The organism is Streptococcus sp. Marseille-Q5986 (assembly GCF_946902915.1).
Classification (GTDB): Bacteria; Bacillota; Bacilli; order Lactobacillales; family Streptococcaceae; genus Streptococcus.
Genome location: NZ_CAMPPY010000001.1, coordinates 288,358 through 344,676, shown reverse-complemented (window position 1 = coordinate 344,676; position 56,319 = coordinate 288,358). Strand labels below are relative to the sequence as shown.

Annotated in this window: 59 protein-coding genes, 1 tRNA gene, 5 pseudogenes, 1 riboswitch and 1 other annotated feature (2 of these 67 cut by a window edge); of the genes and pseudogenes, 17 read left to right on the top strand and 48 right to left on the bottom strand. The window is 40.9% G+C overall.

From position 1 onward, the window contains the following. The 5 genes in view from der to nrdR are tightly spaced (at most 13 nt apart) and all read right to left on the bottom strand, a layout consistent with a single transcriptional unit that may run on beyond the window. A protein-coding gene (der, locus tag OVN21_RS01955) for a ribosome biogenesis GTPase Der (protein ID WP_267247051.1) crosses the window boundary here: on the bottom strand, positions 1 to 1,282 show its 5' portion. The gene continues 29 nt to the left of window position 1, outside the view; only the first 1,282 of its 1,311 coding nucleotides appear in the window; the start codon lies at positions 1,280 to 1,282; its stop codon lies beyond the left edge, outside the window. A gap of 13 nt (positions 1,283 to 1,295) precedes the next feature. Next, entirely contained in the window at positions 1,296 to 2,009 is a 714-nt protein-coding gene (locus OVN21_RS01950) for an NADPH-dependent oxidoreductase (RefSeq protein ID WP_267247050.1), read from the bottom strand. Continuing rightward, positions 2,006 to 2,902 carry a primosomal protein DnaI gene (gene dnaI / locus OVN21_RS01945; RefSeq protein ID WP_267247049.1) on the bottom strand — a complete coding sequence of 299 codons (897 nt, stop codon included), beginning with the start codon at positions 2,900 to 2,902 and terminating at the stop codon, positions 2,006 to 2,008. The genes OVN21_RS01950 and dnaI overlap by 4 nt, the downstream gene beginning before the upstream one ends. Continuing rightward, a complete protein-coding gene (locus OVN21_RS01940; RefSeq protein ID WP_267247048.1) occupies positions 2,903 to 4,066 on the bottom strand; it encodes a DnaD domain protein in 1,164 nt (387 codons plus the stop codon). Next, positions 4,067 to 4,540 carry a transcriptional regulator NrdR gene (gene nrdR, locus OVN21_RS01935; RefSeq protein WP_267247047.1) on the bottom strand — a complete coding sequence of 158 codons (474 nt, stop codon included), beginning with the start codon at positions 4,538 to 4,540 and terminating at the stop codon, positions 4,067 to 4,069. It abuts the gene before it with no gap. 139 nt (positions 4,541 to 4,679) lie between these two features. Between nrdR and OVN21_RS01930 the strand changes: the two genes are divergently transcribed. The 3 genes from OVN21_RS01930 to OVN21_RS01920 are packed head-to-tail and all read left to right on the top strand — an operon-like array spanning position 4,680 to position 6,528. Further along, positions 4,680 to 5,045, top strand: coding sequence for a GntR family transcriptional regulator (locus OVN21_RS01930; RefSeq protein ID WP_267247046.1), 366 nt, complete (start codon positions 4,680 to 4,682; stop codon positions 5,043 to 5,045). 4 nt (positions 5,046 to 5,049) lie between these two features. Then, positions 5,050 to 5,745 carry an ABC transporter ATP-binding protein gene (locus tag OVN21_RS01925; RefSeq protein WP_267247045.1) on the top strand — a complete coding sequence of 232 codons (696 nt, stop codon included), beginning with the start codon at positions 5,050 to 5,052 and terminating at the stop codon, positions 5,743 to 5,745. 15 nt (positions 5,746 to 5,760) lie between these two features. Further along, positions 5,761 to 6,528: a hypothetical protein gene (locus tag OVN21_RS01920; protein WP_267247044.1), complete on the top strand. Its 768-nt coding sequence runs from the start codon at positions 5,761 to 5,763 to the stop codon at positions 6,526 to 6,528. Positions 6,529 to 6,558: 30 nt separating this feature from the next. Here OVN21_RS01920 and OVN21_RS01915 read toward each other — a convergent pair whose 3' ends face one another. Together OVN21_RS01915 and OVN21_RS01910 are read right to left on the bottom strand one after the other, a co-directional pair. Further along, entirely contained in the window at positions 6,559 to 7,254 is a 696-nt protein-coding gene (locus tag OVN21_RS01915; RefSeq protein WP_267247043.1) for an LrgB family protein, read from the bottom strand. Beyond that, complete coding sequence (locus OVN21_RS01910) at positions 7,251 to 7,625, bottom strand: CidA/LrgA family protein (protein ID WP_267247042.1); 375 nt, start codon at positions 7,623 to 7,625, stop codon at positions 7,251 to 7,253. The genes OVN21_RS01915 and OVN21_RS01910 overlap by 4 nt, the downstream gene beginning before the upstream one ends. Before the next feature lie 282 nt (positions 7,626 to 7,907). Between OVN21_RS01910 and OVN21_RS01905 the strand changes: the two genes are divergently transcribed. From OVN21_RS01905 to queF, 5 genes and pseudogenes are all read left to right on the top strand, one after another. Beyond that, positions 7,908 to 8,288: a MarR family winged helix-turn-helix transcriptional regulator gene (locus OVN21_RS01905; RefSeq protein ID WP_267247041.1), complete on the top strand. Its 381-nt coding sequence runs from the start codon at positions 7,908 to 7,910 to the stop codon at positions 8,286 to 8,288. 98 nt (positions 8,289 to 8,386) lie between these two features. Further along, the gene (locus OVN21_RS01900; RefSeq protein ID WP_267247040.1) at positions 8,387 to 8,608 is read left to right on the top strand and encodes a DUF4649 family protein; all 222 of its coding nucleotides are present in this window, start codon (positions 8,387 to 8,389) and stop codon (positions 8,606 to 8,608) included. A gap of 15 nt (positions 8,609 to 8,623) precedes the next feature. Then, positions 8,624 to 8,938, top strand: a complete 315-nt coding sequence (gene trxA, locus OVN21_RS01895) for a thioredoxin (protein ID WP_001029581.1) — start codon at positions 8,624 to 8,626, stop codon at positions 8,936 to 8,938. A 210-nt stretch (positions 8,939 to 9,148) separates the two neighbouring features. Next, a pseudogene (locus tag OVN21_RS01890) lies at positions 9,149 to 9,355 on the top strand (7-cyano-7-deazaguanine synthase); the annotation flags it as partial. Between the two features lie 94 nt (positions 9,356 to 9,449). Beyond that, on the top strand, positions 9,450 to 9,923 hold the full coding sequence (gene queF, locus OVN21_RS01885; RefSeq protein ID WP_267247039.1) for a preQ(1) synthase: 474 nt from the start codon (positions 9,450 to 9,452) through the stop codon (positions 9,921 to 9,923). Positions 9,924 to 10,176: 253 nt separating this feature from the next. Here the strand turns inward: queF and OVN21_RS01880 are convergent. The 5 genes and pseudogenes from OVN21_RS01880 to OVN21_RS01860 form a co-directional block, all read right to left on the bottom strand. After that, positions 10,177 to 10,808, bottom strand: a pseudogene (locus OVN21_RS01880) (MIP/aquaporin family protein). 139 nt (positions 10,809 to 10,947) lie between these two features. Then, positions 10,948 to 11,739 (bottom strand): annotated as a pseudogene (locus tag OVN21_RS01875) (DUF2785 domain-containing protein). Between the two features lie 424 nt (positions 11,740 to 12,163). After that, positions 12,164 to 12,928 (bottom strand): ABC transporter permease, encoded by a 765-nt coding sequence (locus tag OVN21_RS01870; RefSeq protein ID WP_267247038.1) that lies wholly within the window; start codon positions 12,926 to 12,928, stop codon positions 12,164 to 12,166. Next, on the bottom strand, positions 12,921 to 13,691 hold the full coding sequence (locus OVN21_RS01865; RefSeq protein WP_267247037.1) for an ABC transporter ATP-binding protein: 771 nt from the start codon (positions 13,689 to 13,691) through the stop codon (positions 12,921 to 12,923). The genes OVN21_RS01870 and OVN21_RS01865 overlap by 8 nt, the downstream gene beginning before the upstream one ends. Beyond that, positions 13,661 to 14,773: a HesA/MoeB/ThiF family protein gene (locus OVN21_RS01860; protein ID WP_267247036.1), complete on the bottom strand. Its 1,113-nt coding sequence runs from the start codon at positions 14,771 to 14,773 to the stop codon at positions 13,661 to 13,663. Before OVN21_RS01860 ends, OVN21_RS01865 begins: the two co-directional genes overlap by 31 nt. A 279-nt stretch (positions 14,774 to 15,052) precedes the next feature. Here OVN21_RS01860 and OVN21_RS01855 point away from each other — a divergent pair, with 279 nt between their 5' ends. Next, a complete protein-coding gene (locus OVN21_RS01855) occupies positions 15,053 to 15,730 on the top strand; it encodes an ArsR/SmtB family transcription factor (RefSeq protein WP_267247035.1) in 678 nt (225 codons plus the stop codon). 59 nt (positions 15,731 to 15,789) lie between these two features. Here the strand turns inward: OVN21_RS01855 and pepF are convergent, their stop codons facing one another. The 6 genes and pseudogenes from pepF to OVN21_RS01825 form a co-directional block, all read right to left on the bottom strand. After that, positions 15,790 to 17,586: an oligoendopeptidase F gene (gene pepF, locus OVN21_RS01850; RefSeq protein ID WP_267247034.1), complete on the bottom strand. Its 1,797-nt coding sequence runs from the start codon at positions 17,584 to 17,586 to the stop codon at positions 15,790 to 15,792. A 10-nt stretch (positions 17,587 to 17,596) separates the two neighbouring features. Beyond that, entirely contained in the window at positions 17,597 to 18,340 is a 744-nt protein-coding gene (locus OVN21_RS01845) for a 16S rRNA (uracil(1498)-N(3))-methyltransferase (protein ID WP_267247033.1), read from the bottom strand. A 1-nt stretch (position 18,341) separates the two neighbouring features. After that, positions 18,342 to 19,292, bottom strand: coding sequence for a 50S ribosomal protein L11 methyltransferase (prmA, locus tag OVN21_RS01840; RefSeq protein WP_323743923.1), 951 nt, complete (start codon positions 19,290 to 19,292; stop codon positions 18,342 to 18,344). A gap of 137 nt (positions 19,293 to 19,429) precedes the next feature. Continuing rightward, a pseudogene (locus tag OVN21_RS01835) lies at positions 19,430 to 19,858 on the bottom strand (NUDIX hydrolase). A gap of 1 nt (position 19,859) precedes the next feature. Next, positions 19,860 to 20,927 (bottom strand): site-2 protease family protein, encoded by a 1,068-nt coding sequence (locus tag OVN21_RS01830; protein ID WP_267247031.1) that lies wholly within the window; start codon positions 20,925 to 20,927, stop codon positions 19,860 to 19,862. An 18-nt stretch (positions 20,928 to 20,945) separates the two neighbouring features. Beyond that, the gene (locus OVN21_RS01825; RefSeq protein WP_267247030.1) at positions 20,946 to 21,416 is read right to left on the bottom strand and encodes a DUF3013 family protein; all 471 of its coding nucleotides are present in this window, start codon (positions 21,414 to 21,416) and stop codon (positions 20,946 to 20,948) included. A 115-nt stretch (positions 21,417 to 21,531) separates the two neighbouring features. Here OVN21_RS01825 and OVN21_RS01820 point away from each other — a divergent pair, with 115 nt between their 5' ends. Together OVN21_RS01820 and OVN21_RS01815 are read left to right on the top strand one after the other, a co-directional pair. Next, positions 21,532 to 22,803 carry a replication-associated recombination protein A gene (locus OVN21_RS01820; RefSeq protein WP_267247029.1) on the top strand — a complete coding sequence of 424 codons (1,272 nt, stop codon included), beginning with the start codon at positions 21,532 to 21,534 and terminating at the stop codon, positions 22,801 to 22,803. A gap of 264 nt (positions 22,804 to 23,067) precedes the next feature. Further along, positions 23,068 to 23,140, top strand: a tRNA-Lys gene (locus tag OVN21_RS01815). 172 nt (positions 23,141 to 23,312) lie between these two features. Here the strand turns inward: OVN21_RS01815 and OVN21_RS01810 are convergent. From OVN21_RS01810 to OVN21_RS01770, 9 genes are all read right to left on the bottom strand, one after another. After that, positions 23,313 to 24,083: a sulfite exporter TauE/SafE family protein gene (locus OVN21_RS01810; RefSeq protein ID WP_267247028.1), complete on the bottom strand. Its 771-nt coding sequence runs from the start codon at positions 24,081 to 24,083 to the stop codon at positions 23,313 to 23,315. A 14-nt stretch (positions 24,084 to 24,097) separates the two neighbouring features. Beyond that, positions 24,098 to 24,946, bottom strand: coding sequence for a formylglycine-generating enzyme family protein (locus OVN21_RS01805; protein WP_267247027.1), 849 nt, complete (start codon positions 24,944 to 24,946; stop codon positions 24,098 to 24,100). Then, positions 24,943 to 26,418 carry an arylsulfatase gene (locus OVN21_RS01800; protein ID WP_267247026.1) on the bottom strand — a complete coding sequence of 492 codons (1,476 nt, stop codon included), beginning with the start codon at positions 26,416 to 26,418 and terminating at the stop codon, positions 24,943 to 24,945. The genes OVN21_RS01805 and OVN21_RS01800 overlap by 4 nt, the downstream gene beginning before the upstream one ends. 124 nt (positions 26,419 to 26,542) lie before the next feature. After that, positions 26,543 to 26,881: a hypothetical protein gene (locus OVN21_RS01795; protein WP_267247025.1), complete on the bottom strand. Its 339-nt coding sequence runs from the start codon at positions 26,879 to 26,881 to the stop codon at positions 26,543 to 26,545. Positions 26,882 to 27,022: 141 nt separating this feature from the next. Next, on the bottom strand, positions 27,023 to 28,378 hold the full coding sequence (locus OVN21_RS01790; protein ID WP_267247024.1) for a PTS sugar transporter subunit IIC: 1,356 nt from the start codon (positions 28,376 to 28,378) through the stop codon (positions 27,023 to 27,025). 9 nt (positions 28,379 to 28,387) lie between these two features. Further along, the gene (locus OVN21_RS01785; RefSeq protein ID WP_267247023.1) at positions 28,388 to 28,705 is read right to left on the bottom strand and encodes a PTS lactose/cellobiose transporter subunit IIA; all 318 of its coding nucleotides are present in this window, start codon (positions 28,703 to 28,705) and stop codon (positions 28,388 to 28,390) included. A gap of 16 nt (positions 28,706 to 28,721) precedes the next feature. Beyond that, positions 28,722 to 29,039 carry a PTS sugar transporter subunit IIB gene (locus OVN21_RS01780; RefSeq protein WP_001151646.1) on the bottom strand — a complete coding sequence of 106 codons (318 nt, stop codon included), beginning with the start codon at positions 29,037 to 29,039 and terminating at the stop codon, positions 28,722 to 28,724. 14 nt (positions 29,040 to 29,053) lie between these two features. After that, positions 29,054 to 29,950: a haloacid dehalogenase-like hydrolase gene (locus OVN21_RS01775; RefSeq protein ID WP_267247022.1), complete on the bottom strand. Its 897-nt coding sequence runs from the start codon at positions 29,948 to 29,950 to the stop codon at positions 29,054 to 29,056. 2 nt (positions 29,951 to 29,952) lie between these two features. Next, positions 29,953 to 31,215, bottom strand: a complete 1,263-nt coding sequence (locus OVN21_RS01770) for a PTS sugar transporter subunit IIC (protein WP_267247021.1) — start codon at positions 31,213 to 31,215, stop codon at positions 29,953 to 29,955. 276 nt (positions 31,216 to 31,491) lie between these two features. Between OVN21_RS01770 and OVN21_RS01765 the strand changes: the two genes are divergently transcribed. Next, complete coding sequence (locus OVN21_RS01765) at positions 31,492 to 32,670, top strand: ROK family transcriptional regulator (protein WP_267247020.1); 1,179 nt, start codon at positions 31,492 to 31,494, stop codon at positions 32,668 to 32,670. A gap of 122 nt (positions 32,671 to 32,792) precedes the next feature. Here the strand turns inward: OVN21_RS01765 and OVN21_RS01760 are convergent, their stop codons facing one another. After that, positions 32,793 to 33,248, bottom strand: coding sequence for a GNAT family N-acetyltransferase (locus OVN21_RS01760; protein ID WP_267247019.1), 456 nt, complete (start codon positions 33,246 to 33,248; stop codon positions 32,793 to 32,795). A gap of 69 nt (positions 33,249 to 33,317) precedes the next feature. Here OVN21_RS01760 and OVN21_RS01755 point away from each other — a divergent pair, with 69 nt between their 5' ends. After that, positions 33,318 to 33,977 (top strand): prepilin peptidase, encoded by a 660-nt coding sequence (locus OVN21_RS01755; protein ID WP_267247018.1) that lies wholly within the window; start codon positions 33,318 to 33,320, stop codon positions 33,975 to 33,977. Here OVN21_RS01755 and trpA read toward each other — a convergent pair. From trpA to OVN21_RS01685, 14 genes and pseudogenes are all read right to left on the bottom strand, one after another. After that, positions 33,949 to 34,725, bottom strand: a complete 777-nt coding sequence (gene trpA / locus OVN21_RS01750; protein WP_267247017.1) for a tryptophan synthase subunit alpha — start codon at positions 34,723 to 34,725, stop codon at positions 33,949 to 33,951. The two genes, OVN21_RS01755 and trpA, sit on opposite strands and share 29 nt — an antisense overlap. Then, positions 34,718 to 35,941 carry a tryptophan synthase subunit beta gene (gene trpB, locus OVN21_RS01745; protein ID WP_267247016.1) on the bottom strand — a complete coding sequence of 408 codons (1,224 nt, stop codon included), beginning with the start codon at positions 35,939 to 35,941 and terminating at the stop codon, positions 34,718 to 34,720. Before trpB ends, trpA begins: the two co-directional genes overlap by 8 nt. Beyond that, positions 35,919 to 36,518: a phosphoribosylanthranilate isomerase gene (locus tag OVN21_RS01740; RefSeq protein ID WP_267247015.1), complete on the bottom strand. Its 600-nt coding sequence runs from the start codon at positions 36,516 to 36,518 to the stop codon at positions 35,919 to 35,921. The genes trpB and OVN21_RS01740 overlap by 23 nt, the downstream gene beginning before the upstream one ends. Then, the gene (trpC, locus tag OVN21_RS01735) at positions 36,505 to 37,272 is read right to left on the bottom strand and encodes an indole-3-glycerol phosphate synthase TrpC (protein WP_267247014.1); all 768 of its coding nucleotides are present in this window, start codon (positions 37,270 to 37,272) and stop codon (positions 36,505 to 36,507) included. Before trpC ends, OVN21_RS01740 begins: the two co-directional genes overlap by 14 nt. Continuing rightward, complete coding sequence (trpD, locus tag OVN21_RS01730; RefSeq protein WP_267247013.1) at positions 37,269 to 38,273, bottom strand: anthranilate phosphoribosyltransferase; 1,005 nt, start codon at positions 38,271 to 38,273, stop codon at positions 37,269 to 37,271. Before trpD ends, trpC begins: the two co-directional genes overlap by 4 nt. Before the next feature lie 10 nt (positions 38,274 to 38,283). Continuing rightward, complete coding sequence (locus tag OVN21_RS01725; RefSeq protein WP_261274617.1) at positions 38,284 to 38,850, bottom strand: aminodeoxychorismate/anthranilate synthase component II; 567 nt, start codon at positions 38,848 to 38,850, stop codon at positions 38,284 to 38,286. After that, positions 38,847 to 40,208, bottom strand: coding sequence for an anthranilate synthase component I (trpE, locus tag OVN21_RS01720; RefSeq protein WP_267247012.1), 1,362 nt, complete (start codon positions 40,206 to 40,208; stop codon positions 38,847 to 38,849). Before trpE ends, OVN21_RS01725 begins: the two co-directional genes overlap by 4 nt. A 292-nt stretch (positions 40,209 to 40,500) precedes the next feature. After that, positions 40,501 to 40,632, bottom strand: a complete 132-nt coding sequence (locus OVN21_RS01715; RefSeq protein ID WP_267247010.1) for a hypothetical protein — start codon at positions 40,630 to 40,632, stop codon at positions 40,501 to 40,503. A 53-nt stretch (positions 40,633 to 40,685) separates the two neighbouring features. Continuing rightward, positions 40,686 to 40,915: a binding site (T-box leader), on the bottom strand. Positions 40,916 to 40,949: 34 nt separating this feature from the next. Further along, on the bottom strand, positions 40,950 to 42,179 hold the full coding sequence (locus tag OVN21_RS01710; RefSeq protein WP_267247009.1) for a DegT/DnrJ/EryC1/StrS family aminotransferase: 1,230 nt from the start codon (positions 42,177 to 42,179) through the stop codon (positions 40,950 to 40,952). A 42-nt stretch (positions 42,180 to 42,221) separates the two neighbouring features. Beyond that, entirely contained in the window at positions 42,222 to 42,914 is a 693-nt protein-coding gene (locus OVN21_RS01705) for a sugar transferase (RefSeq protein ID WP_267247008.1), read from the bottom strand. A gap of 182 nt (positions 42,915 to 43,096) precedes the next feature. Continuing rightward, positions 43,097 to 44,839, bottom strand: a complete 1,743-nt coding sequence (locus tag OVN21_RS01700) for an ABC transporter ATP-binding protein (RefSeq protein WP_267247007.1) — start codon at positions 44,837 to 44,839, stop codon at positions 43,097 to 43,099. Continuing rightward, entirely contained in the window at positions 44,829 to 46,574 is a 1,746-nt protein-coding gene (locus OVN21_RS01695; RefSeq protein ID WP_267247006.1) for an ABC transporter ATP-binding protein, read from the bottom strand. The genes OVN21_RS01700 and OVN21_RS01695 overlap by 11 nt, the downstream gene beginning before the upstream one ends. Positions 46,575 to 46,734: 160 nt before the next feature. Then, complete coding sequence (locus OVN21_RS01690; protein ID WP_267247005.1) at positions 46,735 to 47,355, bottom strand: DUF421 domain-containing protein; 621 nt, start codon at positions 47,353 to 47,355, stop codon at positions 46,735 to 46,737. Between the two features lie 11 nt (positions 47,356 to 47,366). Beyond that, positions 47,367 to 47,809 (bottom strand): annotated as a pseudogene (locus tag OVN21_RS01685) (DUF3290 family protein). 134 nt (positions 47,810 to 47,943) lie between these two features. Here OVN21_RS01685 and OVN21_RS01680 point away from each other — a divergent pair. From OVN21_RS01680 to OVN21_RS01665, 4 genes are all read left to right on the top strand, one after another. Beyond that, the gene (locus OVN21_RS01680) at positions 47,944 to 48,771 is read left to right on the top strand and encodes an exodeoxyribonuclease III (RefSeq protein ID WP_267247004.1); all 828 of its coding nucleotides are present in this window, start codon (positions 47,944 to 47,946) and stop codon (positions 48,769 to 48,771) included. An 11-nt stretch (positions 48,772 to 48,782) separates the two neighbouring features. After that, complete coding sequence (locus OVN21_RS01675; protein ID WP_267247003.1) at positions 48,783 to 49,169, top strand: bleomycin resistance protein; 387 nt, start codon at positions 48,783 to 48,785, stop codon at positions 49,167 to 49,169. 224 nt (positions 49,170 to 49,393) lie between these two features. Beyond that, positions 49,394 to 49,489: riboswitch (purine riboswitch) on the top strand. 119 nt (positions 49,490 to 49,608) lie between these two features. Then, positions 49,609 to 50,190, top strand: a complete 582-nt coding sequence (locus OVN21_RS01670) for a xanthine phosphoribosyltransferase (RefSeq protein WP_267247002.1) — start codon at positions 49,609 to 49,611, stop codon at positions 50,188 to 50,190. Further along, on the top strand, positions 50,190 to 51,452 hold the full coding sequence (locus OVN21_RS01665) for a nucleobase:cation symporter-2 family protein (protein ID WP_267247001.1): 1,263 nt from the start codon (positions 50,190 to 50,192) through the stop codon (positions 51,450 to 51,452). Before OVN21_RS01670 ends, OVN21_RS01665 begins: the two co-directional genes overlap by 1 nt. A gap of 85 nt (positions 51,453 to 51,537) precedes the next feature. Here OVN21_RS01665 and OVN21_RS01660 read toward each other — a convergent pair whose 3' ends face one another. From OVN21_RS01660 to OVN21_RS01635, 6 genes are all read right to left on the bottom strand, one after another. Next, on the bottom strand, positions 51,538 to 52,404 hold the full coding sequence (locus OVN21_RS01660) for a type II restriction endonuclease (protein WP_267247000.1): 867 nt from the start codon (positions 52,402 to 52,404) through the stop codon (positions 51,538 to 51,540). After that, complete coding sequence (locus OVN21_RS01655; protein ID WP_267246999.1) at positions 52,391 to 53,161, bottom strand: DNA-methyltransferase; 771 nt, start codon at positions 53,159 to 53,161, stop codon at positions 52,391 to 52,393. Before OVN21_RS01655 ends, OVN21_RS01660 begins: the two co-directional genes overlap by 14 nt. Before the next feature lie 25 nt (positions 53,162 to 53,186). Next, on the bottom strand, positions 53,187 to 54,041 hold the full coding sequence (locus OVN21_RS01650; protein WP_267246998.1) for a DNA adenine methylase: 855 nt from the start codon (positions 54,039 to 54,041) through the stop codon (positions 53,187 to 53,189). A gap of 156 nt (positions 54,042 to 54,197) precedes the next feature. Then, positions 54,198 to 54,602 (bottom strand): PaaI family thioesterase, encoded by a 405-nt coding sequence (locus tag OVN21_RS01645; protein ID WP_267246997.1) that lies wholly within the window; start codon positions 54,600 to 54,602, stop codon positions 54,198 to 54,200. Between the two features lie 69 nt (positions 54,603 to 54,671). After that, on the bottom strand, positions 54,672 to 56,153 hold the full coding sequence (locus tag OVN21_RS01640; protein ID WP_267246996.1) for a UDP-glucose--hexose-1-phosphate uridylyltransferase: 1,482 nt from the start codon (positions 56,151 to 56,153) through the stop codon (positions 54,672 to 54,674). A gap of 18 nt (positions 56,154 to 56,171) precedes the next feature. After that, on the bottom strand, positions 56,172 to 56,319 hold the final stretch of the coding sequence (locus OVN21_RS01635) for a galactokinase (protein WP_267246995.1). The gene runs 1,031 nt beyond the window's last position; only the last 148 of its 1,179 coding nucleotides appear in the window; the start codon falls outside the window, past its right edge — the gene reads right to left on this strand; its stop codon occupies positions 56,172 to 56,174.

Here is a 56,319-nt window from a genome sequence, read left to right as displayed (position 1 = left end):
TTGGTGTCCCCTCAAAAACAAAGGCCTTGCGGATTTGATTTTCCAAGAAACGCAGGTAAGAAAAGTGCATAAGTTCTTCTTCGTTGACAAAGATAACAAAGGTTGGTGGCTTGCTTGCCACTTGGGTCGCATAGAAAATCTTGAGACGTTTTCCTTTGTCTGTCGGTGTTGGGTTGATGGCAATGGCATCCATAATCACATCGTTCAAGACAGCTGATGGAATACGTGTGTTTTGACTTTCACTGATTTGCTTGATCATCTCAGGAAGTTTGTGGAGACGTTGCTTGGTCAAGGCTGATACAAAGATAATCGGTGCGTAAGGCAGGTATTGGAACTGCTCACGGATATCTTCTTCCCAGTTTTTCATAGTGTGGTTGTCTTTTTCAAGTGTGTCCCACTTGTTGACCACGATAATCATCCCTTTACCAGCTTCATGGGCAAATCCTGCGATACGCTTATCGTACTCACGGATTCCTTCTTCCGCATTGAGGACCATCAAGACTACATCAGAACGATCAATGGCACGCATGGCACGCATGACAGAGTACTTCTCCGTATTTTCATAGACTTTACCAGACTTACGCATACCAGCCGTATCAATCATGGTAAACTCTTGTCCATCCGTATCTGTAAAATGGGTATCAATGGCATCACGCGTTGTTCCAGCTACTGGACTAGCAATCACGCGATCTTCTCCCAAAATAGCGTTGATCAAACTTGATTTTCCAACGTTTGGACGGCCAATCAAGCTGAATTTGATCACATCTGGATTTTCTTCTTCAACTTCATTTGGTAGATTTTCCACGATGGCATCGAGCACATCCCCTGTCCCGATACCGTGGACAGACGAGATTGGCAGAGGTTCGCCCAAGCCCAGAGCATAGAAATCATAGATGTCGTTTCGCATCTCGGGATTATCAACCTTGTTAACGGCAAGGATAACAGGTTTATGGGTTTTATAAAGTTTACGGGCTACGTACTCATCTGCATCCGTGATTCCTTCTTTCCCAGACACCACAAAAACGATGACATCAGCTTCTTCCATAGCAATTTCTGCTTGGTGCTTGATTTGCTCCATGAAGGGAGCGTCGACGTCGTCAATCCCTCCCGTATCAATCATACTAAAGGAACGATTGAGCCACTCACCCGTTGCATAGATACGGTCACGTGTCACACCCTCGACATCTTCTACAATTGAGATTCGCTCACCAGCGATCCGATTAAATAGGGTCGATTTCCCAACATTGGGACGTCCCACAATGGCAATAGTTGGTAAGACCATGTTTTCTCACTTTCTACAATAACTTTTTCTGTTCTAGATTCTTCCGAGTTGAACTAGGTTCGGCTTGACCAAACTGCTCTGCTAAACGCCGACTCCAAGAGGTCGTCGCACGCGCACCAGCATAGTCTGCCTGAACTTTGTCATAGTCCAAAATCGCTTCAACTGGCTGTTCTTGGTATTCTTCTTCAAATACCACTTGATTCAAAGGCAGTCTTGGTTTGACTTCATGTTGTTGATTTGGCACGCCAAGGGCAATCCCAAAAACAGGGTAGGTATAGTCAGACAGGTTAAAAAGCGCTGCAACTTCTTCCGACTTGTAACGGACTAAACCAATGATAACACCACCATATCCCAGACTCTCTGCTGCAAGCAAGGTATTTTGCCCTGCAAGCGCTGCATCTACCGAAGTGATGAGGAGACCTTCTACCCCTTGAGGTTGGAAACTGTCCGCGTGAAGTCTTGCTCCCTTTTCAGCTCGGTTCAAGTCACCGACAAAAAGCAAAAAGGCTGCTGACTGGCGAATAGCTTCCTGAGGAACCAGTTCGTATAAGGCATCTTTCTTCTCTTGACTGCGCACAAGAATCACAGAGTAAGATTGGAAATTTTTCCAAGATGACGCCATTTGTCCAGCAGTCAAAATCTCGTCCAAGTCTGCTTGAGGAATTTCCTGTTCCTTAAAGCGACGAACTGAAGTATGAGCTTTCATCAGTTTAATGGTTTCTGTCATCGGCGATTTTCTCCTTCTAGTCTGGTTTCTTCTGCCAAATAACGGATTCGTTCCATAACCCGTCTAGCTTCCCAAGTCTCATCATTTCCATTCTTTCCTTTGGCAAAATGTTTTTCCAAATCTTGGAAATTAAAGTTGGAAGTAAAGAAGGTCGGCAAATCTTCCTGCATGCGATACTGAAGAATGACTTGGAGAATCTCATCACGCACCCAAGGGGTTGACTGCTCCGCACCAATATCATCTAAGACCAGAACTTCTGCTAACTTGATGTCATCCACCAAGGTCTTCACAGAACCTTCACCGATAGCATTTTTCACATCAATGACAAAACTTGGATAGTGGAGAATCGTTGTTGATGCCCCACGTTTTTCAGATAGGTCGTGAGCTAAGGCCGCCATCATGAAACTCTTACCAACACCAAAATCTCCGTAAAGATAGAGGCCTTTTCGGATGCTTGGGTAAAGGTCAACAAAGGCATAGAGTCTCTCAAAAATCGGCAAACGACCTAGATCATCCAGGTCAATCTGAGCTAACTTCGCTTTCTTGAGACTTGCTGGTAGATTGATCAACTTAAGACGATTCTTAATTGCAGCCTCTTTTTCTGCCGCGATTAGTTCTGGTGTTTCTTCATAAGACACATCCGCATAACCGTGATTCATAACCAGGATAGGCTTGTAGCCACGCGCTATATAGTCCGCATCCCCACGAAGAAACTTGTCCCGTTCTGTGATATATTGGTTGAACTTGGAGATGCTACGATTCAACTCCTCTGGACTGAGGGATTCTTTCTGGATAAAAGTCGCCACATCTGGGTCTTTCATAATCTGCTGGGCTAGGTCCTGATACTGAAAACGACTTGTCTGAAGTTTGATAACGTCACCAACACTTTCCATCTAGTCTCCTCCTTCTTCTAATCGGGCTAACATTTCTTGTTTTTTACGTTCTAGTTCCAGACGAGTTTCCTCACTGGTTTGATTCTTATAATCTGGATTGCTCCACTTGGGAACATTTGTCTTAGTCGAGCTAGTTTTCGATTTTTGGTCTTCCTGACCTTTTTGCTGACGCTCTCGAATCCGAAGCACAGCCTCTTCTGCTGTCCGAATTTTTTGATAAGCATAGTCATTTGCGACTTTCATGGCATATTTTTCATTGACATTAGCCGAATCAACCTTGTTAAAGGTTAGAAGTAAGACGATATTGATGACTTCATCCAACAAGCCTACAGATGCCATCTGGTGAAGAAGTTCTCGTTCGCTCTGGGTGATGTTTCCCTTACGAATTTGCTTGATTTCCGCTAAAAATTGTAGGGGAGTTTTATTTTTGGCTTCCCTGATAATGGTCATTTCTTTGGGGCTAAAGTCAGAAGAAACCTGCTTTTGCGCAATCTTTTCACGCATGCGTTTGATTGAAATAACTTGAGCCACCGCTGTCGCCTTGGCTAATTGATAGGTTTCAAACCAGGGCCATTTTTTTTCATCTGCGATGGCAAACAATTCCAAAACATCCGTTTGCTCGTCTTCAAAACGCAATCCATCTCGAGCCATCAGGCGCTGGAAATGTTCCAAGTCAAAATCATTTTTTAACTTGCTTTTTGACTCGATTGGTGTCACTTCTTCAGTCAGGATTGGAAAGACTTGACTCAAAGAAACAGAGAGTGCTTCTCCCTCACTTGCATCCTGCTTCATAGCAGAGACAGCTGTATCCCCAATCTTTTTCTCTAATAACCTGCTATAGACAGAATGACTTAGAAATTCCTGACTGGAGAGGGGAGGATGAAGCTGTAATTCATAGACATTCTCCTTCTGATAAAGGGTTAATAAATCCAAAGCAGACAAGACTTTGAAGGATTGGAGCAAGGTCGGCATGCCAAAGTTTAAGTGATTGAGGATATGGGAAAAGAGGTGTTCCTTTTGCCCACCATCCCAAAAGGTAATGGCGTATAGATAGAGGCTCAGTGGCTCCTGACCGATAATTGGGAGGTAGCACTGCACTAGAGAAGAGGTATCTTGTGACACCTGATTATTCTTTAGAAAAGAAAAACGGTCATTTGGCTTCATCTATTTTTCCTTTTTCTTTTTAGAGGACTGGGTGATTTGTTGGAGCAGACTCTCCAACTCACTGACATCCTTAAAACTACGATAGACGCTGGCAAAACGTACATAGGTAATCTCATCTAACTCAGCCAACTCCTCCATGACGAGTGAACCAATGTCCTCACTTTGAATTTCATTTTCATTTCGACTACGGAGTTTTTGTTCGATACGATTGACTACCATGTTGATTTCATCACTTGAAACAGGGCGTTTCTGGGCTGAGCGAATAATCCCATTAAAGATTTTATCTCTCGAAAACTGCTCACGTGTACCGTCTTTTTTGACGACAACAAGCGTTCTTTCTTCTACTCGTTCATAGGTTGTAAAACGATGCTGGCATTCGTCGCACTCACGTCTTCTACGAATGGTGTTCCCTTCTTCTGCTTGGCGACTATCGATAACACTTGACTTGGTAGCCCCACATTTTGGACAACGCATCCTTTCCCTCCTTATCGTTTTCTTTTCATTATACCATTTTTTAAACGATTCCCAAAACAATTCTTCTTTTTGCTTGACAAGTTTTTTGTTTTATTGTATTATTTAATTAGAACAATAAAGGCAAAGAAAGGAGACTATGATGTCCTGGTCATTTGATAACACAAAACCGATTTATTTACAGATTATGGAAAAAATCAAACTACAGATTGTTTCCCATAAACTGGAACCCAACCAACAACTTCCGACCGTAAGGGAGCTGGCTAGCGAGGCAGGTGTCAATCCCAACACCATCCAAAGGGCCTTGTCAGACCTTGAACGAGAAGGATTTGTCTACAGCAAGCGGACAACTGGACGATTTGTGACTGAGGATAAGGAACTGATCGCCCAATCGCGCAAACAACTATCAGAAGAACAATTGGAACACTTCGTTTCCTCCATGACCCATTTTGGCTATGAAAAAGAAGAACTACCAGGCGTAGTCAGCGATTATATTAAAGGAGTTTAAGTCTATGTCATTACTAGCATTTGAAAATGTATCCAAATCTTATAGTGCAACCCCAGCCCTTGAAAATGTTTCTCTTGACATCCCCGCTGGAAAAATTGTCGGTCTCCTTGGCCCAAACGGCTCAGGAAAAACAACCTTGATCAAACTGATCAATGACCTTCTTCAGCCAGACAAAGGACGTGTCCTCATTAACGGACAGTATCCAAGTCCTGCTACCAAGGCGATTGTCTCTTATCTACCAGACACAACTTATCTCAATGAGCAAATGAAGGTCAAAGAAGCCCTAACCTACTTTAAGACCTTCTATAAAGATTTCAATCTGGAACGCGCCCATCATCTACTTGCAGACCTTGGCATTGATGAAAATAGTCGTCTCAAGAAACTTTCAAAAGGGAACAAGGAAAAGGTACAATTGATTTTGGTTATGAGCCGTGATGCTCGTCTCTACGTTTTGGACGAACCCATTGGTGGGGTGGATCCAGCAGCCCGTGATTATATCCTCAATACCATTATCAACAACTACTCCCCAACTTCTACCGTTTTGATTTCTACCCACTTGATTTCGGATATCGAGCCAATCTTGGATGAAATTATCTTCCTAAAAGATGGAAAAGTCGTTCGTCAAGGAAATGTAGATGATATTCGCTATGAGTCTGGTGAATCCATTGACCAGCTCTTCCGTCAGGAATTTAAGGCCTAAGCAAAGGAGATTATTATGTTTTGGAATTTAGTTCGCTACGAATTTAAAAATGTTAACAAGTGGTATTTAGCTCTTTATGGTGCTGTGCTAGTCCTTTCTGCCCTTATCGGGATACAGACACAAGGCTTTAAAAATCTACCTTACCAAGAAAGTCAGGCTACTATGCTACTTTTTCTAGCTACAGTCTTTGGGGGGTTGATGCTTGCACTTGGAATTTCAACCATTTTCTTGATTATTAAACGCTTCAAAGGAAGTGTCTATGACCGACAAGGCTATCTGACTTTGACCTTACCAGTTTCTGAACACCATATCATCACAGCCAAACTAATCGGTGCCTTTATCTGGTCATTGATTAGCACTGCTGTCCTAGCTCTAAGTGCTGTTATTATTGTGACCCTAACGGTTCCAGAATGGATTCCTCTTTCTTATGTGATTACATTTGTAGAAACACATCTCCCTCAGATCTTTCTTACAGGTATATCCTTCCTACTAAATACCATTTCAGGAATCCTCTGCATCTACTTGGCTATTTCCATTGGACAGCTTTTCAACGAATACCGCACAGCACTCGCTGTTGCAGCCTACATTGGGATCCAAATCGTCATTGGATTTATTGAACTTTCCTTCAATCTTAGTTCTAATTTCTATGTCAATTCACTTGTAGGACTTAATGACCATTTCTATATGGGAGCAGGTATAGCCATTGTTGAAGAACTCATTTTCATAGCTGTCTTTTACCTCGGAACCTACTACATCTTGAGAAACAAGGTTAATTTGCAATAAAAAAGCCCAGCTAAACAGCTGGGTTTTGATTTAACTCAATATCAAACTGGCTACAAGAGGGCTGACAAAGACATAGAGAATACCGGTAACACCGATAGCCAAGCCCCCCATGGCTCCTGCTACAGAGCCGTATCGAAAGGCTGTTCCCGTTCCGACTGCATGCCCTGTTCCTCCAAGGGAAAGTCCGACTGCTACCGGATCATCAATTTTCAACCACTTCAAAAGGGTGGGACCAATCACACTGGTTAAAATCCCAGTTGCCACTACGACGACCAAGGTCACGGTCGTCAGACCTTGCAATTTTTCTGTAATTCCTACTGCCATGGCGGTTGTCACTGACTTAGGAAAGAGAGAAATGGCTAGGAAAAAGTCCATGCCAAAGATTTTAGCCACAAGGGCTGTGAAAGAGGTATTGACCACCACCGCTAGCAGACTACCAAAGAGAATACTCCGAGCATGGTGCTTCATCAAGTGAAAACTCTTGTAAAGCGGAATCCCTAGAGCCACTGTCGATGGGACTATCAAGTTATTCAGATACACCCCACCTTGGTAGTAATCTTGGTAAGAAATCCCCGTCACCTTTAGAAAGATAATAATGAAAACAGCCGACAAAAGCAAGGGTGTTGTCAATGGATGGGGGAAGCGTCTGTAAATCAGCATTCCCGCTAGATAAGCTAGGATAGACAGGGCAAGCCCGAACAGGGGATTGCAAACAAATTCACTCATTTGGCATCTCCTTTCTCATAATCTCCCTCAAATCGTCTCTTGATAAACTGAACCACTAGGGCTATAAGGATAATATTGATAACAGCTGCAAAAAAGACAATCAAGACAATGGGCAAAAGATAGGGTGCAATCACATCAAACTTTTCCATAATTCCCACTGCTGGTGGCAAAAAGAGAATGGTCATATTGGCCAACAAGAAATTCCCGACCATGTTGACATGCCTGGTTCTCAGCCACTTAAATTGTAGGGCTAGAAAGAGAATAATCAAACCGATAACACTGCCTGGGATGGGCAAATGAAAGAAACTGGAGATTCCCTCTCCGATTAGAGAAATCACAAAGAGAATCATTAATTGAACATATAATTTCATCCTAAACTCCACGAAATAGACTTCTTGCATACCAGTTTACTCTTTTTTCAGAAAATTTCAAGGAAATGCACAAGAGTTAGTGAAAACTTGAGAAGAAAGGGGATACAGGCAATTACAGACTAGTGAAAACAGGCGTGATTTAGGATAAAAGATTTCAGCGTCCTTCTTGCCAGCTCTTTTGAAAAGTAGTATAATTATTGCATGCGCAATCATCTTGTGATGCAGAGACTGTCCGTGAATGGACTTTCTTCTATTTACAACTCTAAAAAGAAAGGAGATACTATGACCTATTTGGAAAAATGGTTTGACTTCAATAGGCATCAGAAAGAAATTGAAGACCTCTTGGAAGAGACCATTGCCCAGCAAAGCGAGCAAAGTCTGACCTTGAAAGAATTTTACCTGCTCTACTATCTGGACTTGGCTCAAAAAAAATCTCTACGACAGATTGACCTGCCAGACAAACTTCATCTGAGCCCGAGCGCTGTTTCTCGGATGGTGGCTCGCTTAGAAGCTAAAAATTGCGGTCTACTCAGTCGCAGATGTTGTGATCAAGATAGACGCTCTAGCTTTATCTGCCTGACAGGTGATGGGCAAAAGACACTGGCCTCTCTACAAAAGGCTGTCGAAGAAAGCTTGGAAACTGGTTTGGATTTCTTGATTTAAGATGATTTCTAAAAAAGTTGCGTGCGCAAGCATTTTTATTGACATTCTCTCTTACAAGGAGTAAAATAAAGTCATCATTAAACAAATGAGTTTTTAAAATGATTGAAATTACCTATCTAGATGCCAGCAAGAATGAAAGAACTGTAACTTTCGACTCTTATGAAGACTTTGATTGTTCACAACAAGCTTGCCTTATCGGCGTCGCAGATTACTACCCTGTTCAAAAATTGACTTATAAGGGTCATGATTTGGACTACCATGGGACTTACGGAGATATCTTCTTCTATCTCAAGAAACAAGATTTAAGCCAATATAACTAAAAAAGGAGAAATACAATGGCAAAAGCAATTACAGATGCAACATTCGAACAAGAAACAAAAGACGGTTTGGTCTTAGTAGACTTCTGGGCAACTTGGTGTGGTCCATGTCGTATGCAAGGTCCAATCTTGGATAAATTATCTGAAGAACTTTCAGAAGATGTCTTGAAAATCGTTAAAATGGACGTTGATGAAAATCCAAACACAGCTCGTGCCTTTGGAATCATGTCTATTCCAACTCTTCTCTTCAAAAAAGACGGCCAAGTGGTGAAACAAGTTGCTGGTGTTCACACAGCAGAACAAATCAAGGCCATCGTTGCTGAATTGAGCTAATCAAACGAGAGACCAAGTACTTGCTTTGGTCTCTTTTTTCTTGCCCTTTGCCATTTTTCAAAAAATATGCTAGAAATATGCTAGACTGTAGATAGAATATTACGATGTTTGGGACATGCCATCGCTAAAAAAACTCTACTTGGTATTTTTTAGCTCCCTCAAGGGAGCTTTTTGCGTGCTCTGAACATTTCCCATTTTGGAAGGAGTACTATGAAACGGCAATCAGCTTTGGTCGTCTTTAGTGGCGGTCAAGATTCCACAACCTGCCTCTTTTGGGCTAAAGAACACTATGAAACAGTCGAAGCTGTCACCTTTGCCTACGGCCAACGCCATCATCTCGAAATTCAAGTTGCTGAAGAAATCGCTAAGGAACAAGGCATTCGTCATCACATCTTAGATATGTCTCTGCTGGGGCAAAGTCCGCGTCCTTCCTCAACTGCATACCCTCCTCTACGACAACCAACGTGGTGTTTAAGATTAGAAAGGAAAAATCATGTCACAATAAGAAGAAATGAAAAACATAAGCCTACTAAGCAACAAAGAAACCAACTACATTTTCGACTATCAACCAGAAGTCCTCGAATTCTTTGACAATCGTCATGGGGAAAATGACTATTTCATCAAATTCAACTGCCCTGAATTTACTTCCCTTTGCCCAATCACTGCTCAGCCAAACTTTGCGACCATTTATATTTCCTACATTCCTGACAAGCTCTGTGTCGAGTCAAAATCCCTCAAACTCTACCTTTTTAGCTACCGAAATCATGGGGATTTTCACGAAAACTGTATCAACACTATCGGTAAAGACTTGATCAACTTGCTAGACCCTCGCTATTTAGAGGTCTGGGGAAAATTTACACCTCGCGGTGGCATTTCAATAGCCCCCTACTACAACTACGGTAAGCCAGGAACTAGGTATGAAGGCTTGGCAGAACAACGCCTCTTCCAACACGATCTCTACCCAGAGAAAATTGACAACCTCTAATACTCTTCGAAAATCTCTTCAAACCACGTCAATGTCGTCTTGCCGTATGTATGTTACTGACTTCGTCAGTTTCATCTACAACCTCAAAACAGTGTTTTGAGCTGACTTCGTCAGTTCTATCTACAACCTCAAAACAGTACTTTGAGCAGCCTGCGGCTAGCTTCCTAGTTTGCTCTTTGATTTTCATTGAGTATAAATAGATACGAAAAAGCCCTATTCCTCAAGATGAGGAGCAAGGCTTTTTGAGTTTCCATTATTCTTCTGTTCCAAGGAAGTTTTTCGCAACAAGGGCCGCAAGAAGGCCACCAAAGATTGGGGCAAGGATGAAAATCCATACTTGTTGAAGAGCTGCGCCACCAACCAAGATAGCTGGCCCCAAGCTACGGGCTGGATTAACTGAAAGGCCAGTAATGTTCAATCCAACAAGAATTATCACCATCAATGACAAACCAATTACCAAACCAGCAATCACGCCGTTTCCCTTGCTTGCTGATGTTACAGTCATGATAACTAGGACAAACAAGAAGGTTGCGATCACTTCAAATAGGAAACCACCAAAGACAGTTACACCGTTTGCCAAGGCATTTTCACCAAGACTAGCAGTTGACATACCTGAGTTGGACAAGAGGAAGAAGACCGCACCAGAAGCGATGAAAGCTCCAACTACTTGCCCAAGATGCAGTTGACAAGTTCTGAAGATGACAAACGTTTGTTTACAAACATAGCGATCGAAACCGCTGGGTTCAAGTGAGCACCTGAAACCGTTCCGACTGAGAAAGCTGCGACTACGATGGCCAAACCAAAGACAAGAGCAATCCCAAGGTGGCCAAGACCTTCAAGACCATTTCCAAAAACAACGGCTCCTGTTCCGATAAACACAAGCATAAAAGTACCGATTAACTCAGCAACAAATTTTTTCATGATAAGCCTCCTTTTTTAAAACTATGTATTAATCTATCAAAAGAAAGAAAGGGGTTCAAGAAAATTGACTGGAAAGTTTTTTGAAAATCTGACTCGCTTTTTCTTAGTATTGAAAAGACTGGATAGCTTCTTTCAAGTCATCTTGTAAACTATTTCTCTTGTCAAGTTGTACATAGACTTCCAACAGACAGGATCTGAAGTTGGAAAATTTGTAAAAATCTTCTCTTTCTTCTATCGGAAAATCAACTGTTTTTATCCAAGAAGCTACTTGCTCTTGCTCCAACTTCCCTTGTAAAATCGGTTCATAAAGCACTCTGGCTAAACGCCAATCTTCATCATTTGTAAAACGAATGGTAATTCTTTTAAATAATTGACCAAGTATGTCAAATACTTCATGAACTCTGTTTATAGGAAAGTCTGGATGACAAACCACCTCTGTCAGTAAATCGGCTCCATGTGCAAAAGCATGAACCCAACCATACTGACTTTAAAAACCTGTCGTGTCCTTTTCTTTTGAAATATAGTACAAACCTTGATTTAAAAGGACATTACGGATTCCTGCATTTAATCCCTGATAAAAAATCGATTGCTGGTTGACATCAGCAGATAACAGGTTGGTATAAATAAGTGCTCTAAAAGAACGTTCAAGGACTGGCAGACCTACCTTATTAATCTCTTTGTATAGTCCTTCATCAGATGTGAGCACCTCTGCTATAAAGTGAAATTGCTCCTGCGTCAATAATTCTTCCTGAATCCCTCTAGCTAAACTGGTAAAAACAAGTTCATCACGAATTTCTGGTGAAGGATCTCCCAAATGATCAAGCAACCACTGGATTTCCTCCTGGTTATAATTTGGTTTTTCTTCTGCTATTTTTCTTAGTAAATCTTGATACATGGTCAATACCTCTACATTTCTAGCAACTGTTCAAAAAGGCAGTCTTAAATGACCTTACCAATTTGTAAAATTAAGTTAAAAAGAAAAAGACATTTATATTCAGAGAAACAGCATATTTCTGAAAAGATATATAAATGATTTATTCCATATTACCACAAATAAACTTGTAATGATAGAGCCTTATCACAAAAATCACATTCCTGTCTCAAAAATTGCGAAAAACTAGTTATAATAAAGTGAAATAAAAACTATACAAATTGATTAGGGAATTTAAAACAATTTCTAACAATATTTTAAAAACTGAACCGTACTATTTCAACTTCCATAAATTACAATATTGATAGGCACAGTTCCCATACCTGTCCAAATTCGAATAACGTTTAGTATAAATTAGAATATGACTACAACATCACAAATAATTAGACTATCTATAATATCTACGATGTAACATATACATAGGAAACACCGTTATCAAGAGCGCCAAGGCTATCAACCAGATAAGATGAAGATACAGACCTGTCACCTCCCCTCCCCATATAATCCGAATCATACTGGTAGCGTGATACAAGGGAGAAAACCAAGTCAAATCACCAAGTATTGGGGGCAAGGAAGTAATAGGAAAGAAGGTATCTGAAAACATATAAAGAGGACGAATTACCAAAACATTGTAGTAATTCAGAAATTCCCTAGACGGCGCCAAGTAGGTAAAGATTAGCCCTAAAACACCAAACAAATAACCCACTATAAATAAAATCAGAGGAATCAATAACATCAAGGCATGAAAATGCGCTGTGATAAGCATGGAAATCAGCCAAAAAATCCCACCGAAAATCACTGCACGAATACCTGCCCAGATAGCCTGACCCACCACAATATCACTCGTATTGATTGGCGTCATCAACATAGCATCATAAGTCTTTTCAATCTTATACTGGATAAAGGCATTGACCGTTGTTTCTGCGGTGGCCGCAGACATGGAAGTCGCAGCAATTAAACCTGTAATGACAAAATCACGGTAGAGCATACCGTTAACATGCGTCAAATAGGCACCAACTCCAAATCCCATTGCTAAAAGATAAAAGAGGGGGTCGATAAGGTTGGGGACAATTGAAATTTTAAATAAGTTTCTAAAACTCATGTAGTTACGTACCACAACGTGTCCGATGGTCTGAAATGATAACTTAAACATGCAAGCCCTCCTTCTCTGTCCCAGTCAACCCCAAAAAAAGCGTCTCAAGGTTATCAGCATCATACTTGATGAGCAAGTCTTCTACAGTTCCTTCTTCTTTGATAATCCCTTGGTGGAGCATCAGCACCCTATCTGTCAAATATTCAATCTCATTCATATAGTGGGAAGTAATAATGATGGAAACACCTAATTCCTTCAACTCCAAAAGTTTATCCCAAATAATATTGCGGGATTGAATGTCTAAACCAACTGTCGGTTCATCTAAAATGATAATATCAGGCCGATTGATGAGGGCTCTTGCCAAGACAAGACGTCGTCGCATCCCACCCGACAGCTGATTCACCATCTTTTGCGCATGTTTGCTCAGTTGAACAAAATCCAAGAGAGAATCGATTCTCTTCCTAAGTTCGACAGATGAGATACCATAGCATAGACCGTGAGCAAAAAGATTATCATAAACATTCAAGGTCATGTCCAGCATATCCTCCTGCCCTACAATACCCAGACAAGATTTACTCTTACGACGATTGGTTTCAATATTTTGCCCCAAGATATCAATCTCTCCTGAGGAAATTGAGGTCAGTGAGTAAATCATCTTTAAAGTGGATGTTTTGCCGGCACCGTTGATTCCCAAGATACCCAAACACTCTCCTTCTCCCAATTCAAAGCTAATTCCCTTGACAGCTTCATAAGAACCATATTGCTTTTTTAGATTTTTAACACTTAACTTCTTCACTCTTTCTTTCCCCCACAAATAGAGCATGTTGGATACTTTGTTAATTCATCAAAATGTTGTTCGAATGTTATAAAGTCAATTGAGAATCTTTTATTAAATGTTAGCAATGCTTCGTATCCCCAAAAAATATATCTTAAAATTTCAAACGAAATAAAATACCCTTGAAATAGACAAGCAGGGCCTAAAGCACCATTCGGAGTTCTGAACATCTCTAGTTCCAATGAATTTGTCATTGTACGAACGGTCTCCAACTCCTCAGCATACTCAGGAATTTTTTCCAAATCCTCTAAAAACTGACAGTAATAGCACGCTGCTTTATACGGAATAATTGAATATACTTTCCCATTTTTCTTACCAACCACAGCAGACAGGCATAATTTATTGTATTGAACACAAGCTTCATTGACCCAAAAATCAATATAGCCTGTTGGATAATCTGCAACATTTACTACGATATCACATTTTGAAGTTTTTATTAACTCATCAACATCCTCTTTTGAACCTATCTCTTTATCAAGTACCTCAAATTCAATTAAAGGATTAAACTTTCTAAGCGACTCTTTTGCAGCCTCTACTTTTCTTTTTCCAATATCAGATGTCGAATACAAAATTTGTCTATTGAGATTACTAGCTTCGACCGTATCAAAATCAACTGCTGTAATATGCCCTATACCTAATTCAGCCAATGCTAGACAGATATTACTTCCTATACCACCAATACCTAAGAGCAAAATACGCGTCTTTTTTAATTTTAACTGATAATCATATTTTGTTAAAGATAATGTATCTAAAGTATTAAAAAAGTTAAGATTTACGGAATATCTATCCAATTCTTCTGAAGTTAATTCAGTTGTAGTAACAAAATTATCCTCCAAATACCCTAGTGTATCTAGTAAAGAAATACTTTCTTCTACCTCATTAGGGGACAAGTTATCAACTAAGCTACAAATTTCATTGATTGTATGTTTTCCATTGAGGAGCTTAATGAGCTGAGTATACTTCTCATCCAGATTCTCAATCTCAATACCATAATCTTTACCTATACCTAATCTGATTTTATCCTTTAAAAATAGGACACTATGAATATCTTTAATTTTAGGTAAATTCAATTCTATTTCCTCCTAAAATAGACAAAAGGAATGGAAAAGATCCATTCACTTTTGAAAAAATGTTGAGAATGTAATCTTAAGATTAACGTCCTTCAACTGTGGATGCTGCTGCAATTACTTTTGTAATTTTCATTAGAATTTACCTCCATTTAAACTCAGACAATAAAATTTAAAATATTCTCTAGTAAAACATTTTAAAGATTTATTTATCTTGTGCTTTAATTATAGTATAATAAAAGATAGAAAATCATCGATATATGAAATTCGGAGAAAATTTTTATGGAACCAGATATTTTCGTCATCACAAAACTCTTGTCAGACCCTTCTCGGATGCACATTTTAGACATTCTGATGGATGGAAAAGCTCACACGGTTAACGAAATTGCCAGCTTTACCAAAATCAAGCAACATACTGTCAGCTATCACCTCAAATTGCTTACCGAAGCGCAGGTAACCACTCTACAAACCTATGGACGTTTTCATTATTATTCTTTAAAAAGTGCTGCTATTGCAGAAATGCTGGAATTTCTCAGCTTCTACTCTCCTCAGCGTGATGTCAAAAGTTATAAGCAACACATTCACAAAAAGGAATTAAAGGTCGCTCGCACCTGCTATGACCATATTGCTGGTGAGCTTGGCATTTCCATTACCAATTATCTCTTGCAAGAAAATCTCCTCAGCGAATCAGAAAAAGACTTCCAACTCACTGACGCTGGGAAGTCTTATTTCCGAAGAGAATTACACATTGATACGGATGAATTGAAAAAGAAAAAACGGAAATTTTGCCCTAAATGTTTGGATTGGAGCGAACGTAAGAATCATGTCGGCGGAGCTCTCGGCAATGCTCTCTTAGAATTTTTCAGCCAAAAACAATTGGTCATCCCTGCACAAACGCCACGTTCACTCACAATTACAGAGCAGGGCAAAGAATTCCTCGAAAAGGAATGGGGGATTTAAACATCGACTTCTAAGTAAATAACTGTCCATACCAATTCTAGAACAACCTCTCTATTCCCCTACTCTCCCAACTGGGCACTGTAGGCGATAATCTGGTCAACTGTGTCTGACAAGAACTGAATGGTATCACGGAGTGGTTTGTCTTTTGAGATATCCGCTCCGATAATCATGGCTGATTCAAACGGTGTCTTGCTACCACCTGATTTGAGAAGATTGAGCCAGTCTTCAGCTCCAGTTTCTGAATGTTTTAGATGAAGATAACCTGCAGTCGAAATGACTAGTCCAGCTGAGTAGGTGTAGCTATACAAGCCCATGTAGTAGTGAGCTTGTCGCATCCAAGTGAGTGCTGCATCGTCGTCAATTTCAATAGCATCTCCCCAGAAATCTGTCAAAACTTCCTTCATAATGCTGTTGAGCTTGCTTGCTCCAAAGGTTTCCCCTTCTTCAATCAATGTATAAACCTTACGCTGGAAGGCGGCTTCCAAGAGGTGGGTGATGAAATTATGGAAGTAGGTGTCTGTCAAGCGGTGGGCAAGGGCAAAGCGTTTTTGACGTGGGTCATTAGACTGGTGCTCCAAGTAGTCACTGAGAAGCAATTCATTGAAGGTTGACGGCGCTTCAACATAATAGGTTGACATGTGGGCATTGAAGTAACTTTGGTGATTGTCAGAAAAGATGAATTGACCAGAATGCCCGATTTCATGAATCAAGGTATAGACGTCGCTCAAACGGCCCGTCCAGCTCATGAGGACATAAGGGTGCACGCGATATGGATTCGCCGCATATCCACCAGAATCTTTGCCGCTATTGGCAGCGAAGTCCACCCAGCGTTCTTCTTGATAGCGAGCAACTTCCTGACAATATTCTTGTCCCAAAGGTTCTACCGACTTCATGACCAAATCATAGGCATCGTCAATAGTCACTTCAGGATTCAGGGTGCTGTCCAAGTCCAATTTCCAGTCTGCAAAGGTCATCTTTTCAAGACCATTCACCTTGGCAACATGCTTGAGGTATCTCTGAGCAACTGGCGCAAAATCCTTCATAATCAGGTCAATCTGGCGGTCAAACATAGCACGGTCCACTTCTTGCTCAGCTAGAAGATAATCAAAGACTGAGTCGTAGCCCTTCATATCTGCCAATAGTTTTTCAGACTTGACTTGGGCTAAGTAGGCTGCTGCAGCTGTATTTTGGTGCTTACGAAGTCCCTCTGAGAAGGAGCGGAAAGATTTCTCACGAACCTCAGCATCCTCGTGGTTTTGGTAGAAATTCTCATAGGTGACAAAGCTGTTTTTGTAGGTCTTGCCATGGGCTTCAAAGTCAGCCATTTCAAAGTCCCCAGCTCGCATCTTAGTATAAATGTCCTGTGGACTGTAGAAAACTTCACCCAGATTTGTCAAAGCCTTTTCCACATCTGCCCCTAGATAGTGGGCTTTTTTGATTTTGACCTGACGAATGGCTGCCGTCAAGTGAGGCAATTCACCCAAACGGTCCAAGACTTCCTCATCTGCATCCACCAAGGCGTCGTCAAAGAAGGTCAAGGCTACGCTGGCATCTGTTTCAAATTCCATCCCAGCTTGGGCAATATTAGCAAAATCTTCATTGCTATAGTCTGTCGTCTGAGGCATAAAGGCGTAATTGCCGATATGACTCATCTGAATGTAGATTTGCTCCAATTCCGCAAAGGCCTTCTCGAAATCCTCAAAAGTATGAAGATTACCCTTGTAGTCACGGTTAAATTTGTTGATGTCGTCGCGAGCTTTCTCGATTGCACGCAAGAAATCCTCACGGTCTTGGTATAGGGCTGTTAAGTCCCAAAGTTCCTTTTCTGGAAACTCTGAACGGTGTCTTTGTTCCATTTTCTTCCTCTTATTTCTCTAATTCTAATAAAACGCTAAGGGCTGATAAGGCGTAAAGTGGGGCTGTTTCTGCTCTTAATATACGAGGTCCAAGACCTGCCAAAACAGCTCCTTTGGCTTCAAAACTCTCAATTTCTGCAGGTGAGAGACCGCCTTCTGGACCAAAGATAAAGAGCAGTTTGGCTCCTGTTTCAAGACCAGTGACTGCTTGCAGAAGCGCAGCGGTTTCTCCTTCTTTAGCTGATTCTTCATAGGCTACTACGATAGAGTCAAACTGGTCCAGCTCTGCTAGAAAATCTGCTTTTTTCTCAAAAAGCTGGATACTTGGAACGATATTACGTTTACTTTGTTCGGCTGCTCCAAGGGCAATTTTTTCTAGTTTTTCGACTTTCTTGCCCAATTTCTTGCCGTTCCATTTAGCAACCGACCAGTCTGCAGGGAAGGCCCAGATTTGACTGGCTCCTAGTTCCGTCATTTTTTGAGTGATGAACTCCAGCTTGTCTCCCTTAGGAAATCCAGATGCGATGGTCACTTGGACTGGTAGTTCCACATTGTCATTTAATTCTTGGACCAACTCAAACTGACGATTTTCCACATCCAGCACACGCGCCAAACGCTTAATGCCATCATCAAAGACCAAGGTCACTTCATCATCTTCCTTCAGGCGCATAACCTGAAACATGTGCTTGCTGGTTTTCTTGTCCTCAATGGTGACAGGAGGGATAGGACTGCCTTTGACAAAATACTGCTGCATGCTAGCCTCCAATCACACCTGAAATATCCTTGGTCTTCTTAAAGACACAGGCATTCCATTCCCCTTGAATCATATGGGTTTCAAGGAAAAATCCAGCTGACTCAGCTGACTCTCGCACCATGTCCCACTTGTCCTTGATAATGCCACTCATGATGAGGTAGCCTTCATCCTTGACCAAGCGATAAGCATCCTCCGTCAGATGAATGAGAATATCCGCCAAGATATTAGCCACAATGACATCGGCCTCAATCTCCACACCCTTAAGCAAATCACCTGCCGCTACATGGATGTTTTCCATACCAGGGTTGAGCTCAATATTTTCCTGAGCCACACGAACTGCCACATCATCTAGGTCGTAGGCAAAGATTTCCTTGGCACCAAGCAACGAGCTGGCAATGGAGAGGACACCTGAACCTGTCCCCACATCCAGCACCGTTTCGCCACTACGAAGAACCTGCTCCAAAGCAAAAAGGCTCATCTTGGTCGTCGGATGGGTCCCTGTACCAAAAGCCATCCCTGGATCTAGCTTGATAATCTTTTCCCCAGCAGTCGCCTCATAATCTGTCCAAGAGGGAACGATGGTCAAATTATGAGTGATGCGAGTGGGTTCATAGTATTTCTTCCAGTTGTCTGCCCAGTCTTCCTCAGCCAAGGCAGTCGTCCCCATCTTGACCTCACCCAAATCCATAAAATCTGTTAATTCTGCTAAACGAGCCTGCAAGTCGGCCTCAATCACTGCCACATCAACCGTATCAGGGTAGTAGGCCGTCACTACAATTTCTTCTTGCTGCTCCACCTCTGGGAAAATTTCACCAAAGCGATCAACATTCCCCACATAGTCCATGCTGTCTTCGATTGCAACACCCTGGGCACCTAGTTCAATCAAGAGGTTAGAGACCAATTCCTCCCCCTCACGCTTCACTGTAACTTTTAACTCTTGCCATGTTTCCATCATTAAAACACCAAGCCCGTAAAACACAAGACCAAAATAGAAAATTCTCTGAAGACGCTTGTGTCTAAGAGAAGTTTATCTTTTTGGCACAGTGTTTAGGGCGGGTTCAGTTTAGAAATGTAACCGAACCATCCTTTCTAATCACTTACTTTTAAATAATCTTTCAATCTTTCTTGCAACTGAGGTACAACTTGACTGGAACTAAGAAACTCCTCCACATCCATGAGCTGATAACCCTGCCCTTCATCTCCAAATACGATACTGTCAAACTGTTCCTGAGCCAACTTTCCAACTAGAAAGACGGATTTCTTCCCCTCAAAAAGCATACTTGGATAAACCTTACTCCAAAGCAGACAATCCTCAGTCAGATGAATTCCCAGTTCTTCATAAACTTCACGAGCCACACACTCGAAAGGACTTTCATCACCTTCGCGCCCACCACCGGGCAGTTCCCACATATTGGGTCAGGGAATGTTCGCCTTATCATCGCGTAAGATAGTCAAGAGCTTAGCCCCACAAAACAAAGCAATCTTGCAACCTGTAAAATCAGAAATTTCTATTCCCATATTAGACTCCTTCGGTTAATTCTTTTTCCAGATCGGCTAACCAATTTTGATAATAGCTTTTCTCATCCCGTAACATCCGGCTGCTATTCATTTTCTGTCTAGCAATCTTCATAGTCTTGTGAGTTTGAACTCCATCTTTCTTTACCTTAAATTGATACCAAGCTTGAATGACCTGCATATCTGCTGTTTTTATAGATAAAAAGGATTTGACTCCTCGAATGCTTGCATATTCTTCCGCTTTCTTATTATCTCCTTCCATCAGAGCAACTTGAAGAAGGTATAATTGAGAAATAGTTTTAGACATTGGATTATCTGTTTTCTCTAGCACAGACTGAAACTGTTGCTTTGCAAGCTCTATATGATCATCCAATATGAATACCACTCCATCAAGAGTTTGAATACTTTCTGCAAAGCTCCCACTCGCATACTCAGGAACAGGCATGATAAAGTCTTTCAAATCATATTCTTGAGGAGCTAGCAAGGTCTGGGCAGAATGCCTCAATATCAGGTAGGCGTATTGGGTATTTTCAGGGTGTTGTAGCAATTCCCAAATTTTCGCTCCATCGGTGATCCCGACTGGCAAGACGTTGTTTAGGAAGAAAGACAAATTAAGAAAAATCCAAGTGCCTGCAAAATACCAGCTTCTTGTCAAAAATCCAAACAATATCGCCAATAACATCAAGCCGAGATGAACCAGCAAACCTCCTGAAAGCATCAGGATGATTCTTTGATCGCTTTCATCTTCTTTCAATCCAATATACTGAGCACCAACATTTTTCAGAATGGCTGTTCGACTAAGATGAAACCTGCCTGACTTTTTTGTCAAAAGAAAATGTCCTAATCCAAAAGCCACCAGCCGATAGCCTGTCAAGTAGCCACAAAAAGCATGACCCAACTCATGAAGAATAAAGATTAAATACATACTTAGAAGAGCGAAGGCATAACCAAAAGTAAAGGCTAAAACTGCGGAATATCCCAAATCTGCAAATGCGATGGTTCCACAAGCAAAAGCTAGCATAATAAAGACAAAAGCTAGCACATAAACCAAATAAGTCCCAATTTTCTTCATAAAATTTCCAACCAACTCCTAATATCTCGGATAAGGATAAAATTCTCCCTCTTCCAAGCCAACTTTTCCTTCTTCAAAGACTTCTTGGTTCCATTCCATGACAAATTCTTCTGCTTCTGGGTCTTCCAAAAAGTCCATGAGGGCATCCAGCCCAACCTCAGCAGTATCTTTGAGGAAAAGGGTAAAATAAGCTAAAAACTCGCGAGAAAATCCTTTTTTAGGCAGATAAGGGATAAGAGTCAGATAATCTTCTTCATTGACTGTTGACTTGGCAGGATTGTAGAAAAGGACTGCTTCCTCAAATAGGATATCGTCTGACGAAACCTCTCCGTCTTCATCCACCATCTCCACATCTGCAGCGTTTTGCGCTTCCAATAGGAAACTCACTTCTACCGCGTGATTGCGCTTATCCCAACTAATCTCAAAGTCAAAGGGAAAATTCTTCTCCAACTCTTCCTCTAAAACATCTAAAAATCCGTATGTTGCCATTTTGTCCTCTTTCTATGCGACTCTTTAATCGCCCCGATTGCTCGGAAATGTGCTAAAATAGATACTACCATCTTACCACATATGTATCAGAAAATCCATGTTAGAAAGGACTGCTATGCCAGACAATCTCGCGCTTCGCATGCGCCCAAAAACTATCGACCAGGTTATCGGTCAAGAGCATCTGGTCGGACCTGGAAAAATTATCCGTCGCATGGTGGAAGCCAACCGTCTGTCCTCCATGATTCTCTACGGACCTCCAGGAATCGGCAAGACCAGTATCGCCTCTGCCATCGCTGGAACGACCAAGTATGCCTTTCGGACCTTTAATGCGACGGTGGATAGTAAAAAGCGACTGCAAGAAATCGCCGAGGAAGCAAAATTCTCTGGTGGTCTCGTCCTACTGCTTGACGAGATTCATCGTCTAGACAAGACCAAGCAAGACTTTCTCCTCCCACTCTTGGAAAGTGGTCTGGTCATCATGATTGGGGCTACGACTGAAAATCCTTTCTTTTCTGTCACACCAGCCATTCGTAGCCGCGTTCAGATTTTTGAGTTGGAACCTCTGGCTAATCAAGACGTCAAAGAGGCACTTCAGATAGCTCTAAGTAATCCTGAGCGTGGTTTTGATTTCCCAGTAGAACTAGATGAGGAGGCACTGGATTTCATCGCAACTTCTACAAACGGAGACCTTCGCTCTGCCTTCAACTCTCTAGACTTAGCTGTTCTCTCTACCCCCGAAAGCGACAAGGGCATCCGCCATATCACCCTTGATATCATGGAAAATAGCCTGCAGCGGAGCTACATTACCATGGACAAGGACGGGGACGGTCACTACGACGTCCTATCAGCCCTACAAAAATCTATCCGTGGTTCGGATGTGGATGCCAGTCTCCACTACGCAGCTCGCTTGATTGAAGCTGGTGATTTGCCTAGTCTCGCGCGTCGCTTGACCATTATCGCCTATGAAGATATCGGCTTGGCCAATCCTGAAGCCCAGATTCATACCGTAACTGCTCTGGATGCTGCCCAGAAGATTGGTTTCCCCGAAGCCCGCATTCTCATTGCCAATGTGGTGATTGATTTGGCCCTTTCTCCAAAATCCAACTCAGCCTATGTAGCTATGGACAAGGCCCTTGCTGACCTCAAAACATCAGGTCACTTGCCTATTCCGCGACACCTGCGTGATGGCCACTACAGCGGAAGCAAGGAACTAGGCAATGCCCAAGATTATCTCTATCCACACAACTATCCTGGAAATTGGGTCAAGCAAGACTATCTGCCAGAAAAAATTCGCAATCATCACTACTTCCAAGCAGAAGACACTGGTAAATATGAACGGGCTTTGGCTCAAAGAAAGGAAGCTATCGACCGTTTGCGAAAAATCTGAAATCCTTTTCAAAAAATTGCACTTTCCTCTTGATTTTTTTTTGAAAAAGTGGTATTCTATAAACATAGAAACGCTGTGGTGTACGACTTCACACTTAAGTGTTGACCGACTATTTTTTGTATTATTAGGGAAACAAAAGTCTTCTAACAGCATGTAGGCCGTCTCACACGGAAACAGCTTCAGTTAGAGCGAGTTGCCCACCTGCTTAATTGCGCGGGTTCAATACAAACCGTGAAGTTTCGGCACCAATACAGCTTTTTCTTTGCCTCCTTAGCTCAGCTGGCAGAGCAGCGGACTCTTAATCCGTGGGTCACAGGTTCGATCCCTGTAGGGGGCATCTAAATAAAACAGGAAAAGCCTTGATTTCAAGGCTTTTTTGTTGGTCTGTTCTACTTTTGGCCAACCAATGGATAGTCAAGTAATAATTTTCGTACAAAATATGCTTATGTACCTGAGAACAAGCATGTTTCTTATCATAAGGAAGAATTTTTACATGCTTTCTCCCAAGCTTAAAAGATATGAAATAAATTATATAGAGTTATTCCCATGACAAAGAATAACATCCCTTTAAAACAGTATCTTACCCAATTTTCAGGTAAGACTTTTGATACAACCGTCCCCAATATCCCTCCGCATATAGAGGCAAGAAAAATAACTGGAACAGGTGCTAAATGATACTGATTTAAACCAGTAACTACAACAATTGTAGCCAAATGAGACAACTGGGAAAAGAAAATAATTGCAAGAGAATACATAGTTGCTTCTTTTATCGAAATAGAAAAAAATACCATCAATAAAGATACATTGAGCGGACCACCACCAATCCCTAAAAAACTAGAAATCAAGCCCAATAAAAGACCACAAACCATATAGAATCCTATTTTCTCAAATTGATAAGTTTTTTTAAAATCTGCTAAAACAAATGATACAATTAACATCACAAATAGTAAAATCATTTGAACGATGAATACCAGCCGTACTGATAATTGAGATAACAAAACTTGAAAAATGAGATGGCCTAGAAATCCTCCTAAAACAGAAGAAAAGGATACCGTAAAAATCAATCTCCATTTTATCTGTTTTGTCTGTGCAAATCTTTTGATTGTTGAAATAATCGCCATTACAAAAACAGAGAAACTAGAATAAAAAGCAATATCACTGACCGAATGATATCCAAAACTATCCATAAGTGGCTTGATTATAATTCCACCACCCATACCTGATATAGAACCCAATCCACTAGCTATTATAATGATTAGAAAATAAATAATCTCAACCACTCTTTAAGTCCATCCTATTCTTTCAAACATCTAAAACCTAGATGGCTACTAGTGGAAGTAGAAAGGCATCCATTTCTAGCAGCTACTCGGTAGCGATTACAATAAGAACAATGACATAAAAAGGAACCTCCTCTGATCGCATACTCCTCCTCTTGTATCCCATATTTTGGCAGCTCATAGTCATCTTCATTAAAACTAGCTAATAAGGTATATCTCGGATTGCGACACCATTCCCAAACATTCCCAATCATTTGATATAGATCAAAATCATTAGGTAGAAATTCATAGACAGGAGCCGTTCCTATAAATCCATCTAAGCCAGTATTTTCATAAGGAAATCTTCCTTGCCAGGTATTGGCATGGTAATAGCCCCCTTCTAAAAGAGTATGTCCCCAAGGATATTCAGATTGTCTTCCTCCTCTAGCAGCATATTCCCACTGCGCCTCAGTCGGTAAAGACATTCCGCTCCAATCACAGAAAGCCAATGCATCTTCTAAAGCAACATGAACTACTGGATGGTCTTCTAAACCCACTAGATTACTGTTCTCACCGTAGGGATGTTTCCAGCAAGCATTCGGAACTTGTAACCACCACGGAGCCCCAGCAGGATGAGGATATCCCTCCCTTTCTGCCTCTGGAACGAACAATACAAAAACAAAAGACCACTCTTGTCGCTCAGCTAGTGTTTTATAGCCTGTTTCTTTCACAAATTGAGCAAATTCTTGATTCGTAACTGGAGTATCTGCAATGGAGAAATCCTTTACATTAACAGCAACTTGAGGACCTTCAAAATCATCTAAAAAGCCCTCCTCAGAATTTGTTCCCATCATAAATGTCCCACCCTTGATTTTTTTCATTTTCATGATTGAATATCCCTCGTTTTCGTTAGAGTTGGTGTTATTTTAGATAGTTCAACAGGAACTAACTCTTCATTCACAACAAAACCTTCTTCTCTATATCTAAGAAAGTCTACTAATTTTTTCTTCATCTGACGAACAATAGGCTGGTATTTTTCACTTGGATACAAATCATTCATTTCATGCGGATCTTTTTTCATATCAAATAACTGATAATGATTTAAAACAGGAAACCAGATAAATTTCCACTGGTCTGTCAAGATATATTGACTAGAATCTTTTCCTAAAGCATGTTCCCCATGAAATTCTGTCCGCCATCCCTCGTACTGTCCAAATAATAAATTCTTAACACTCCGTCCATCTAGTTCATCTGTAGTAGTTCCTCCTGCCAAATCCACGAGGGAAGGGAAAATATCTTGAATTTTCACTAATTGCTTGATTGTTCCCCTATTACCAGCTATCAATCCAGCCGGATCGTAAATGAACGAAGGGATGTGGATACTTCCTTGATAAGGATAGCCCTTTCTAAAAAGATAATGTTCACCCAGCTGATCTCCATGATCCGAGACAAACCAGATAATCGTATCTTTATCATGACGGAATTCTTTTAGGGCAGTCAAAAAGCGACTAATTTGATGGTCTATATGAGTAATCAATCCAAAATAAGCAGCAACCATTCTTCTTTGATCATCTTCCTTTAATTTCCCTCTTAAAGCATAAATAGACGGAATTTGCTTTTCTAATACTTCCCAATTCCCGATATGCAAATCGAGAAATTGAGGCAAGCGTTCCATATACATATCAAAATAGTATTTTGGGGGATTTAATGGAGCATGTGGTTTTTCAAAAGACATTTTGAGAAAAAAAGGAACTGTTGGATCTCTTCTTTGTAAAAACGAAATGGACTCACTCACAACCCAGTTTGTTGGGTGTAGCTTCTCATCTTTATTCCAAGGTCTAGCTTCCCAAGAATTACAATCCATTCCATCATCAATCAAATCAACATCATAACCAACTTTACCCTTTAAAAAGGCTAGATAGTCACTAGCATAATCAAATTGACTTCCATAAGCCTTATCATACTTTCTATCAACATGTAGATACCCATCGTGAAGTAAGACATGATCAAACCCAAGTCTCTGTCTGGAAGGAAAAACATGCATCTTACCAATACACTCTGTTTGATAACCCATATCTTTAAAGACTTTTGGAAGAGTATTAGTAAAATTCCAAGGCACCTCATCTTGATAACCAACACGTCCACTTTTATCTTGATCTAAGCCAGTCAATAAAGCTGCCCTAGCAGGAACGCAAGAAGGAACTGGAGAATAGGCATTTTCAAAATTATAACCTACACTAGCCATCATATCTAATGTTGGAGTGCTAACTAGCTTATCCTTACTATTCAAGGATAAGGCGTCTGCTCTCATTTGATCTACAACAATCAAAATAATATTTGGCTGTTTTGTCTGAACCATAAAATCTCCTTTCTAATATGGCAAAAGAGGCACAAGAAGATATCTACCTATACTGCGCCTCTTTCTATAAGAATCTCTCTATATAAAGCAAGAACACCTTGTTATGTTTTAGGATAAAATATGACTAATACTCTTCGACAATCTCTTCAAATTGCGTCAATGTCGCCTTGCAATATGTATGGTTACTGACTTCGTCAGTTCTATCTACAACCTCAAAGCAGTGCTTTGAGCTGACTTCGTCAGTTCTATCTACAACCTCAAAGCAGTGCTTTGAGCTGACTTCGTCAGTTCTATCCACAACCTCAAAACAGTGTTTTGAGCTGACTTCGTCACTTCTATCCACAACCTCAAAGCAGTGTTTTGAGCAACCTGCGGCTAGTTTCCTAGTTTGCTCTTTGATTTTCATTAAGTATAAATCGATTAGGAAATCCAAATCATTTTCTAGCACTGTTTTAGAAGCCACAGTGTACTATTCCAGCTTCAGACAACTACAAAACTTTATCTAATAACATTTTTAGTAGAGATAAGAAATCCTACATCTAACTCATCTTACACGTAATCTATTTCTCATTCTATTTTATCACAAAAGATACAAGCAAGACCATTAACTCAATTCAGTTTTATCTGCCATTTTCACAAATGGGAAATAAGTCAAGACACTAATAATCAAACAAACAACTGATAAGATGATGGCACGCCAATCAAATGCTGTAGAGAAGAAACCATATAAAATTGGTGGCATTACCCAAGTAACATTTTGTGTAACAGGTGAAACAAGACCCCAGCTTGTTGCCCAGTAAGCTACCGTTGCCATGAAAACTGGGCTAAGTACAAATGGTATAAATAGCAAAGGATTCAAGACAACTGGTAAACCATAATTGACCGGCTCACCAATATTAAACAGAACTGGCGCTAGACCAAGTTTGGCAACTTTTCGATAATGACTGTTTCTTGAAAAAATTAAAATAGCAAGTACTAATCCTAATCCTCCAAACCAGACAAACGCCCCAAAAGATCCACTTGTCCAGATATAAGGAATCGGTTCACCTTTTTGGAAAGCATCCAAGTTCGCTAACATAGCAACTCCAAATAGCCCTTCCATGATAGGAGCCAATACATTTCCTCCATGGAGACCAAAAAACCAGAATAACTTATTCAAAAAGATTATCAGAATAACTGCAAAGAAACTTTGAGACAAACCTAGTAATGGCGTTTGTAACACCTTGTAAACCCAATCAATCAATAAGTCATTGCTAAATAAATGGAAAACATAAGTCAAGATGGCTACTATATACATCGCCATAAATCCTGGAATGATAGAAGTGAACGGCTTAGCAATCGCAGGGGGAACTGAATCTGGTAACTTGATGACCCAGTTCTTTTTCATTACTTTACAGAAAATAATAGAGGCTAAAAATCCAATCATCATGGCTGTAAAGTAGCCTCTGGCATTAATATGGTTTCCTGGAATCACATTCCCAATAGTTACCATCAGATTTTTACCATCAAATGCTAGATTATCAATTCCTTGTAAGATTTGATCTAATTTCACATCTCCTACATTTGCCAAAGGGAAACTCTTTGTAACTGTACTTCCAATCGAAATGACAAACGAAGCAAGCGATACCAAACCAGCAGAAACCGTATCAACCTTGTAAATCTTAGCGATATTCACTCCCAAGCAATAGATGAACAACAAGGAAACAATTGGTATACTTCCCTTGAATACCAAATTATTGATGTCAACAAGCCACTGAAAGGTTTTCGTAATACTTTCTAAGTGAAATTGTTGTGGTAAATCCACTAGAAAAGCATTTAATAACAAAGCAATGGAACCTGTCATAATAACAGGCATAGTCCCCACAAATGAATCACGCAAAGCAACTAAAAACTTCTGATTCCCAACTTTCATTGCAATTGGAGAAAGTTTTTCTTGCATTTTATCCAACATTGTATTCATAGCAAACTCCTAATTTTTTTCAAAACGTTCGTATACTTCTACCACTTCTTTTGCCAAGTCAACAAAGGTCAGACTCGTCATTAAATGATCTTGCGCATGTACCATCAAGAGGCTAATTGAAGTTTCTTCCCCCTGTGCCTCTCTTGTCAACATTTCTGTTTGAGCCTTATGAGCTAGCAATAAGGCAGTATTCGCATCAGCTAATTTTTGATTGACTTTGGAGAAATCCCCTTTTTTTGCTGCCTGAATAGCCTCCATAGCATTACTTTTGGCTTCCCCACCATACATAATTAGCCCCATTACAGATTCTAAATTACTTTCATCCATAACATTCTCCTCAATCTTAGTCTAATAAACTTTCAGCTAAATCTAAGACTTTAGAACCATTCATCATTCCGTAATCTGTCATCGGAATAACCGCCACAGGAATCTGTCTATCTTTTAATTTTTCTTGAAAGTCCCCTAGTAAATAGCGAACTTGAGGACCTAAAAGCAACACATTTACTTCTTTTGTTGCTACAATTTCTTCTGCTTCAGGAGCTGGAACTGCAAAAATTTCTGCATCCAACCCCTTATCTTCTGCTGCCTTTTGCATCTTTGTCACTAATAGACTTGTACTCATACCTGCTGCACATGCTAACATAATTGTTACTTTAGCCATAGCTTACTCCTTTATCACCTATTTACTGATCTAGCTAAGCGAGATACTGTATGTCTCACTCCTCTAATTGCCTTGCTCAAGGCATAAATATTATCGACTGTTGCCAGTCCTCCATATCCTGCGTCACCTATATGTTGAATATCAACTCCACAAATTTTATTTCTCAGCGCTATTTCCCTAATTGTCTCCGTATCAGATGTTTCTTGGCTAGTCCCAATGGCACTCAGTACTAGCCCACCTTTACTGTGAACTAAATCTACCACTGCGCGTAATTCTTCATCGTTAAAAGAAGGAACTGTCCCAACAGCTGGAACCAAAATCACATCTGCACCTGCTTCAAGCAACTGCTCCACAACGGAAATATCCGCGACAGGTTCCTTTACACCAGCGCCGTGCATTTTACCAGCTATAATCAAACCTGAAAAATTCTCTTTAGCAGATTGAACTGCTTTGATAATCTCTTGGTTACTAACTCCTGTACCTGGATTTCCAGTCAGACAAACAAAATCAAACCCCAGTTCTTCAATTCTCTTAAAGGTATCTCTGTTTGCGACACGACCTGCAATAATGTCTTGTGTTTCTTCTAGCATTTTTGCAGATGGGTCAATCGGTTCCAAATTTACACCAATTGGGCAAGCAACGAGCTGGTGTAAGCGATGAATAACATCATCACCTGAACTATCCAAAGCATAAACTTTAGGCTCAAAAACATCAACACAATTCAATAAAATCATGTCAGCTCCAAAAGCTCTCGCAATTTCAGAATTAGTGATATCCCCAACAAATGTCTCACGAGTGACTACATTTTCAGATAAAACAACTCTACCTTCACTTGCTAAAATACTTTGTTTTAATTCTTCAGCATTCATCTGTAATATCTCAGATGGATTTGCACTAATTAAACGTTTCATTCTCAATCCTCCAATAACTTAAACCGTTTTTCAATAGCCATTACAAATGGTAAATAAAGTAAGACATCCAAAATAATCAATACAATTTGTAATAATGAACCAAAAATACTTCCTGTAGCAAGTAAACCACTTATAACAGGTGGCATAGTCCAACCTGGATCTGTATAAGTTAGCGGAACCAAACCTGATGCCATTGCTCCCCAAGCTACTAGTAAGTTAAGCATTGGAGCTAAGATAAATGGAACTAGTAACAAAATGTTCAAAACAATAGGAACCCCAAACATTGCCGGTTCATTTATATTAAATAATCCAGGTATAACAGTTATAGGTGCCAAAGTTTTTAATTGTTTACTAGCTTTCTTCTTATGTGCTAAATATCCTAACGCAAGAACTAAACCTATGGTTGCTCCACCACCGCCTATGAATACAAAATTATCCATAAATACGCTAGTAAAAATATTTGGAAGAGCTTCTCCAGTTTGATAAGCTACTTTATTTGCATCCAAATTAGCTAACCACAACGGTTTCATAACTGCATTAACAACATTTCCTCCGTGTAAACCTACAAACCAAAAACTACTATTGAGGAAAATTAAAATAAGAAGACCAACAACATTATTTCCTAAAAGTCCAAGAGGTCCTCCCAAAGCTACCTGAGCAATTTCATGAAGATTAGGTAAACTTAATTTATCTAAAGTTGCATAAACAATCAACCAACCAACAATAGTCACTGCACCAGGAATAATGGCACTAAAGCTTTTAGATACTGCTGGTGGAACACCATCCGGCATTTTTATCTGTATATTATGATTTATAAACCATTGGTAGATATAGCCATTAATCAATCCTAAAATCATAGCAACAAATAAACCTTTTGATGCCATGAAAGCGGTAGGCATTCCTGCTCCAGCTTCCCCTGTAATGAAAGGCGTAACTGTAATAAAAGATGATAATGACACAATACCAGCAGGAATACCATCAACTTTGTATTGTCTAGCCATAAAGTAAGCGATACCAAAACTAGCTACAAGACCAAGTAATCCAAAACTACTATCAACACCCTTCCATAAATAGCCAGCAACACCAAGATCACCAAGATATTTTTCCCATCCTGGAATAGGAAAACTTGCAATAACCATTAGTAATGAACCTATCAACAATAAAGGTATAGTTAAAGTAATACCGTCTCGAATAGAAACCAACGCTTTATTATTACCCAATCTAGCCGCTACTGGAAGTAACTTTTCTTGTAATAATTTTTCCATAACCTTTTCCTCTTAAATATATTTTATTATCAAAAGTTATCAATTATCTTTATTTTTTGACGTCAAGTTGTTATTTGATTATCTTTTGTTATTTATATTTTACAACTATAAGAAAGCCTTGTCAAGGATTTATGTAAATATTTGATTATTTTTATTATCAATATATAATAAAAGAAACTAGTAAGTAATGAAAAACTTAAAAGATTAACATCTACATTTATCCATAACAAAACATCATAAGATTTTAAGAATCTGACAACTAGGAAGAAAACTAATATGACCTTATCTAAGAAACAATTACAACTAAGAGCTAAAATATTGGAGACAGTTTACACATTAGGCCCCATTTCACGAATTGAAATTGCTACCAAAACAGGAATAACACCTGCAACAACTAGCAGTATCACAAATGACCTGATTAAGGAAAATATTCTCTTAGAGCTTGGTGAAGACGAACACGATACAAGTGTAGGGAGAAAAAAAATCCTGCTAGATATTCAAGCTAAACGATTTTACTACATTGGTTGTGAACTATCTGAAAAACATTTCACTTTTGCTTTAGGAGATAATCTAGGAAATATTTTAAAAGAAGAGAAAGAAATTGTTACTAAACAGTTAATCCAAGAAAAGGGAAATCAAATCATTAGCCAAACACTAAAGCAATTCTTAAATAACTGCTCTGATTATGCAATAGAAGCAATTGGAATCGCGCTACCTGGTCGCTATTTAGATGATTATAAAATAACAACAAACAATCCTTTATGGCAACATATCGACTTAGAAATGATTCAATCCCACTTTGATAAGCCTTTGTTTTTCTCTAACAATGTTAACTGTATGGCTATAGGTAAACGCCTATTTAGTCGCCAACAGAATGACTCTAATTTTGCTTATTTTCATTTTGCTAGAGGTATGCACTGCTCTTATATCTATGACGGAAACATTTATGGGAAAGGAAATCTAATGATTGGAGAAATAGGGCATACAGTGGTTTCATCTGAGGGAGAAGAATGTAGTTGTGGACGCAAGGGATGCTTACAAACTTTTGCTGGAGAATCTTGGTTAATCAAAAAATCAAAAATTCTATACCATCAATCTCCCTATTCTCTACTTCCTAGTTTAGTAAAAAATGCCGATGAGATTGATATCCAAGTTGTTTTAAACGCTTATCAATTAGGTGACACTGGAATAATCACACTTATCCATCAAGCCTTACTCTATCTTAGTCAAACCATTTTAAATATCAGTATGATGATTGACTCTCAAAAAATCTACCTACATAGTCCTTTACTAACAAATCAACACATCATCCAAAAACTATATAGTGAAATGAACTACAAACCCAAATTGCTCTATAATCGCCTACCTGAAGTCATTATTGAACCTTACAATGATTTTACAGCTGCACACTCAGCTATTGCACTTTGTTTGTATCATACAATTCTACATTCCTAATTTTCTATTACATTTAATAAATAGGTTAAAAAGAGGGAGTATATCATAAAAAGCGAACAAACCTGTTTTCTGAAAATCAGAATTCTGTTTTGTTCGCTTTCTTTATATTTGGAATTAAACTCCTATCTCCCCTTTTTCATGATGTATTTTCGTACGGGTGCTTCAACCATTTGAACGATTTCAAATCCTTCTTTTTGATACAGATGCTTTGCTGCTTGATTGGAGTCAAATACTGTTAAAGAAATACTCTCTATATCTCTATTTTCAAACATCAATTGCATAAAGCCCTTAAAAGCCTGGCTACCTAAGCCTTGCCCCTGTTTCTGGGGAGTGATAAAAAATCTTCCAATATGAAGATTACTGTCTTCTAGCCTGATTTTCTGGATAAGCCCCACAAACTCTTGTCCTTCAAAGATTGAAAAGATTCCTTCCAAATCTTGCAAGACTTGAATTGTCAAGGGAAAAGGAATTATTGTTCCCATCCATTGTTCTTGAAATGATTTGCCTAGGGAGTTGGACCATTGGCATACGATCCGAGCGTTTTCTGTAGTCACCTTTTCTTCAAAACGAATTATCATCTTTGCCTCACCATCTTATCTATGTTTCTCCATTATACTACTTCTCCCATTTTTTACGAATAGATAAGTATGATTGATTTTTATTTTTTTCTTGTCGGGAGCATTCTCGCTTCCTTTCTTGGTTTGGTTATTGACCGTTTTCCAGAGCAATCCATTATCAGTCCAGCCAGTCACTGTGATTCTTGTCAGACTCGTTTGCGTCCCTTAGATTTGATTCCCATCCTCTCTCAGGTCTTTAATCGCTTTCGCTGTCGCTACTGCGAGGTCCACTATCCTATTTGGTATGCCCTCTTTGAACTAGGCTTAGGACTCATCTTTCTGCTTTACTCTTGGGAATTACTCTCCTTGAGTCAAGTCATCCTAATCACTGCTGGTTTGACCTTGGGCATCTACGACTTTCACCATCAGGAATATCCCCTACTGGTCTGGATGACTTTCCACCTAATTCTCATGGCTTCCTCTAGCTGGAATCTGGTCATGGTCTTCTTCCTTGCTCTTGGAATTTTGGCTCATTTTATCGATATCCGCATGGGCGCAGGGGATTTTCTCTTTCTAGCTTCCTGCTCTCTCGTCTTTAGCGCAACAGAATTACTGATCTTGATTCAGTTTGCTTCTGCTACAGGGATTCTAGCCTTTCTCCTGAAAAAGAAAAAGGAAAGACTTCCTTTCATGCCTTTCCTCTTACTTGCTGCTTGTGTGATTATTTTTGGTAAGCTACTGCTTGTTTGATAAAGTCCTGAATCGGCTCTCCTTGATGGAGAGCTTTTACGATTTTTGAACCGACGATAACGCCATCTGACACCGCATTGAAGCGTTCTACATCGGCTTGACTAGATACGCCAAAACCTGTCAAGACTGGGATATCGGCCACTTGATGCAATTGTGCCAAGTGCTTGTCCAAGTCTGCACGGTAATTGCCAGATTTCCCTGTCACCCCATTGATGGCAACCGCATAGACGAATCCTTCTGCCCCATCAATCAACTCTTTCTGGCGCTCAATTCCTGTCGTCAAACTAACTAGGGGAATCAAGGCGATGTCTGTATCTGCCAAAAATGGTTCTACAAAGTTGGCATGCTCATGAGGCAGGTCTGGGATAATCAAGCCCTTAACCGCTGTATCAGCCAGATCTTTGACAAAGTTCTCCACACCGTACTGAAAGAGGGGGTTGAAGTAGGTCATAATGACCAGCGGAACCTCTGTTTCAATGGTTTTCAAGGTTTCAACCAAAGCTTGTGTCGAAGTACCATGGGATAGACTACGCAAGCCAGCTTCTTCGATAACAGGTCCATCTGCAACAGGGTCTGAAAAGGGAATGCCCACTTCAATGGCAGAGACACCCAAATCTTCTAAAAAGTGGATTGTTTCAGCGAGACCGTCCAAACCTTTCTCATGATCTCCAGCCATGATATAGGGAACGAAAATTCCTTTTCCAGCTGCTTTTATAGCGTTTAATTTTTCTGTTAGTGTCTTAGGCATGAGCTTCTCCCTTCTTTGCTGCATCTGCTTCCAAGCGGTCCTTGACTTGAACCACATCCTTGTCCCCACGACCTGATAAACAGACAATCATGGACTTGTCTGGGCCAAGTTCTTTGGCCAATTTCACTGCAAAAGCGATAGCATGGCTAGATTCCAAGGCTGGGATAATCCCTTCCACACGAGACAAGAGTTGGAATCCTTCCAAGGCTTCTTCGTCTGTCACAGGGACATAGCTGGCACGTTTGATATCGTGGTAGTGAGAATGTTCAGGACCGATACCAGGATAGTCTAAACCTGCTGAGATAGAGAAAGCTTCAAGAATTTGACCATGGGCATCTTGGAGCACATCCATGAGGGAACCGTGAAGAACACCTGGACGACCCTTGGTCAAGGTAGCTGCGTGGTGCTCTGTATCCACACCAAGTCCAGCCGCTTCAGCTCCATACATAGCTACAGACTCATCTTCTACAAATGGATGGAAGAGACCGATGGCATTAGAACCACCACCAACACAGGCTACTAGGGCATCTGGTAGATCTTGACCTGTCAAGTCACGGTACTGTTGTTTAGCTTCTCTACCGATGACACTTTGGAAGTCACGAACGATTTCTGGGAAAGGATGAGGCCCCAAGGCAGAACCAAGGATATAGTGGGTATCATCGATATTAGCCACCCATGAACGAAGAGCTGCATTGACCGCATCCTTGAGCACGCGCGAACCATCTGTCACTGCCTCAACTTTGGCTCCCAAAAGCTCCATACGGAAGACATTGAGGGCTTGGCGTTTAACATCTTCCTCACCCATGTAGATGGTACATTCCATGTTAAAGAGGGCCGCAGCTGTTGCAGTTGCCACACCGTGCTGACCTGCACCTGTTTCAGCGATAATTTTCTTTTTACCCATGCGTTTAGCAAGCAAAACTTGTCCCAAGGCATTGTTAATCTTGTGGGCCCCTGTATGGTTAAGGTCTTCACGTTTAAGATAAATCTTGGCTCCGCCGATATGCTGAGTCAAATTTTTTGCGTAGTAAAGGGGAGTTTCACGTCCCACATACTGGCGCAAAAGTTGGTTTAATTCCTCTTGGAAACCGGGGTCTGCCTGACTTTCACGGTAGGCCTTCTCCAACTCCAAAACTGCTGTCATCAATGTTTCTGGGACAAAACGTCCGCCGAATTTTCCGTAAAATCCATCTTTATTTGGTTCTTGATATGCCATTCTTTACCCTCTCTATAAATCTTCTAATCTTTTCATGATCTTTTTGTCCATCTGTCTCCACTCCGCTTGATACATCTACTGCATAGGGAGTAAAGTGTTGAATTGCTTTTACTACATTATCTTCCTTAAGCCCACCTGCGATAAAGAAGGGTTGAGTTAATCCTGTCGTATCCAGTTGAGCCCAGTCAAAGGTCTGACCACTCCCTGCCACAGGGGCATCAAAGAGTAGATAGTCTGCCTGAGAATTAGGCGCATGACCATTTCCATCCACCTGCACAGCCTGAATACTGGCACAAGGCAAATTCTCAAACAAATCATCCGCCACCTGACTGTGAACTTGAACCAAGTCCAAGCCAACTTTTTCAATCGCTTCTAGCAGTTCTGCCCGACTTGGTGAAACAAATACACCAACCTTTTTGATATCTGCAGGAATAAGCTTTGCCAGCTCAGCAGCCTGATCCAAGGTCACCTGTCTTTTACTGGGTGCAAAGACAAAACCGATATAGTCTGCTCCTGCTGATACAGCTGTCTCCACCGCTTCTTTGGTCGATAGTCCACAAATTTTAACCTTTGTCAATCTGCAACTCCTTGATTCTCTGGGCCACATCTTCTGCCTGCATAAGAGCTGTCCCTACCAAAATTCCGTTAAAGTATGGTGCTACTCGTTCCGCATCCTGCCCTGTGAAAATAGCAGATTCAGAAATGTACAAGCAATCATCTTTGAAATGTTTAGCCAAATCTACACTGGTCTGCAAGTCAACTTCAAAGGTAGTCAAGTTGCGGTTATTAACACCAATAATCTCCGCACCAAGTCTGTGAGCCACTTCTAGTTCAGCTAGATTGTGAGTCTCCACTAAAACTTCCAGACCAAGTTCCGTCGCGTAGTCATAAAGTTCCTTGAGACGTTCTTCAGACAAGGCTGCCACAATGAGTAGGATGACCGTTGCACCTGCATTGCGAGCGCGGATGATTTGCTTTTCATCGATAATAAAGTCCTTGTTGAGCGTTGGAATGTTTACCTGACTGGAAATCTCCCGTAGATAATCCAAATGACCTTTAAAGAAAACTTCATCTGTCAAAACAGAAATCATCACTGCGCCATTTTCTTCATAAGTCTGGGCCTGTTGCACAATATCCACATCGAGATTGATATCTCCCAAACTAGGGCTAGCTTTCTTGACCTCAGCGATTACCTGTAAACGGTCTTGGTGTTGTTTTAGATAGTCAGCCAAGCGATAGGTCTGGCGCAGGGGCTGGATTTCCTCCAGCTCCATCTGCTCAACCTCACGCGCCTTCTGCTCCAAGATTCGTGCTAAAAATTCCTGACTCATTTTTGGTACTCCTGTAACAGTCTGAGTTTTTCAAGGGCCTTGCCACCAGCAATCACTTGACGGGCCAAGGCAACTCCTTCCTTGATACTAGCTACCTTACCATTAGCATAAAAACCAAGACCAGCATTCAAGACTGTGGTTTCCAAGAATGGACTTGCTTCGTTTTTCAGAACGCTGAGCAAAATTTCTGCATTTTCCTGAGCATTGCCTCCACGAATATCTTCGATAGCGTAGCGCTCCATCCCCAAATCTTCTGGAGTGAAGCTTGACAAGGTAATTTCGCCATTTTCAAGAAGAGCAATCTTGGTTGTTCCGTTCAAGCCAGCTTCATCAAGACCTTCTGGTCCAGCAACCACGATGGCACGTTTACGACCCATATTTTTCAAAACCTGAGCTGTACTTTCTAAAAGTTCTGGACGACTAATGCCAAGAAGCTGTGTTTCCAAAGCTATTGGGTGAATCAGGGGACCAGTCAAGTTCATGATCGTTGGAATTCCTAGTTCCAAACGAGCTGGCATGATGTATTTCATTGCTGGGTGCATATTTTTAGCGAAGAGAAAGACGATTCCAGTTTTATCAAAGACCTTACCTAGTTCAGCTGGTTTGAGGTCAAGATTGATGCCCAAGGATTCGAGGACATCTGCAGAACCAGATTTAGAAGAAATCGAGCGGTTACCGTGTTTTGCCATATGAACACCACCACCAGCCAAGACAAAGGCTGAGGTTGTGGAAATGTTAAAGCTGAAGGATTTGTCTCCACCTGTACCACAGTTGTCCATGGCATCATGAATTTCAGTTGGAATATGTTGGGCATGACCTCTCATGACTTGGGCAATGGCTGTGCGTTCTTCAGGTGTTTCTCTCTTCATCTTAAGAGCTAAGAGGAGAGAAGCAATCTGCGCCTCCGTTACACGCCCAGTTACGATACGCTCAATGACATCCGTCATTTCCACACCTGATAAATTTTCAAATTTTGCTAGTTTTTCAATAATCTCTTTCATCCTAGTTTCCTCACTTTACAACCTTCTCGATAAAATTCCGAATAGAAGACAAGCCATCTGGCGTTCCAATGCTCTCTGGATGGTACTGGAAGCCATAAATCGGTAGGTTTTTATGTTGAATTCCCATAATGGCCTGATCATCAGTCGAACGAGCTGTCACTTCAAACTCTTCTGGCATTTCTTCAATTAAAATACTGTGGTAACGCATGACCGCACGGCCATCCTCGATACCTTGATACAAAACAGATGGCGCTTCAAAACTGATATTGCTCTGCTTCCCATGCATGACTTTTGGAGCCAAGCCTAGCTTACCACCAAAGACTTCTGCAATGGCTTGATGACCCAGACAAATCCCAAGAATCGGCTTTTTGCCAGCAAAGTCACGAATCATATCTTCCATCTTTCCAGCATCAATTGGCCAACCTGGACCAGGAGAAAAGACCAAACCATCTGCTTTTTCAGCTTCTTCATATAGCTTGGGATCATCATTTCTCAAGACCTGAACTTCTGCAAAATTCCCAATGTATTGGGCCAAGTTATAGGTAAAAGAATCATAGTTATCAATCAATAAAATCATGGTCTTAGTTCTCCAATTCTAGTCATAGATTTAGCTTTGTTAATGGTTTCTTGGTATTCGTTTTGGGCGATAGAGTCGTAGACAATCCCTGCCCCAGCCTGCACATAGGCTGTTTGATTTTTGAGAATCATAGTTCGGATGGCGATGGCCAAATCCATATCACCCGTTGCAGACAAGTAGCCGATTGCTCCTGCGTATACGCCACGTTTTTCTGTTTCCAGTTCATAGATGCGTCTCATCGCTCGAATCTTTGGTGCTCCAGAAACGGTTCCAGCAGGAAGTGTTGCTTTCAAGGCATCCATAGCAGTGAGTTCTGGAATCAAATGTCCCTTGACCACACTGGTCAAATGCATGACATAGCGGAAGAGCTCCACTTCCATATACTTGGTGACTTGGACACTAGCCGTTTCAGAGATGCGACCAATATCATTACGACCCAAGTCTACTAACATTCGATGCTCTGCTGTTTCCTTCTCATCAGAGAGGAGGTCTGTCGCCAAAGCCTTGTCTTCTTCATCAGTAGCTCCTCTTGGTCGTGTCCCTGCAATCGGATTGGTTGTCACGATGCCATTTTTGACAGAAACCAAACTTTCTGGACTAGCTCCGATGATTTGATAATCCCCAAAATCATAGAAATAGAGGTAATTAGATGGATTAGTCACACGGAGATTTCTGTAGAAGTCAAATGGATTTCCAGTAACTTCTGCTGAGAAGCGCTGACTAAGCACACATTGAAACATATCCCCGTTACGAATCAAGTCACGAGCGGTTTCTACCATTTCCTCAAACTTCTGAGGAGCGATATGGGGTTTGAAGTCAAGTGGTGATAAATCCAAGTCTTCAAATTCATTTGGAGCAGGAATGCGTAATTCCTCAAGCACTTGGTTCAAGGCTTCTTCCAAGTCTTCTTGACTACGCTCACTATAGAGAGCATCCTCGATGACATGGATTTTCTCCTTCTTGTGGTCAAAGACCATGTAACTCTCATAGACAAAGAAATGCATGTCTGGCGTTCCAATTGTATCTTCAGGAATTTGACCAATTTCTTCATAAAGCGAAATCATATCGTAACCAACAAAACCAATGGCTCCACCACCAAAAGGTAGGTCTGAGTGGTGCTGGCTCTTATGAGTCACTTCATAAAGAAAATCCAAGGGATCCCGATCAATAACTTGGCCATTTTGATAGAGAACTCCATTTTCAAACTTAATCTCAAAAACTGGATTATAAGCTAAGATAGAAAAACGAGCGGTTTCCTTGTCTCTCGGAATACTCTCTAAGATAACCTTGTGTTGCCCCTTTAGGCGCATATAAGCCAAGATTGGTGATAAGACATCTCCATGAATAATTCGTTCCATTGTAATTTCCCTTTCAGTTCTAATTCTAGTTCGTAGCGACTGTATGAAAAATCCCCACGCAAAATAACTTGCGTGGGACGAAATTCGCGGTGCCACCTCAATTATAGGATTTCTCCTATCTCTCATTCCTGTCTCAAAAACCTCCTGTAACAGGCTGTGCGATAAAGGGCACTCCCTTGAGAATTATGTTTTTTTCTCTTGTTTCAGATGGACCCAACCTTACAGCTTTCTCTGCTTGTTTCCAGCAACCACAAGCTCTCTGGGAAAGAAAGTACTGTAATTTTTCCATCTATTATTTTTTAGCTTCTAGGTAGTCTGCAATTGCAGCTACGTCCTTATCTCCACGACCAGAGACATTGATGATGAGATTTTTATTTCGATACACCTTTACTAGCTTCTTTCCTTGATAGTTCGAATCTTTCAACTTTCTATCGCTATCATGTTACGAAAAAAGCCCACACACGGAATCGATTTCCGTGTGAGGGCGTTGGTAACGCGGTGCCACCTCAATTATAAAGGGACTATCCCTTTACATCTCTGCCTTGTCTAACAACAAGTTGCACTGTAAGGTGTGCGCACCGAATTTTCATTGTTTCAAATTCATTTTTAAAATCAGCCCACTTTCACTACTTCCAACCACCTGTTCACAATGACCACAGGCTCCCTGAAGATCAAAAATAGTTACTTTTCTGATTTGTTGAACTTATTTTAATACTTTGTTTTTTCTTTGTCAAGACTTTTTTACGATTTTTTTGATAAAGTTAGCACTTTTTCAGAAACTGTTTTGAAAGTCTCAATGATATAGTCTACTTCTTCATCGCTTAGTTTAGTATGAAGTGGAAGCGTAATTTCATTTTCAAAGAAGGCATAGGCTCTTGGATAATCTGCCATATCAAAACCAAGATTCTTATAGGCTGTCAAGAGAGGAAGCGGTTTGTAGTGGACATTACTTGCAATTCCTGCTTTGGCCAATTCTTGGATGATAATGTTGCGTTCTTCTAGGCTCACTCCTTCTACATGGGTGATGTAGAGGTGGCGTGAAGATTCGACAGTTTCAGTCTTGTGTGCCAATGGATGGATACGAGAACCTGCAAAACCACGATCATAGCGATCCACGATATCCTTACGACGGCCAAGCAAACTTTGGTAACGGTCCAATTGTACCAAACCAAGTGACGCCATGATATCTGTCATGTTACACTTGTAGGCTGGTGTAACGATATCGTATTCCCATGACCCCAGTTGCATCTTAGCAAGAGCATCCTTAGTTTGCCCGTGAAGGGAAAGGATTTGGAATTCCTTGTACATTTCTTCGTCATCAATCGCTGGATTGGCCTTCCAAGTCGCACTTCCACCCTCAGCAGTCGTAAAGTTCTTAACTGCGTGGAATGAGAAGGAAGTAAAGTCAGCGATAGAACCAGCAGGTTGTCCTTTATATGTTGATCCCAAAGCATGGGCACTATCAGAAACAATCACGATACGGTTAAAGGCTTTTTGCCACTTGCTTGCAGCTGTAAAGAGGTCACATTTCTTCTCCGCAACTTGGAACAAACGATCATAATCGCAAACAATCCCCGCGAGCTCTACTGGGATGATCACCTTAGTTTTTTCAGTGATAGCTTGCTCCAGCAGGTCATAATCCATCTCAAAAGTATCTGCTTGGATATCCACCATGACAGGGGTTGCCCCTACGTGAGTGATAACACTACATGAAGCTGTATAAGTCATGGCTGGAACGATGACTTCATCACCAGGTCCAACTTCCAAGACGCGCAAGATCAACTCAAGAGCGGCAGTCGCAGAGTTAAGGCAGACAGTCTTAGGTGTCTGTGTATATTGAGACAAGCGACGCTCTAGTTCTTTTGTCTTCGGACCTGTTGTGATCCAACCAGAACGCAGAGTGTCTGCTACTTCAGCAATTTCTGCTTCTGTAATATCGGGTGGTGAAAATGGAATATTGTAATTTGGCATTGATTTACTCCTTTTATCTGTACTCATTCTCTCATGACTACTTTATTTTAGCACTTCAAACACGGTTTGAAACATGATTTTGATATCTCCAAGGAAACTAAACTCTCGTAGATAGGCGAGGTTATAGCGCATCTTTTCAGGAAGGACGTGTTCGACATAGGCTTGGTCAACCGACAGACCTTTCTCCGTCATTTGACTGATGATAGTGTCCTCATCCTTGTAGTTGATGCTGGCTGGAGAGGTAATCCCTGCTGGCAAAAGCAAGGTTGCCATCATTTCAGGGCTATACTGCTCTGTGTAGCGTGGCACTTCAGGTCGTGTACCAACAAAGGACATCTCACCTTTAAGGACATTAACCAACTGAGGCAGTTCGTCCAAACGGACACGGCGGATGAAATTGCCAACCTTAGTAATGCGACTATCGTTAGCAGAAGTCACCAGACTGCCTTTTTTATCCGCATCCGTCACCATGGTACGGAACTTCCAAATCTTGAAAGGTCGATTATACTGGGTCACGCGCTCTTGCTTATAAATCACTGGTCCCTTGCTATCCAACTTAATCCAAATACCCAAGATCAGAAATACTGGGGAAGTCAAAATTAGCAAGACCAAGGCCAGAATCCAGTCCAAACAACGCTTGAAAATCAGTGAACCTTTCCTTTTAGAGACAAGCTGGTAGTAAGACTCAACCTCGCTTGATTTCATTTCCACGGGCAAGTCTTCCCATTTCAGCATGCTGTTTCTCCTTTGTTTTTTTATACTATTTGTCAACATTTTTCATTATACCACAAAATAGAAAAGGCGGTGAAAGAAATCTGTAATTTGAAGGATTTCCTTCTTATACTTAATGAAAATCAAAGTACAGCTTTTAGCTTGCAGATAAAGATGACCTGGTTTTAATAGATTTTCAAAGAGTATTAGGACATGGCCCCTGCCTGCAAACTATACATCTTGTGATAGGTTCCTCCCAGAGCCAAGAGTTCCTCATGGGTTCCACTCTCAATAATGCGCCCCTTATCCAATACGTAGATACAGTTGACATCTTGAATAGTAGAAAGGCGGTGAGCGATGGCAATGGTGGTTCGTCCCTGTCTCATCTTCGCCAGAGAAGCTTGAACTAAACTTTCTGTTTCAGAGTCAATATTGGCTGTCGCTTCATCCAAAATCAAGATTTTAGGCTGACTGGCAACTGTTCTAGCAAAGGCTAGAAGCTGACGCTGACCAGTAGAGAAGCTCGAACCACGCTCAGAAACAGGGGAATCATAACCCTGAGGAAGGTCCTGAATAAAGGAATCTGCATCCACGAAGGCTACCGCAGCCTGAACCTGCTCATCACTGATCTCTTGGTACATGGCGATATTGGACTTGATGGTCCCATGATAGAGGAAGGGATCCTGCAAGACTAGACCGATATTTTTTCTCAGCTCTTCCTGGCTGTATTCCCGAATATCCACATCATCCAAGAGAACTCGCCCTGACTGAAATTCATAAAAGCGCATGAGGACACTGATAATAGACGATTTCCCTGAACCTGTATGACCTACAAAGGCAATGGTTTCACCCTTGTTAACGGAGAAGGAAATGTCATCCAGAATCGGATGCTTCCCATCATATGAGAAACACACATGTTCAAAACGAATGTTGCCTTCTTTGACCTCAGTCTGACCATTTTCTTGAAGAGGCTCATAGGCCCTCTCGTCAATCAAGGCAAATACACGGCCTGCAGAAACCATAGACGTTTGCAGGGTTGAAAAGTTTTGCGTCACTTCAATCAAGGGATCAAAGAGACGATTGATGTACTGGATAAAGGCATACATAGTCCCGGCAGTTATTCCCAGATAAAGTCCTCGATAGCCAAAATAGACCATTAAAACTGCATATCCTAGGAGTTTCAACAAACTCATGGCAGGGCGCAAAAAGAGGGCATCCAAGGCTACAGAACGGTTGGCATAGACCAAGTGTTCTTGGTTGATTTCATCAAACTCTGACTGCAGGCGCTTCTCTTGATTAAAGGCCTGGATTATTCTGATTCCCTCGATGTTTTCGGCTAGCTTACTATTGATATCTGATAAGAGACTTCTAGTTTTTTCGATGATTTTGACTGACTTTTTCCGATAGAGATTGACCAAAAGGAAAATCAAGGGGAGAAAGAGCAAGACCAAAGCTGTCAAACGAAAATCCAACACCAACATGGTATAAAGGGTTGTCAGAAAGATAAAAACTGCAGAAATAAAGCTGGATAAAATCCCCGAAAACATATCACTGATTGTCTCGGTGTCATTTGTCAAACGAGAGACGATAGAGCCTGCTGGCGTCTTGTCAAAATAAGACATGCCCAGCTTCTCCATATTAGCAAAGGCATCCCGACGAATATCCCTAACAATACTGTAGGACACGCGCGCAAAGAGAAGATTACCGACATACTGGACCAGAGTTTGTAGGATATAAAGGCCATAGTAGACCAGCAAAACGGTAACGGCAAGTTGATTGAGGTTGCTGAGATACTGGTCAATAAAGTGGGAAGCCACAAGGGGAATGACACTTTTAATGACCGTCGTCGCTAGGAGAAAACTGAGTGCTAAAAAGGTCAGGAGGCTGTAAGGCTTGAGATAGGACATCAAGCGCTTCAATACAGCCCATTGTTCTTTCTTATTCTGCATCTTCTTCTCCTTTCATTTCCAACTGCTGAGACTGGTAGGTTTGGGCATACCAGCCATCCAAAGCTAGCAAGTCTTCATGCCTGCCTCGTTCGATGATTTGGCCATTTTGCAGGACTAAAATCAAATCTGCATGGACAACCGCACTGAGGCGATGAGCCGTGATAATGGTTGTCTTGTCATTTCGCGTCTCCTTGAGGTTGTCGATAATCGCATACTCCGTCTTGGCATCCACGGCCGACAAAGAATCATCCAAAATCAAGATATCAGGGTCTAAAATCATAGCCCGACTCATGGCCAGACGCTGCTTTTGACCTCCAGAAAGACTGACTCCCTTTTCACCAATCAACGTATCAAATCCCTGAGGCATGGCTACAATGTCTTGGTAAACTTGGGCTAGCTTAGTCGCTTCCTCGACCGCTGAAAGTGGTAAATTAGGATTAGCAAAGCGGATATTGTCTAAAATCGAAGTCGCAAAGAGAAACTGGTCCTGAGGAACATAGCCCATGAGACTGCGAAGGTCTGTCAGACGATAGTCACGAATATCGTGGCCGTTTAGGTAAATGGCACCCTTATCCACATCGTATTCACGCAAGAGGAGTTTAATCAAGGACGTTTTTCCAGAGCCTGTCTGCCCGACCAAGCCCAGAGTTTGCCCTTTTTCCAAACTAAAGTGAATATTTGTCAGTGTTTCCTCATTTTCAAAGGCAAAGCTGTCAATATCGTACTCTAAGCGCCCATTTTCAATACTGTCTAGAGGAAACTCAGGGTCTTGTACAGGTGATTCCTGAGACAAAAGTTCCTCAATCCGCTGGTAAGAAACCTTCCCTCGCTGAGTGATATTAAAGAGGAAGCCGATGGCCATAAGAGGCCAAACCAGCATATCCAAGTAGCTGATAAAGGTTACTAGATTCCCAACGGTAATCTGCCCTTCCTGAACCATCAAGGAGCCTACCAAGAGCGTTAAAACATAGGAGGAACCAACAAATAAGAGAACCATAGGGTCAAAGAGACTATCGTATTTCATAGTTTGGAGGTTCTTTTGGAAGGTCAATTCATTGACTGCCTGAAAGGACTTCAACTCGTCCGCCTGGTAACCGAAAGATTTGGTTACTTTAATACCTGATACAGACTCCTGCACCTTGTTATTGAGTTCGGAAAAGGCAGCTTGGGATTCGCCAAAGGCCTTATGAGTCTTTCTCCCTAAACGACTGGTGGCATAAGCCATAAAAGGCAGGGGCAAAATAGCAACCAGAGTCATCTGCCATGAAATGCTAAAGAGCATGGTCAGCAAGGTCACTAAAGCCGTGATAGAAGCATCCACCGCAGACATAACACCGCCACCTGCTAGACGAGTCAAGGCATTGATATCGTTGGTTGCGTGTGCCATCAGGTCCCCCGTCCGATAGGTTTGATAAAAGGCTGGAGACATTTTTGTGAAATGCTCAAACAAGCGAGAGCGCATAATCTGCCCCAGACGGTAGGAAGTCCCAAGAATATACATACGCCACACATAGCGCAGATAGTACATTCCAAAGGCTGCAAGCAGCAGGTAAAATAGGTCAAGAAGGAGGTCCTGCTGGGTTAATTGCCCCGATGTGATGGCATCAATGACCCGCCCCATGACCATAGGTGGAATGAGATTGAGGACGGAAACCAATACCAGAGCCACAATCCCGACTAGATAACGGCGTTTTTCTAACTTGAAAAACCACCAAAGTTTTTTAATAATGGACATAAAATCCCTTTCTGATTGTAAATGGAAACCTGAGGCCAATACTCAATGAAAATCAAAGAGCAAACTAGGAAACTAGCCGCAGGCTGTACTCGAGTACGGCAAGGCGACGTTGACGCAGTTTGAATTTGATTTTTGAAGAGTACAAGACCCCAGGTTTTTCTTATTCATAGGTTACGACTGTAACGGCACCCTTGTCATACTCAGCGATAAAGATATTGGCTACATTGTCATGTCCTTGCTTGTTGAGGTTATCAAGCAACCACTCTTCGCTACGACCAATCGATTCCAAGACGTCCACTTGGATCACACCGTCAGTCACAACTGGATACTTAGGATTTTCATCTCCCATTTGGACCACAATGAGTTGGCCATTTTGCTCCTGCACTGCTCGTTTGACTTGTTTCATCTGGAAAATCCCTTGGCTACGTAGTTTGAGGGCTACATCCGCTGCAGACAAGCCAACTGAACGACAGGCTTCTGGGTCAATCTGCCCATTTTTGATCAGGAGAGTCGGTTTTCCATCAATCAAGCGTTTGACAAAACGAACATTGTTGTTGAGCCATTTGAGGGTCAAGACCAAAATCGTCCACATCATCAAAATCACTGCGTATTGCAGAATACTGATTGAACTATTGTAAATCACCCCACCGATGATACCACCGAGAACATAGTTCTGAATTTGGTCTGTCGCAGAGTTAGGTGCTAGGTTCCCCTTTCCTGTCACATTGATCACAAAAACCAGCGAGAAGAGGCCCAAGACCAATTTGATTAAAATTTCCATGTAGTTGAGTATTACTTGTTTACCTCCACCAATTCAATAGCGTCTGTTTGATGAAATTCTAATTTCTCTAAAAGATACTTGTCTGGGTCACTTCCGTTTATAGCACGGTAGAAATCTGAACCTGCCTTGACAAGCGCTCCATCAGTGGCAGCTGAAGTATTGACGCAAACTTCTGATTTATCCACTCCCAAATCTTTGGAAACAACCTCGATGAAATGAAGTGAAGCTTGAAATTTATTATTAGAAACTTGATTGTTTTGATAAATCGTGATGCTGACCAAAAGGAGAGCTAATAAGGTCAGAGCTGAAATCATGACCAACTCACGAAATTTGGTCCCCTTTTTATCATGGTATGCCTTAAAAGCAAAAAAAACTGTCACAGCTAATAGGACAATCCCTAAACCAATCATGATGCCATTTGGCTGAGTACATAGCCATAAGAATAGAATTTCATCTATTTTCACTCCCCTTCATAAAATCATTCTTACATTATAAACGAAAGAGAGTGATTTTTCAAACCATACGTTGGGGAAATAAGGCTTTTTTTGGTATAATAAAATCTATAATCTGAATGAAAAAGGTAACTTTATGAAACTCATCTCATGGAATATTGATTCCCTAAACGCTGCCCTAACTAGTGACTCAGCTCGTGCCAAATTGTCCCAAGAAGTCCTACAAACCCTTGTGGCAGAAAATGCTGATATTATCGCTATCCAAGAAACCAAGCTTTCTGCCAAAGGGCCTACAAAGAAACACTTGGAAATTTTAGAGGAACTCTTCCCAGGCTACGAAAATACGTGGCGCTCTTCCCAAGAACCTGCCCGTAAAGGCTATGCTGGAACCATGTTCCTTTATAAGAAAGAACTTACGCCTACAATCAGTTTTCCAGAAATCGGTGCCCCTTCTACCATGGACTTGGAAGGCCGCATCATCACTTTGGAATTTGATGAATTTTTCGTAACGCAAGTTTACACTCCAAACGCTGGCGACGGTCTCAAACGCTTGGAAGAACGTCAAGTCTGGGATGTCAAATATGCAGAGTATTTGGCTGAACTAGACAAAGAAAAACCAGTCCTTGCGACCGGTGACTACAATGTAGCCCACAATGAAATCGACCTTGCAAATCCTGCTAGCAACCGCCGTTCACCTGGATTTACGGACGAGGAGCGTGCTGGATTTACCAACCTTTTAGCAACTGGATTTACGGATACCTTCCGCCATGTTCACGGCGATGTTCCTGAACGCTACACTTGGTGGGCACAACGCAGCAAGACTTCTAAAATCAACAATACAGGCTGGAGAATCGACTACTGGCTCACAAGTAACCGCATCGCTGACAAGGTGACCAAGTCTGATATGATTGACTCCGGTGCGCGCCAAGACCACACACCCATTGTCATGGAGATTGAACTCTAAGGAGAAAACGAATGGACTATCAAGCTGTCATTCCTGAATTTGTAGTATCTGACATCGAAAAATCACGCCACTTCTACTGCGACCTGCTAGGATTCTCTATCGAATACGAGCGTCCAGAGGAGAAATTTCTCTTCCTCTCGCTTGAAGACTGCCAACTTATGCTAGAAGAAGGCAGCGCAGAAGAATTAGCTCAGCTGACCTACCCATTTGGTCGTGGAGTCAATATCTCCTTTGGCATAAAGAATGTTCCAAAACTCTATCAAAAAGTGATGGAAGCAAACTATCCTATTTATCGTCCTTTAACCAAAAGAAAGTTTCGTGTTGGAGATCACTATATCTATCCTCATGAATTTGCAGTTTTGGATCCAGATGGCTATTTTTTAAGATTTAGCGAATAGAGAATAGAAAAAATCTTTCAAATCAGAAAAAGGCATATTGTCAGGTCTTGAAGAATCTTGATAATGTGCCTTTTATGATGAAAAAATCTTCTAAATGTTAGCTTATAATTGAGAATTTGTCCATTTTTCTTCAATTTGTTCGTCTTTTATTTCAAAACACTGACAAAATATTTGATTTCTAAAATTATTTAGTGTAAAATAAAAACATTGGCACAAGCCTATTTTAAATTGAATATCGTTTTACTTGTTTATGTCGTGAATTGGCACGACGTTTCTACAAGGTGCCAGAACACCTAACAATGAGTAAGTCTGCTGAAGGTATGGGTTGGGCCATACCTATTTGGAGGGCTTGCTTACCTGTTAAGTAGGTTCTTTTTCTATTTCTTGCTAGAAACTCTAAACAAGCAAATGGATTAGCTTTTAGACTTTAGGAGGTCTTATGAAATTATTAGAAGAGCGCATCCTCAAGGATGGGCATATCTTGGGTGACAACATTCTCAAGGTGGATTCCTTTTTAACCCACCAAGTTGACTTTAGCTTGATGCGAGAGATTGGTAAAGTTTTTGCGGAAAAATTTGCTACTGCTGGCATTACCAAAGTCGTAACCATTGAAGCTTCGGGCATTGTCCCAGCCATTTTTACAGCTGAAACCTTAAACGTTCCCATGATTTTTGCCAAAAAAGCTAAGAACATCACTATGAATGAAGGCATCTTAACTGCCGAAGTCTACTCCTTTACCAAGCAGGTGACCAGCACCGTTTCTATCGCTGGAAAATTCCTCTCACCAGAGGACAAGGTCTTGATTATTGACGATTTCCTTGCTAACGGCCAAGCGGCTAAAGGCTTGATCCAAATCATCGAACAAGCCGGTGCCACAGTCGAAGCCATCGGTATCGTGATTGAAAAATCCTTCCAAGATGGCCGCGATTTGCTTGAAAAAGCAGGTTACCCCATCCTATCACTTGCTCGCTTAGATCGTTTTGAAAATGGTCAGGTCATATTTAAGGAGGCAGATCTCTAATGCAAACTCAAAAAAAACACTCGCAAGCAGCCGTTCTTGGCTTGCAGCACTTACTAGCCATGTACTCAGGATCTATCCTGGTTCCCATCATGATTGCGACAGCCCTTGGCTATTCAGCTGAGCAGTTGACCTACCTGATCTCCACAGATATCTTCATGTGTGGGGTGGCCACCTTCCTTCAACTCCAACTCAACAAATACTTTGGGATTGGACTCCCAGTCGTTCTTGGAGTTGCCTTTCAGTCGGTAGCTCCCTTGATTATGATTGGGCAAAGCCATGGTAGTGGTGCTATGTTTGGTGCTCTTATCGCATCAGGGATTTACGTGGTTCTTGTTTCAGGCATTTTCTCAAAAGTGGCCAATCTCTTCCCATCTATCATAACAGGATCTGTTATTACCACGATTGGTTTAACCTTGATTCCTGTCGCTATTGGAAATATGGGAAATAACGTCCCAGAGCCAACGGGTCAAAGTCTCTTGCTTGCTGCAATCACTGTTCTGATCATCCTCTTAATCAACATCTTTACCAAAGGATTTATCAAGTCTATCTCCATTTTGATTGGTCTGGTTGTTGGAACTGCTATTGCTGCTAGCATGGGCTTGGTTGATTTCTCTCCTGTTGCAGCAGCACCACTTGTCCATGTCCCAACTCCACTCTACTTTGGGATGCCAACCTTTGAAATCTCATCTATTGTCATGATGTGTATCATCGCAACGGTTTCTATGGTTGAGTCAACTGGTGTTTACCTAGCCTTGTCTGATATCACGAAAGACCCAATCGACAGCACGCGCCTTCGCAACGGTTACCGCGCAGAAGGCTTGGCCGTACTTCTAGGAGGAATCTTTAACACTTTCCCTTACACAGGATTTTCACAAAACGTTGGCTTGGTTAAATTATCAGGTATCAAGACTCGTCTGCCAATCTACTACGCAGCTAGTTTCCTGGTTCTCCTTGGACTCCTTCCTAAGTTTGGCGCCCTTGCCCAAATCATTCCGGGCCCTGTCCTTGGTGGTGCCATGCTGGTGATGTTTGGTTTTGTATCCATTCAAGGAATGCAAATCCTCGCCCGTGTTGACTTTGCTAACAATGAACATAACTTCCTTATCGCAGCTGTTTCAATCGCCGCAGGTGTCGGACTCAACAATAGTAATCTATTCGTTAGTATGCCGACAGCCTTCCAAATGTTCTTCTCAAACGGAATCGTCGTAGCCAGCCTACTTGCCATTGTCCTCAATGCCGTATTAAATCATAAAAAGAAATAAGAAAAAGAAATAAGAAAAAGAGGTGTGAGCCTCTTTTTTGTTGACAAGTATAATCAATCCCAATTCCCATCTAATTGAATTGGATCTATTTCAAATTCTTTAAAATATTATGTTCCAAATCGTTAATATTATATAAGAATGGTAAAATATCAAATGTTTCTCGTAAATTCTTTTTAGCCTTATACCAACCTTGTCCATCAGTAATCCACATAAACTCAACATTAGGAATAGCTTTAGTTTCTTCAGCAATCATTTTGTAAGATCTAGCCGTCTCATTTAATTTTGAACCACCTCCTGAATAAAAATTAACCTCAATCAGATAAAGCACTGGTTCATTTTTTATGACAAAATCAAAACGTTTCACAGTATTCCCATCATTCGTAATAGCAGATAAATCGACAGAAAAAATTTCCTCTATTTCATTTTGTTCAATCTCTTTAAATAAATTCTCTCCTAAAATATATCCTTCAGCTTCAAGATAGCTTTGGACAATATTTTCCATCGCATCTCCAGTCCGATTTTTGCGCCCATTAGTATCCATACCAACCTCAACACCTGTAACGTAGTCAACTAAATTTGATACTAAATGATTTTGCAATAAATCAAATATACCTGATTTTTCCAAAAACATAGTATATTCTTCAATACTATAGTTTCGTTTACTAAAATCAAAATAGAAATCTTTTATCGGATCCTTAACAATAATCGTATCTCTCAAACGTTTAGCAATAAGTATAGGCACAACTTTCAAAATTTCTGGATAATTTTGATATAAGTCTAAAAAATCCTCTTGTATATTTTTACTACCAATAAGACTATTCATAATATTTAGAGCAACTTTTATACTAGATACATTTTTATAAACCTTAGGAAAATCTGTATAATAAGTCCAGTCAGCTACTGTGTCAGTCATCGTTGACAACCACTCATCAAAATTTCTAGTTTGTTTCATTTTCTGCCTCCAACCTCTTCCTTGCAATTTTTAAATATTCTTTTTCAGCATCGATACCTATAAATCTTCTATCTAATCGCTTCGCAACAACACCCGTAGTGCCACTACCAACAAATGGGTCTAGAATATAGTCACCCTCTTTAGTAGAGGCTAAAATAATGCGTTCTAACAAATACTCTGGTTTTTGAGTTGGATGTTTCCCAGCCCATTTTTCAACTTTCTTTGTTAAAGAACCGGTCCAGACATCTTTCATTTGTTTTCCATCATTCAATTCTTTCATTAAATCGTAATTGTAATAATGACGAGCTTTTTTATCATTTTTTCTTGCCCATAAAATAGTTTCAGTAGAATGAGTGAAATAACGACAAGATAAATTAGGTGCAGGGTTTGTTTTCTGCCAAGTAATGTTATTTAGAATTTTAAAACCTTCTTGCTCTAATGCCATTCCAACTGAGTAAATATTATGCAAACTCCCTGAAATCCAAATAGTCCCATTAGGCTTCAAAACTTCTTTTGCTAAACGAATCCATTTCCGATTGAATTCGTGCTTTTCCTCAAAGGAAGAAATCTTATCCCAATCACCTTTATCTACAGATACAACCTGTCCACCAGAATTTGATATACCACCGTTGCTCAAAAAATATGGAGGATCAGCAAAGATCATGTCCATGCTTTCTGGTTTCATTTTCGATAATAACTTAAACGTATCTGCATGAACAAGGATCATTTTATCTTTATTATAGTATGGTTTTGTCATTAAAACACCTCCATACTTATATTCGTTATTTTTCATAATTTGTGACTATAATTTCAGAAATTTTTCCTCGACTCGAAGATTTTGCTCCATTAGTTCGGGTAGCTTCAACATAATGGATATTAAAATCTCGATACAACTCCTCTACTAAAAAACTAGAGGAGTTTGATAACATAACATAAGCCCCTGTATCACTCAATTTCTTAAAGGTATCTCTTAATCTTACTTGATCATCATAAGAAAACCCCTCATGAGTGTAGGAAGTAAAGGCACTTGTCTCTGACAATGGAATATACGGGGGATCAAAATATACAAAATCCCCTGGTTGAACATCCAAAACAGCCTTTTCAAAATCTCCTTTTTTAATTTCTATTTGATTATTATTCAGATAAGTTGAAATAGCAGATACCAAATTCTCATCAACAATTTTAGGATTTTTATAACGACCATAAGGTACATTAAACTGATTCTTAGAATTCACACGATATAAACCATTAAAGTCTACTCTCAACATATAGAGAATACGTGCTGCTCTTTGTACTTCAGACATCATATCTATTCTTTCATCACGATCAGCAGAACGTAAATCTAAATAATATTCTTTTGAATTATATTCCTGATGAACTTTTAAAATTTCAATCAATTCTTGAGGGTTATCCTTAATTTGTTGATAGCAATTTATCAGTTCAGCATTAAAATCATTGATAACCGCATCTTTAGGAGCCAAATCAAAAAATAAAGCTCCACCTCCAACAAAAGGTTCGAAATACCTGTTATAGGTTTTAGGTATTAATTCTCTAATAACAGGCAATAATTGTCTTTTACCACCTGTCCATTTCGTGAACGGTTGTAAAGTAACTTCCTTTATTTCTTTTATCTTCATGCTTTTAATTATACCATAGAAATTAAAACACAACTCTTGTATTTTCTACCACATTACTAAATTTTCTATTTTAGAATTAAATCATATCAATATCAAAAAATGAGTAAGGCAAATTTTATAACTTCCAAAATTCACCTCACTCTATTAAATTACTCTTTATATCCTCACCTGTCTGTCTTCTGACCTTTGGCCTGTGACAAACATAGTGAAAGTTGCTTTACAGACATTTCTGCCTTCTTGATTGGTGATATCCACATCCACCACACATGTTGTGCGACCTTGATGGACGCATTTTCCTTTAATGGTCAGCACGTCGTCGAGTTTTCCTGCCTTGAGGTAGTTGATAGAGGACTGGAGCGTCACTCCATCAAGCCCCTGCGAGATAAGCACCAAACCACTAATCTGGTCACAAAGGGTAAAGAGATAGCCACCATGGGCATTGCCATAGTAGTTTAGCGACGAATCCACTACTTTGGTCGTCACCACAACGTGACCATCTCTCATTTGTTCAATTTCGTAATTTTCAAAGGCAGAGATAGCGTCAAAATGAAAATCTTTCATCGTTTCCTCCTGATAGTTCAAACGACACTATGATACTACTTTTTATAGGACTGTGCAAGGAGAGAGCTCCTAGCCTGGGAAACTTCCGACCTGTTCTACAAAACGCATAAAGGCTGCCTGTCCCTGCTCAGTCTGCTTGTAAACTCCTGCGTCCTCCAAAACACGCGCAAAGATAGCACCAACAGAGTCCTTGACGATTTCAAGGGCTTTTTCTTTATCCTCTAGGCCTGGATGTTGGGCTTTGAGTTGGTCTGCCCATTCCTGATGGTAAGAGGCAACTGCTTCATCATCTCCTACAAGGTAGCTTGCCACTTGCTCCACTTCCGCTTTCAATCGTGGCGGAAGGATAGCCAAGCCCATGACCTCAATCAAGCCAATATTTTCCTTCTTGATATGTTGAACATCCTTGTGGGGATGATAGATGCCATCAGGATGCTCTGGCGATGTCTGATTGTCTCGCAAGACCAGGTCCAACTCAAACTGGCCATCACGTTTACGCGCTATAGGTGTGATAGTGTGATGCGGTGTCCCGTCTGTCTCTGCCAAAATCTGCACTGTAGGATCTGAATACTGACGCCATTCCTGCAAAATCTTGTCAGCCAAGTTAATCAAATCCTCTTTAGAATCCGAAGTCAAACGTAGCACTGACATTGGCCACTTGACAATCCCAGCCTTGACTTGCTCAAATCCAGCAAAACAGAAAGTCTTTTGCAGAGGAGCCAATTCCATAGGAAATACGTGACAGCCTCCCTGATAGTGGTCATGAGTTAGAATAGACCCCCCCACAATCGGCAAGTCGGCATTAGAGCCTGCAAAATAGCCTGGAAACTGCTCTACGATAGCCAGCAGACGCTCAAAACTCTGACGACTAATGGCCATGGGACGGTGCTGCCCATCTAAGAAGATACAGTGCTCATTAAAATAAGCATAGGGCGAATACTGGAAGCCCCACTCCTGACCAGCCATTTCAAAACGGATAATACGGTGATTGCTGCGAGCTGGGTGGTTGACCCGACCATGGTAGCCTTCATTCTCTATACAAAGCTGACACTGGGGATAATTGCTAGCTTGCACCAACTTGGCTACCGCAATCTCCTTTGGATCCTTTTCAGGTTTAGAGAGGTTGATGGTAATCTCCAGTTCTCCGTAGTCTGATGGAACGCGATAAGCAATATTTTTAGAAATGGCCTTGAGCTTGATGTAGTCATTTTTCTGGCTGAGCTGGTAAAAATCTGCTATTGCCTGCTCTGGTGATTGGGCATAGGTTGCCCAAAAGTCACGATTGACCTGACTTGGACAAGGGGTTACCAAATCCATTAGTTCAGCACCAAGGATTTCACGCGCAGTCTGACTATCCTCAATCGTCTCTAATCGAACCACCTCCTCAACCAACTGATCCTTGAGGTCAATCAATTTATCCAAATCCGTCTCAACTTCCAAAACACCATCTCCCACTCGTGCCAAGACACGATTGGTCAGGTAGATTCGATCCATTTCCTCAAATGAACTTTCAGCAATGACATGTGTTACAAATTTATCTACTAAGGTCACTATAAAGCCTCCTTTTAACTAGTCAAGGACGCGAGTGCCACCTGCAACTTCAGCGATATAGAAACTTGGAGCATATCCAACGACTTCCTCGTAATGCTTGCCAACAGTTTCCTTAAAGGCCTCAACAGTATCTTTTTGCACCAAGGCAATAGCACAGCCACCAAAA

What these genes read in the sequence shown, in the direction of transcription:
- dnaI (WP_267247049.1), bottom strand. Translation starts at nt 2,902, where the DNA reads ATGGAAAGTGTTGGTGACGTTATCAAACTTCAGACAAGTCGTTTTCAG.
- pepF (WP_267247034.1), bottom strand. Translation starts at nt 17,586, where the DNA reads ATGGAACAAAGACACCGTTCAGAGTTTCCAGAAAAGGAACTTTGGGAC.
- OVN21_RS01705 (WP_267247008.1), bottom strand. Translation starts at nt 42,914, where the DNA reads ATGCTGAAATGGGAAGACTTGCCCGTGGAAATGAAATCAAGCGAGGTT.
- OVN21_RS01695 (WP_267247006.1), bottom strand. Translation starts at nt 46,574, where the DNA reads ATGTCCATTATTAAAAAACTTTGGTGGTTTTTCAAGTTAGAAAAACGC.
- OVN21_RS01800 (WP_267247026.1), bottom strand. Translation starts at nt 26,418, where the DNA reads ATGGTTCAGACAAAACAGCCAAATATTATTTTGATTGTTGTAGATCAA.
- OVN21_RS01665 (WP_267247001.1), top strand. Translation starts at nt 50,190, where the DNA reads ATGCAAACTCAAAAAAAACACTCGCAAGCAGCCGTTCTTGGCTTGCAG.
- trpB (WP_267247016.1), bottom strand. Translation starts at nt 35,941, where the DNA reads ATGGCATATCAAGAACCAAATAAAGATGGATTTTACGGAAAATTCGGC.
- OVN21_RS01770 (WP_267247021.1), bottom strand. Translation starts at nt 31,215, where the DNA reads ATGGAAAAATTATTACAAGAAAAGTTACTTCCAGTAGCGGCTAGATTG.
- OVN21_RS01760 (WP_267247019.1), bottom strand. Translation starts at nt 33,248, where the DNA reads ATGATAATTCGTTTTGAAGAAAAGGTGACTACAGAAAACGCTCGGATC.
- OVN21_RS01660 (WP_267247000.1), bottom strand. Translation starts at nt 52,404, where the DNA reads ATGAAACAAACTAGAAATTTTGATGAGTGGTTGTCAACGATGACTGAC.
- OVN21_RS01855 (WP_267247035.1), top strand. Translation starts at nt 15,053, where the DNA reads ATGGAACCAGATATTTTCGTCATCACAAAACTCTTGTCAGACCCTTCT.
- OVN21_RS01645 (WP_267246997.1), bottom strand. Translation starts at nt 54,602, where the DNA reads ATGAAAGATTTTCATTTTGACGCTATCTCTGCCTTTGAAAATTACGAA.
- trpD (WP_267247013.1), bottom strand. Translation starts at nt 38,273, where the DNA reads ATGAAAGAGATTATTGAAAAACTAGCAAAATTTGAAAATTTATCAGGT.
- OVN21_RS01775 (WP_267247022.1), bottom strand. Translation starts at nt 29,950, where the DNA reads ATGAAACGTTTAATTAGTGCAAATCCATCTGAGATATTACAGATGAAT.
- OVN21_RS01910 (WP_267247042.1), bottom strand. Translation starts at nt 7,625, where the DNA reads ATGAAATTATATGTTCAATTAATGATTCTCTTTGTGATTTCTCTAATC.
- OVN21_RS01900 (WP_267247040.1), top strand. Translation starts at nt 8,387, where the DNA reads ATGATTGAAATTACCTATCTAGATGCCAGCAAGAATGAAAGAACTGTA.
- trpE (WP_267247012.1), bottom strand. Translation starts at nt 40,208, where the DNA reads ATGGAACGAATTATTCATGGAGATGTCTTATCACCAATCTTGGCTTAT.
- OVN21_RS01865 (WP_267247037.1), bottom strand. Translation starts at nt 13,691, where the DNA reads ATGCTCTATTTGTGGGGGAAAGAAAGAGTGAAGAAGTTAAGTGTTAAA.
- OVN21_RS01725 (WP_261274617.1), bottom strand. Translation starts at nt 38,850, where the DNA reads ATGATTTTATTGATTGATAACTATGATTCTTTTACCTATAACTTGGCC.
- OVN21_RS01825 (WP_267247030.1), bottom strand. Translation starts at nt 21,416, where the DNA reads ATGGCAACATACGGATTTTTAGATGTTTTAGAGGAAGAGTTGGAGAAG.
- OVN21_RS01915 (WP_267247043.1), bottom strand. Translation starts at nt 7,254, where the DNA reads ATGAGTGAATTTGTTTGCAATCCCCTGTTCGGGCTTGCCCTGTCTATC.
- OVN21_RS01905 (WP_267247041.1), top strand. Translation starts at nt 7,908, where the DNA reads ATGACCTATTTGGAAAAATGGTTTGACTTCAATAGGCATCAGAAAGAA.
- OVN21_RS01655 (WP_267246999.1), bottom strand. Translation starts at nt 53,161, where the DNA reads ATGACAAAACCATACTATAATAAAGATAAAATGATCCTTGTTCATGCA.
- queF (WP_267247039.1), top strand. Translation starts at nt 9,450, where the DNA reads ATGAAAAACATAAGCCTACTAAGCAACAAAGAAACCAACTACATTTTC.
- OVN21_RS01785 (WP_267247023.1), bottom strand. Translation starts at nt 28,705, where the DNA reads ATGGATGAAAGTAATTTAGAATCTGTAATGGGGCTAATTATGTATGGT.
- trxA (WP_001029581.1), top strand. Translation starts at nt 8,624, where the DNA reads ATGGCAAAAGCAATTACAGATGCAACATTCGAACAAGAAACAAAAGAC.
- OVN21_RS01675 (WP_267247003.1), top strand. Translation starts at nt 48,783, where the DNA reads ATGGACTATCAAGCTGTCATTCCTGAATTTGTAGTATCTGACATCGAA.
- OVN21_RS01920 (WP_267247044.1), top strand. Translation starts at nt 5,761, where the DNA reads ATGTTTTGGAATTTAGTTCGCTACGAATTTAAAAATGTTAACAAGTGG.
- trpA (WP_267247017.1), bottom strand. Translation starts at nt 34,725, where the DNA reads ATGCCTAAGACACTAACAGAAAAATTAAACGCTATAAAAGCAGCTGGA.
- OVN21_RS01830 (WP_267247031.1), bottom strand. Translation starts at nt 20,927, where the DNA reads ATGAAGAAAATTGGGACTTATTTGGTTTATGTGCTAGCTTTTGTCTTT.
- nrdR (WP_267247047.1), bottom strand. Translation starts at nt 4,540, where the DNA reads ATGCGTTGTCCAAAATGTGGGGCTACCAAGTCAAGTGTTATCGATAGT.
- trpC (WP_267247014.1), bottom strand. Translation starts at nt 37,272, where the DNA reads ATGAGTCAGGAATTTTTAGCACGAATCTTGGAGCAGAAGGCGCGTGAG.
- OVN21_RS01710 (WP_267247009.1), bottom strand. Translation starts at nt 42,179, where the DNA reads ATGCCAAATTACAATATTCCATTTTCACCACCCGATATTACAGAAGCA.
- prmA (WP_323743923.1), bottom strand. Translation starts at nt 19,292, where the DNA reads ATGGAAACATGGCAAGAGTTAAAAGTTACAGTGAAGCGTGAGGGGGAG.
- OVN21_RS01870 (WP_267247038.1), bottom strand. Translation starts at nt 12,928, where the DNA reads ATGTTTAAGTTATCATTTCAGACCATCGGACACGTTGTGGTACGTAAC.
- OVN21_RS01690 (WP_267247005.1), bottom strand. Translation starts at nt 47,355, where the DNA reads ATGGAAATTTTAATCAAATTGGTCTTGGGCCTCTTCTCGCTGGTTTTT.
- OVN21_RS01670 (WP_267247002.1), top strand. Translation starts at nt 49,609, where the DNA reads ATGAAATTATTAGAAGAGCGCATCCTCAAGGATGGGCATATCTTGGGT.
- OVN21_RS01780 (WP_001151646.1), bottom strand. Translation starts at nt 29,039, where the DNA reads ATGGCTAAAGTAACAATTATGTTAGCATGTGCAGCAGGTATGAGTACA.
- OVN21_RS01930 (WP_267247046.1), top strand. Translation starts at nt 4,680, where the DNA reads ATGTCCTGGTCATTTGATAACACAAAACCGATTTATTTACAGATTATG.
- OVN21_RS01820 (WP_267247029.1), top strand. Translation starts at nt 21,532, where the DNA reads ATGCCAGACAATCTCGCGCTTCGCATGCGCCCAAAAACTATCGACCAG.
- OVN21_RS01680 (WP_267247004.1), top strand. Translation starts at nt 47,944, where the DNA reads ATGAAACTCATCTCATGGAATATTGATTCCCTAAACGCTGCCCTAACT.
- OVN21_RS01950 (WP_267247050.1), bottom strand. Translation starts at nt 2,009, where the DNA reads ATGACAGAAACCATTAAACTGATGAAAGCTCATACTTCAGTTCGTCGC.
- OVN21_RS01805 (WP_267247027.1), bottom strand. Translation starts at nt 24,946, where the DNA reads ATGAAAATGAAAAAAATCAAGGGTGGGACATTTATGATGGGAACAAAT.
- OVN21_RS01940 (WP_267247048.1), bottom strand. Translation starts at nt 4,066, where the DNA reads ATGAAGCCAAATGACCGTTTTTCTTTTCTAAAGAATAATCAGGTGTCA.
- OVN21_RS01755 (WP_267247018.1), top strand. Translation starts at nt 33,318, where the DNA reads ATGATTGATTTTTATTTTTTTCTTGTCGGGAGCATTCTCGCTTCCTTT.
- OVN21_RS01765 (WP_267247020.1), top strand. Translation starts at nt 31,492, where the DNA reads ATGACCTTATCTAAGAAACAATTACAACTAAGAGCTAAAATATTGGAG.
- OVN21_RS01790 (WP_267247024.1), bottom strand. Translation starts at nt 28,378, where the DNA reads ATGAATACAATGTTGGATAAAATGCAAGAAAAACTTTCTCCAATTGCA.
- OVN21_RS01700 (WP_267247007.1), bottom strand. Translation starts at nt 44,839, where the DNA reads ATGCAGAATAAGAAAGAACAATGGGCTGTATTGAAGCGCTTGATGTCC.
- OVN21_RS01650 (WP_267246998.1), bottom strand. Translation starts at nt 54,041, where the DNA reads ATGAAGATAAAAGAAATAAAGGAAGTTACTTTACAACCGTTCACGAAA.
- OVN21_RS01925 (WP_267247045.1), top strand. Translation starts at nt 5,050, where the DNA reads ATGTCATTACTAGCATTTGAAAATGTATCCAAATCTTATAGTGCAACC.
- OVN21_RS01845 (WP_267247033.1), bottom strand. Translation starts at nt 18,340, where the DNA reads ATGCAGCAGTATTTTGTCAAAGGCAGTCCTATCCCTCCTGTCACCATT.